This is a genomic window from Oscillibacter sp. CAG:155 (genome assembly GCA_000436875.1).
Classification (GTDB): domain Bacteria; phylum Bacillota; class Clostridia; order Oscillospirales; family Oscillospiraceae; genus Oscillibacter.
In genome coordinates this window covers 1-48,049 of record FR890839.1, presented here as the reverse complement: position 1 = coordinate 48,049, position 48,049 = coordinate 1, and the positions used below count along the sequence as shown (strand labels likewise).

The 48,049-nt window shown below is 58.9% G+C and carries 40 protein-coding genes, 1 tRNA gene and 2 pseudogenes; 20 read left to right on the top strand and 23 right to left on the bottom strand.

Going from position 1 to position 48,049, the window contains the following annotated elements; translation table 11 throughout:
• Nucleotides 1–688 precede the first annotated feature (688 nt).
• Complete coding sequence (locus tag QZL67_RS01290; RefSeq protein WP_022288979.1) at nt 689–1,372, bottom strand: FadR/GntR family transcriptional regulator; 684 nt, start codon at nt 1,370–1,372, stop codon at nt 689–691.
• 204 nt (nt 1,373–1,576) lie between these two features.
• Here QZL67_RS01290 and QZL67_RS01285 point away from each other — a divergent pair, with 204 nt between their 5' ends.
• The 6 genes from QZL67_RS01285 to QZL67_RS01260 all read left to right on the top strand — a co-directional run bounded on the left by QZL67_RS01285 (nt 1,577) and on the right by QZL67_RS01260 (nt 6,439).
• A complete protein-coding gene (locus QZL67_RS01285; protein ID WP_022288978.1) occupies nt 1,577–2,260 on the top strand; it encodes a hypothetical protein in 684 nt (227 codons plus the stop codon).
• A 36-nt stretch (nt 2,261–2,296) separates the two neighbouring features.
• On the top strand, nt 2,297–2,509 hold the full coding sequence (locus QZL67_RS01280) for a 4Fe-4S dicluster domain-containing protein (RefSeq protein WP_022288977.1): 213 nt from the start codon (nt 2,297–2,299) through the stop codon (nt 2,507–2,509).
• A gap of 19 nt (nt 2,510–2,528) precedes the next feature.
• Complete coding sequence (locus QZL67_RS01275) at nt 2,529–3,599, top strand: 3-methyl-2-oxobutanoate dehydrogenase subunit VorB (RefSeq protein WP_022288976.1); 1,071 nt, start codon at nt 2,529–2,531, stop codon at nt 3,597–3,599.
• A gap of 1 nt (nt 3,600) precedes the next feature.
• Nucleotides 3,601–4,359 (top strand): thiamine pyrophosphate-dependent enzyme, encoded by a 759-nt coding sequence (locus QZL67_RS01270; RefSeq protein ID WP_022288975.1) that lies wholly within the window; start codon nt 3,601–3,603, stop codon nt 4,357–4,359.
• A 1-nt stretch (nt 4,360) separates the two neighbouring features.
• Entirely contained in the window at nt 4,361–4,897 is a 537-nt protein-coding gene (locus QZL67_RS01265) for a 2-oxoacid:acceptor oxidoreductase family protein (protein WP_022288974.1), read from the top strand.
• Nucleotides 4,898–5,362: 465 nt separating this feature from the next.
• On the top strand, nt 5,363–6,439 hold the full coding sequence (locus tag QZL67_RS01260) for a branched-chain amino acid aminotransferase (RefSeq protein WP_022288973.1): 1,077 nt from the start codon (nt 5,363–5,365) through the stop codon (nt 6,437–6,439).
• A 117-nt stretch (nt 6,440–6,556) separates the two neighbouring features.
• Here QZL67_RS01260 and QZL67_RS01255 read toward each other — a convergent pair whose 3' ends face one another.
• Both QZL67_RS01255 and QZL67_RS01250 read right to left on the bottom strand, forming a co-directional pair.
• Nucleotides 6,557–7,123 carry a GNAT family N-acetyltransferase gene (locus QZL67_RS01255; RefSeq protein WP_022288972.1) on the bottom strand — a complete coding sequence of 189 codons (567 nt, stop codon included), beginning with the start codon at nt 7,121–7,123 and terminating at the stop codon, nt 6,557–6,559.
• A 53-nt stretch (nt 7,124–7,176) separates the two neighbouring features.
• Nucleotides 7,177–7,611: a hypothetical protein gene (locus QZL67_RS01250; protein WP_022288971.1), complete on the bottom strand. Its 435-nt coding sequence runs from the start codon at nt 7,609–7,611 to the stop codon at nt 7,177–7,179.
• Between the two features lie 185 nt (nt 7,612–7,796).
• Here QZL67_RS01250 and htpG point away from each other — a divergent pair, with 185 nt between their 5' ends.
• Complete coding sequence (gene htpG / locus QZL67_RS01245) at nt 7,797–9,680, top strand: molecular chaperone HtpG (protein WP_022288970.1); 1,884 nt, start codon at nt 7,797–7,799, stop codon at nt 9,678–9,680.
• A gap of 46 nt (nt 9,681–9,726) precedes the next feature.
• Here htpG and QZL67_RS01240 read toward each other — a convergent pair whose 3' ends face one another.
• From QZL67_RS01240 to QZL67_RS01210, 7 genes are all read right to left on the bottom strand, one after another.
• Nucleotides 9,727–10,830 carry a DUF3810 domain-containing protein gene (locus tag QZL67_RS01240; RefSeq protein ID WP_022288969.1) on the bottom strand — a complete coding sequence of 368 codons (1,104 nt, stop codon included), beginning with the start codon at nt 10,828–10,830 and terminating at the stop codon, nt 9,727–9,729.
• A 10-nt stretch (nt 10,831–10,840) separates the two neighbouring features.
• Nucleotides 10,841–11,575 (bottom strand): ABC transporter ATP-binding protein, encoded by a 735-nt coding sequence (locus QZL67_RS01235; protein ID WP_022288968.1) that lies wholly within the window; start codon nt 11,573–11,575, stop codon nt 10,841–10,843.
• Nucleotides 11,572–12,363: an ABC transporter ATP-binding protein gene (locus QZL67_RS01230; protein ID WP_022288967.1), complete on the bottom strand. Its 792-nt coding sequence runs from the start codon at nt 12,361–12,363 to the stop codon at nt 11,572–11,574. The genes QZL67_RS01235 and QZL67_RS01230 overlap by 4 nt, the downstream gene beginning before the upstream one ends.
• Nucleotides 12,363–13,190, bottom strand: a complete 828-nt coding sequence (locus QZL67_RS01225) for an ABC transporter permease (RefSeq protein ID WP_022288966.1) — start codon at nt 13,188–13,190, stop codon at nt 12,363–12,365. The genes QZL67_RS01230 and QZL67_RS01225 overlap by 1 nt, the downstream gene beginning before the upstream one ends.
• The gene (locus QZL67_RS01220; protein ID WP_022288965.1) at nt 13,187–14,143 is read right to left on the bottom strand and encodes an ABC transporter permease; all 957 of its coding nucleotides are present in this window, start codon (nt 14,141–14,143) and stop codon (nt 13,187–13,189) included. The genes QZL67_RS01225 and QZL67_RS01220 overlap by 4 nt, the downstream gene beginning before the upstream one ends.
• 51 nt (nt 14,144–14,194) lie before the next feature.
• Complete coding sequence (locus QZL67_RS01215; RefSeq protein WP_022288964.1) at nt 14,195–15,721, bottom strand: ABC transporter substrate-binding protein; 1,527 nt, start codon at nt 15,719–15,721, stop codon at nt 14,195–14,197.
• 180 nt (nt 15,722–15,901) lie between these two features.
• Nucleotides 15,902–17,131, bottom strand: a complete 1,230-nt coding sequence (locus QZL67_RS01210) for an AI-2E family transporter (protein ID WP_022288963.1) — start codon at nt 17,129–17,131, stop codon at nt 15,902–15,904.
• A gap of 239 nt (nt 17,132–17,370) precedes the next feature.
• Here QZL67_RS01210 and QZL67_RS01205 point away from each other — a divergent pair, with 239 nt between their 5' ends.
• Nucleotides 17,371–18,255 carry a diacylglycerol kinase family protein gene (locus QZL67_RS01205; protein ID WP_022288962.1) on the top strand — a complete coding sequence of 295 codons (885 nt, stop codon included), beginning with the start codon at nt 17,371–17,373 and terminating at the stop codon, nt 18,253–18,255.
• The gene (locus QZL67_RS01200) at nt 18,252–18,860 is read left to right on the top strand and encodes a CoA pyrophosphatase (protein ID WP_022288961.1); all 609 of its coding nucleotides are present in this window, start codon (nt 18,252–18,254) and stop codon (nt 18,858–18,860) included. The genes QZL67_RS01205 and QZL67_RS01200 overlap by 4 nt, the downstream gene beginning before the upstream one ends.
• 67 nt (nt 18,861–18,927) lie before the next feature.
• On the opposite strand, the gene QZL67_RS01195 is transcribed toward QZL67_RS01200, so the two are convergent.
• Entirely contained in the window at nt 18,928–20,046 is a 1,119-nt protein-coding gene (locus QZL67_RS01195; RefSeq protein WP_022288960.1) for a GNAT family N-acetyltransferase, read from the bottom strand.
• 148 nt (nt 20,047–20,194) lie between these two features.
• Here QZL67_RS01195 and QZL67_RS01190 point away from each other — a divergent pair, with 148 nt between their 5' ends.
• Both QZL67_RS01190 and QZL67_RS01185 read left to right on the top strand, forming a co-directional pair.
• The gene (locus tag QZL67_RS01190; protein ID WP_022288959.1) at nt 20,195–20,377 is read left to right on the top strand and encodes a hypothetical protein; all 183 of its coding nucleotides are present in this window, start codon (nt 20,195–20,197) and stop codon (nt 20,375–20,377) included.
• Between the two features lie 143 nt (nt 20,378–20,520).
• Nucleotides 20,521–20,612: transfer RNA gene (locus tag QZL67_RS01185), tRNA-Ser, on the top strand.
• Between the two features lie 136 nt (nt 20,613–20,748).
• On the opposite strand, the gene QZL67_RS01180 is transcribed toward QZL67_RS01185, so the two are convergent.
• The 8 genes from QZL67_RS01180 to QZL67_RS01145 all read right to left on the bottom strand — a co-directional run bounded on the left by QZL67_RS01180 (nt 20,749) and on the right by QZL67_RS01145 (nt 28,426).
• A complete protein-coding gene (locus QZL67_RS01180; protein ID WP_022288958.1) occupies nt 20,749–21,513 on the bottom strand; it encodes an SDR family oxidoreductase in 765 nt (254 codons plus the stop codon).
• A 7-nt stretch (nt 21,514–21,520) separates the two neighbouring features.
• Nucleotides 21,521–22,804, bottom strand: coding sequence for a TRAP transporter large permease (locus QZL67_RS01175; protein WP_022288957.1), 1,284 nt, complete (start codon nt 22,802–22,804; stop codon nt 21,521–21,523).
• A gap of 4 nt (nt 22,805–22,808) precedes the next feature.
• Nucleotides 22,809–23,309, bottom strand: a complete 501-nt coding sequence (locus QZL67_RS01170) for a TRAP transporter small permease (protein WP_022288956.1) — start codon at nt 23,307–23,309, stop codon at nt 22,809–22,811.
• Nucleotides 23,310–23,388: 79 nt separating this feature from the next.
• Nucleotides 23,389–24,423, bottom strand: coding sequence for a C4-dicarboxylate TRAP transporter substrate-binding protein (locus QZL67_RS01165; RefSeq protein WP_022288955.1), 1,035 nt, complete (start codon nt 24,421–24,423; stop codon nt 23,389–23,391).
• A gap of 81 nt (nt 24,424–24,504) precedes the next feature.
• The gene (locus QZL67_RS01160; protein ID WP_022288954.1) at nt 24,505–24,969 is read right to left on the bottom strand and encodes a MaoC/PaaZ C-terminal domain-containing protein; all 465 of its coding nucleotides are present in this window, start codon (nt 24,967–24,969) and stop codon (nt 24,505–24,507) included.
• Between the two features lie 19 nt (nt 24,970–24,988).
• Nucleotides 24,989–26,116 carry a CaiB/BaiF CoA-transferase family protein gene (locus QZL67_RS01155; RefSeq protein WP_022288953.1) on the bottom strand — a complete coding sequence of 376 codons (1,128 nt, stop codon included), beginning with the start codon at nt 26,114–26,116 and terminating at the stop codon, nt 24,989–24,991.
• Between the two features lie 10 nt (nt 26,117–26,126).
• A complete protein-coding gene (locus QZL67_RS01150; RefSeq protein ID WP_022288952.1) occupies nt 26,127–27,272 on the bottom strand; it encodes a CaiB/BaiF CoA-transferase family protein in 1,146 nt (381 codons plus the stop codon).
• The gene (locus QZL67_RS01145; protein ID WP_022288951.1) at nt 27,269–28,426 is read right to left on the bottom strand and encodes an ABC transporter substrate-binding protein; all 1,158 of its coding nucleotides are present in this window, start codon (nt 28,424–28,426) and stop codon (nt 27,269–27,271) included. Before QZL67_RS01145 ends, QZL67_RS01150 begins: the two co-directional genes overlap by 4 nt.
• Nucleotides 28,427–28,765: 339 nt before the next feature.
• On the opposite strand from QZL67_RS01145, the gene QZL67_RS01140 reads away from it, so the two are divergent.
• Both QZL67_RS01140 and QZL67_RS01135 read left to right on the top strand, forming a co-directional pair.
• Nucleotides 28,766–29,473, top strand: coding sequence for a FadR/GntR family transcriptional regulator (locus QZL67_RS01140; RefSeq protein WP_022288950.1), 708 nt, complete (start codon nt 28,766–28,768; stop codon nt 29,471–29,473).
• A 334-nt stretch (nt 29,474–29,807) separates the two neighbouring features.
• On the top strand, nt 29,808–30,977 hold the full coding sequence (locus QZL67_RS01135) for a MalY/PatB family protein (protein ID WP_022288949.1): 1,170 nt from the start codon (nt 29,808–29,810) through the stop codon (nt 30,975–30,977).
• 285 nt (nt 30,978–31,262) lie between these two features.
• Here QZL67_RS01135 and nifJ read toward each other — a convergent pair whose 3' ends face one another.
• On the bottom strand, nt 31,263–34,808 hold the full coding sequence (nifJ, locus tag QZL67_RS01130) for a pyruvate:ferredoxin (flavodoxin) oxidoreductase (RefSeq protein ID WP_022288948.1): 3,546 nt from the start codon (nt 34,806–34,808) through the stop codon (nt 31,263–31,265).
• A 661-nt stretch (nt 34,809–35,469) separates the two neighbouring features.
• Between nifJ and QZL67_RS01125 the strand changes: the two genes are divergently transcribed.
• The 4 genes from QZL67_RS01125 to QZL67_RS01110 all read left to right on the top strand — a co-directional run bounded on the left by QZL67_RS01125 (nt 35,470) and on the right by QZL67_RS01110 (nt 40,427).
• Nucleotides 35,470–36,882: a sodium:solute symporter gene (locus tag QZL67_RS01125; RefSeq protein ID WP_022288947.1), complete on the top strand. Its 1,413-nt coding sequence runs from the start codon at nt 35,470–35,472 to the stop codon at nt 36,880–36,882.
• A 78-nt stretch (nt 36,883–36,960) separates the two neighbouring features.
• Complete coding sequence (locus QZL67_RS01120) at nt 36,961–38,097, top strand: aminopeptidase (RefSeq protein WP_022288946.1); 1,137 nt, start codon at nt 36,961–36,963, stop codon at nt 38,095–38,097.
• Nucleotides 38,097–39,350: a peptidase T gene (gene pepT / locus QZL67_RS01115; RefSeq protein ID WP_022288945.1), complete on the top strand. Its 1,254-nt coding sequence runs from the start codon at nt 38,097–38,099 to the stop codon at nt 39,348–39,350. The genes QZL67_RS01120 and pepT overlap by 1 nt, the downstream gene beginning before the upstream one ends.
• 3 nt (nt 39,351–39,353) lie before the next feature.
• Nucleotides 39,354–40,427, top strand: a complete 1,074-nt coding sequence (locus tag QZL67_RS01110; RefSeq protein ID WP_022288944.1) for a Xaa-Pro peptidase family protein — start codon at nt 39,354–39,356, stop codon at nt 40,425–40,427.
• Between the two features lie 249 nt (nt 40,428–40,676).
• Here the strand turns inward: QZL67_RS01110 and QZL67_RS01105 are convergent, their stop codons facing one another.
• From QZL67_RS01105 to QZL67_RS01095, 3 genes and pseudogenes are all read right to left on the bottom strand, one after another.
• A complete protein-coding gene (locus QZL67_RS01105) occupies nt 40,677–41,519 on the bottom strand; it encodes an HAD-IIB family hydrolase (protein ID WP_022288943.1) in 843 nt (280 codons plus the stop codon).
• A 595-nt stretch (nt 41,520–42,114) separates the two neighbouring features.
• Nucleotides 42,115–42,927: pseudogene (locus QZL67_RS11645) on the bottom strand (stage 0 sporulation family protein); the annotation flags it as partial.
• On the bottom strand, nt 42,924–43,784 hold the full coding sequence (locus QZL67_RS01095) for a DNA polymerase III subunit delta' (RefSeq protein WP_022288941.1): 861 nt from the start codon (nt 43,782–43,784) through the stop codon (nt 42,924–42,926). The gene QZL67_RS01095 and the pseudogene QZL67_RS11645, both read right to left, overlap by 4 nt.
• Before the next feature lie 312 nt (nt 43,785–44,096).
• Between QZL67_RS01095 and ppdK the strand changes: the two genes are divergently transcribed.
• The 3 genes and pseudogenes from ppdK to QZL67_RS01080 form a co-directional block, all read left to right on the top strand.
• On the top strand, nt 44,097–46,835 hold the full coding sequence (gene ppdK, locus QZL67_RS01090; protein WP_022288940.1) for a pyruvate, phosphate dikinase: 2,739 nt from the start codon (nt 44,097–44,099) through the stop codon (nt 46,833–46,835).
• 314 nt (nt 46,836–47,149) lie between these two features.
• Entirely contained in the window at nt 47,150–47,776 is a 627-nt protein-coding gene (locus tag QZL67_RS01085) for a ParB/RepB/Spo0J family partition protein (protein ID WP_022288939.1), read from the top strand.
• Nucleotides 47,715–48,049 (top strand): annotated as a pseudogene (locus QZL67_RS01080) (hypothetical protein); the annotation flags it as partial. The gene QZL67_RS01085 and the pseudogene QZL67_RS01080, both read left to right, overlap by 62 nt.

Below are 48,049 nucleotides of genomic sequence, written 5' to 3'. Positions count from 1 at the left end.
GCCGTACAGTGCGGCGCCTACGAACAGGATCACGAGACCCACAACAAATGTTGCCATAAAACACACACTCCTTCTTTTTTTGGTTCTTGTGCTGATCCGGAAAAGCGGTTCCGCCGGAACCTCCTTTGCCGGTCGATTCCCCGCCAGCTGTATGAACGGCGGATGGGGGTCGGCTTGGCATTCCGCCCCACGGAATCTGCTGACCTTCGTTCCTCGCTCTCTGATACTCTCCCTTTTTATCACGCCCCGGATTGCACATCCGCTTTCCGGAACCTTTCGCTCCCCGCCCGTCTGGATCAGGAGGAGAACTCGCTCGGAACTTTGATTGCCATTTGGAATACTCCATCCAGTGTGGAGCGCCAGCCGAATTTTACCGGGCCCGGTGCCTTTGGAAATGGGGGTCCACCCTCTGCCGTCCCCGTTCAAATTCTGTTAGACATTATACACGTTCTTTCAGAATTTGTTAAGTAGTCTTTCGAAAATTTGTGTACAATTTGTGAATAACTCCCAGTGAATTGTGAATTTCGGCAAACGTTTCCACTGTTTTTTAAAATAAAATCTGTCGAAATATTTACTTTTCCCTGTTTAAATTGTGCATAGTGCACAGTCCTCACCCTTTTTTGACCCCTCAAACCCGCAAAAAGGGACCCGACCGCTCCGGTCGGGTCCCTTTGCTGTTCAGACAGGTTCAGCTTTGCAGGATATGCAACAGATGACGCATATGAATACTCATGGCATGGCGGGCCCCCGCCTCGTCCCGCCGCATCAGAAAGAACAGAATCTGCTGGTTGTCGCTGATGGCCACATTCTGCATATGCTGGCGGTTTTGAGAGAGCTGCATGATCTCATTGACGGCGCTGTTGATGATGGGATACAGCCGCCGCATATATTCGTTGTGGGACGCCTTGATGATTGCCCAGTGAAATTCCTGGTCTGCCAGCGGCCAGTCCCCACCCTCGGCAGCAATCCGTTCCATACGGTCTGCTTTCTTCTTAATCTGCCGCAGTTCCTCATCCGTGGCCCGCTGGCAGGCCAGGGCCACCGTGGCCGGTTCAAAAATGAGCCGCATCTCAAAAAGGTCCTTGGCCCGCACCCGGGATCGCACCCCGGCCAGCGCCGTCAGGTCCATGGTCCCAGCCGGCAGGGAATCCGCCACAAACGTCCCCTTGCCCCGGCGGATCTCCAGAACCCCCTGTGCAACAAGAAAGGAAATCGCTTCCCGCAGCGTGGTGCGGCTGACCTGCAGCGCATCACTGAGTTCATTTTCATTGGGGAGTTTGCTGCCGGGCTCATACCGTTTTTCCTCAACGATCATCTCGTACAGACGGTCTGCCGTCCGCTCCGACAGCTTTACCCGCTTTCCCTCCGCCATAACTTCCTCCTTCTCTCCGGACCGCCCGTTCCACCCGCCAGTGCAGGATCTTTCATGTAAGATGCCGGCGTGCGCCCTTCCTGCCGTTGTTTCCAAGAACGCTCTTGACATCATATACCTTTTGGAGTACAATGACATCATACAACAGAATAAGAAATAATACAACCACTATTTTGTACTTTTTTTGAAGGGGGGCCCTCTTTTTTGACCGCCAAAGAGATTTGCAGCCATCGCCTGACCATTGTTACCGGACACTACGGCACCGGCAAAACCGAGTTCTCCGTAAATCTGGCTCTGGCACTGGCCGGCGAAGGCGAACAGGTCATGATGGCTGATCTGGACATTGTGAACCCCTACTTCCGATCCCGGGAGCGGAAGGCTTTGCTGGAAGACGCCGGAATCCGGCTGATCTGTTCCTCGCAGGCCTGTTCTGACGCGGATGTGCCCGCACTGCCGGCGGAGGTCCTCACCATTCTGGAAAACCGGGATGTTCGGGGCGTTCTGGACATCGGCGGCGACCCGGTGGGTGCCCGTGTGCTGGCCCGATTCCGGCCCAAGATCCTCCAGGAGGATTACCAGCTCGTCTATGTACTCAATGCCAACCGTCCGGAGGTCCGGACACCGGAGAGTGCCATCTCCTATCTGCGTGCCATTGAGGCCACCACAGGCCTCACCTGCGGCGGCATCGTGAATAATACGCACCTGTGCGGCGAGACCACGGAGCGGGAGATTCGCAAAGGTGCCGACCTGGCGGAGCGCGTCAGCCGGGAGACGGAAATCCCGGTGCTGTGCCATGTGGCGGAGGAGCGCTTCGCCGACCATCTCAGTGACCTGCGGGAGCCTGTGTTCCCAATCACCATAAAAATGAAAAAGCCGTGGGAGATTTGACCCACAGGCAACAGGGGAAAGGAGGAGTATTCCATCATGACTGCCAAGGTAACGTTCAACTCCGACCGGTGCAAAGGCTGTGAACTGTGCACCACCGTGTGCCCCAAGCACATCGTCGCCATCGATCAGACGGTGATCAACCGCAAGGGGTATCACCCCGCCCATGTGACGGACATCACCCAGTGCATCGCCTGCGCCAGCTGCGCGAAGATCTGCCCGGATTCCATCATCACCGTGGAGAAATTCTGAAGCAAGGAGGTCATCAACCGTGGAAAAGGAACTTTGGAAAGGTAATGAAGCCATCGCCGAGGCGGCTATCCGCGCCGGCTGTGACTGTTTCTTTGGCTATCCCATCACCCCGCAGAGCGAGGTCCCCGAGTACATGTCCGCTCACCTGCCCAAGGCCGGCGGTGTGTTTGTTCAGTCTGAATCTGAGGTCGCGGCCATCAATATGGTTTACGGCGCCGCCGGCGCTGGTATGCGCGCCATGACCTCCTCCTCCTCCCCCGGCATCAGCCTGAAGCAGGAGGGCATCTCCTACATCGCCGGCGCTGAGCTGCCCTGCGTCATCGTCAACTGCATGCGCGGCGGCCCGGGCCTGGGCACCATTCAGCCGGGCCAGGGTGACTACTATCAGGCCACCCGCGGCGGCGGCAACGGCGACTACCGGACGCTGGTCCTCTCCCCCTCCAACGTGCAGGAGGCAGTGGACTTCGTGCAGGAGGCCTTTGACATTGCCGACCAGTATCGTAATCCCGTTATGGTGGTCATGGACGGCCTGATCGGCCAGATGATGGAGCCCATCGAGTGGCACGAGGTTCCCAAGCGGAATCTGCCTCCCAAGGATTGGGCCACTACCGGCCGGAAGGACCGCGATCACAACAACATCATCAATTCTCTGTATATGGACCCCGAGGAGTGCGACCGTCACAACGACCATCTGGCCGAGAAGTACGCCGCCATGGAGAGAGACGAGGTGCGCTGGTCTGAGACCGACTGCGATGATGCCGAAGTCGTCATCACTGCCTACGGCACGCCCGCCCGAATCGCTCTGACTGCCATCGAGACCCTGCGAGCCGAGGGGCTGAAGGTCGGACTGTTCCGTCCCATCACGCTGTGGCCCTTCCCGGAGGAGGCGCTGCGCAAGCTGGCCAAGTCCGATCATGTGAAGGCCTTTGTGGACGTGGAGATGAGCTCCACCGGCCAGATGATCGACGATGTCCGTCTGGCTGTGGAGGGCAGAAAGCCCGTCCATTATCTGGGTCACGCCGGCGGCGTGATGCCCACCGTGGAAGAGATGGTAGAAGCGGCCAAGAAGGCCTTGAAGGAGGTCAAGTGACATGGCAATCGTATATGAGAAATCCAAGGGCCTGACGGACGTCGAGCTGCATTACTGCCCCGGCTGCAACCACGGCATCATCCATAAGCTGGTGGCGGAGTCCCTGGTGGAGCTTGGACTGCTGGACGACGCCATCGGCGTGTGCCCCGTGGGCTGCTCCGTTTTTGCCTACAAATACTTCAACTGCGACATGCAGGAGGCCGCTCATGGCCGTGCGCCCGCCGTGGCCACCGGCATCAAGCGCACCCATCCCCATCAGGCAGTGTTCACCTACCAGGGCGACGGCGACCTGGCGTCCATCGGCGCCGCCGAGATCGTCCACGCCGCCATGCGGGGTGAGAAGTTCACCACCATTTTCGTCAACAACGCCATTTACGGCATGACCGGCGGTCAGATGGCCCCCACCACCCTGATCGGTCAGAAGGCCACCACCTGCCAGACCGGCCGTACCAAGGAGCAGGCCGGTATGCCCATCCGCATGGCGGAGCTGCTGTCCACGCTGGACGGTTGCGTCTACGCTGAGCGGGTCTGCGTCACCGACATCGCCAACATCAACAAGGCCAAGAAGGCCATCAAGAAGGCCTTCCAGAAGCAGATGAACGGCGAAGGCTTCACCTTCATTGAGGTCCTGTCCACCTGCCCCACCAACTGGGGCATGACGCCGCTGAAGGCTGTGGACTGGCTCAAGGACAACATGATTCCCTACTATCCTCTGGGAGTCATTAAGGAAGTCGCACCGGAAAATGCGGAGGTGAAGTAAGATGAAAAAAGAAATCATCATTTCCGGTTTCGGCGGCCAGGGCGGACTTGCCATCGGCAAAAACCTGGCGGAGGCCGGCATGGCCGAGGGTCTGAATGTCACTTGGGCTCCTTCCTATGGCCCGGAAATGCGCGGCGGCACCGCCAACTGCTCCGTGGTTCTCTCCGACAAGCCGGTGGGCTCCCCCGTGTTCGCCCATTCCACGGAACTCATCGCCCTCAACGAGCCCTCCCTGTCCAAGTTTGAGGCAGGTGTCGTTCCCGGCGGCTGCGTGTTCATCAACAGCGACGTGGTCACCGACAAGGTCTCCCGTTCGGATCTGACCGCCTACTACATCCCCTGCAACACCATCGCCGACGAGGTGGGCAACGCCAAGGTCAGCAACATGGTGATGCTGGGCGCCTATGTGGCCGGTACCAAGATTCTCAAGCCCGAGACCATCGAGGCTATGATTCAGGAGATGTTCACCGGCTCCAAGGCCAAGTTCGTTCCCCTGAATATCGAGGCCTTCCGCCGCGGCATGGCCTGCATCCAGTAAGCAGACGCATTTGTTAAGAACAAAGGGGGCCGGCAGGATCTCCCGCCGGCCCCTCTTTCCTTCCGTCCGAGCGCTCTTTCTGTGCATTTTACCGATTGACTTTGTACCACCGTCAGCGTATAAATGAAATAACGACATGGCGAATACGTCATCACGCAATGAACGGGATATACCGCAAGGATGGATTTCCTCCCTTCAGAGAGCTGCCGGCTGGTGTGAGGCAGCGGGAGGCACTTTGCCGGTCTCACCCGGGAGCAGCACGGCTGAACAGGGAGTTCTTTCAGTAAGCCGCGCCGGTCGCCCTCCGATACCGGGGCTTTGAGTGGCCGCCTCCACGGCGGCAATGAGAGTGGTACCACGGAAGTTTGACTTTCGCCTCTCCCGGACATCCGGGACGATGCGGAAGTCTTTTTGTTTTATCCCGACGAAAAACTTCAAAATTTGAAAAAAAGGGAGCGTTTTGACATGCTGGATATCAAAATCACAAAGACGACCACCCCGAAGGCCAAGCCCGCCGACGAGAGCAAGCTGGGCTTTGGTAAGATCTTTACCGACCACATGTTCGTAATGGACTATGACGCCGGTCAGGGCTGGCACGACGCCCGCATTGTCCCCTATGCGCCGTTCCAGATGGACCCGGCCTGCGTGGTGCTGCACTATGCACAGGAGATCTTTGAGGGCATGAAGGCCTATCGTACCGCCGACGGCAAGATCCAGCTGTTCCGCCCGGACTGCAACGCCAAGCGGTATCAGGACTCCTCCGAGCGGCTGTGCATTCCCCCGCTGCCCGTGGAGGACTTCATCCAGGCCGTCAAGGCCCTGGTGGAAGTGGAGAAGGATTGGGTCCCCCACACCGAGGGCTCCTCTTTGTACATCCGTCCCTTCACCTTTGCCGCAGATGTGGGCTTGGGCGTCCACGCCAGCCGCAAGTATGTTTTCTGCATCATCTGCGCTCCCTCCGGCGCCTATTACGCTGAGGGCATCAATCCCGTGCGCATCTATGTGGAAGACGAGTACATCCGTGCCGCTCCCGGCCTGACGGGCTTTGCCAAGTGCGGCGGCAACTACGCTGCTTCCATCAAGGCCGGTGAGATGGCCGAGGAGCAGGGCTTTGCCCAGGTTCTGTGGCTGGACGGCGTGGAGAAGAAGTACGTGGAAGAGGTCGGCAGCATGAACATCATGTTCAAGATCGACGGCAAGATCCACACCGCTCCCTGCAACGGCACTGTCCTGCCCGGCGTCACCCGCCGCTCCATTATCGAACTGCTGAAGGACTGGGGCTACGAGGTGGTGGAAGACCGTCTGGCTATCGCCGACGTGATGAAGGCCGGCCACGAGGGCAAGCTGGAAGAGGTCTTCGGCTGCGGTACCGCCGCCGTGGTCTCCCCCGTCAAGGAGCTGGACTGGAAGGGCGACAAGGTCTTTATCAGCGACGGCAAGATCGGCGAGATCACCCAGAAGCTCTACGATACCATGACCGGCATCCAGTGGGGCAAGATCCCCGACACCAAGGGCTGGATGGTTCCTGTCTGCCAGGGCTGAGCATTCTATTTCCACAGAAAAAGGAGGAGCCGTTGGCTCCTCCTTTTTGCGTATTGTTGAAATCCAGCCGGGCACACCGGCCCCGGCGGACACTGCGCTCCCCGGCCCGGGCACGCCTCACGCCTGCCGCAGCACCGCCGCCACCTGTTCCGGCGGCACCTGAGGCAGGGAGCACAGCGGTGCGGGGTCCTGGTCATAACCGGCAATGGGCAGCTCGAACCAGGCCACATCCCGCCAGGCCCCGGCTTTGTAGCCGGTGCTGCGCTGAACGCCCATCAGGCGGAACCCCATGCTCCGGTGGAGCCCCTCACTCTTCTCGTTGGGCAGCGTCACCAGGGCGTACACCGTCCGCACCCCCTGGAGCCGCAGCAGCTCCATCAGTGCGTGATAAAGCCGCTTTCCAAGGCCGGTGCCGGTATGGTCCCGGTCCAGATAGACGGACAGCTCCGCATTCCACTGATAAGCCGCCCGCTCCGCCTGCCGGTGGGCATAGGCATATCCCACGATGCATCCGTTTTCCTCGCAGACCAGATAGGGATAGGTTCCGCCGAAGTCCCGGATGCGCCGGGCAAATTCCTCTCGGGTGGGCAGCTGGTATTCAAAGGTGATGCCCGTTTCGATATACTGGGCGTAAATGGCCAACAGAGCCGGCGCGTCCGCCTCCGCGGCAAACCGGATCTCCATCCAATCCCTCCTTTTCCGCAAAGAAGCGGGGACGCCCGAACGTCCCCGCCGTGTCAGGTTTTTCCGTGAATCTGGGCACCGCACTTGGGGCAGGTGATGACGACCTTTCCCTTCCCCACCGGCACCCGGCAGATGGTCTTGCAGTTTTTGCAGGTGAAGTACTTGTGGGCGGTGTCGGCATGGCGGGCCTTCGCCGCGGACCGGCCGTTTTTCACCTTCCAGGTCCACTGGAGGAACTTGCTGTTCTCCTCCCGGCGCTTATAGAGATTCTTGGAAAACACCCGGAAAATGGCATAGAGCAGCAGCACCATAGCGGCCCAGTACAGCAGCACGCCCACCAGCTGCAAATGGCGGATGCGCATCACGATCATGGACACCACATCCAGCACCAGTGCGGCCACAATGGCAGCACGTCCCAGCTGGTCGGAGCCATTGCGGCCATACATCAGCCGCTGCAGTGCCATTTTGCACTTATACAATACACCCATCGCTCCAGGACTCCTTCTCCGGCGGCTTTTGGCCGTCTGTTTTTGTTTTCAATTATTCTACTCGCAAAGTCCCGTTCAGACAACCATTTCCCCGTTGAATTTACAAATTGGTCATTTATTTACAGCGATTTGTGTGGTATATTTTGAAGTTGTGATAAAAAATAAACAAAGGAAGTGCATCATCCATGGCAAAAAAACAATTCAAGGCGGAATCCAAACGCCTACTGGATCTGATGATCAATTCCATCTACACCCACAAGGAAATTTTCCTGCGGGAGATCATCTCCAACGCCAGCGATGCCTGTGACAAGCTGTGCTACCAGGCTTTGACAGACGAGACAGTGGGCATGACCCGCAAGGATTTCCAGATCCAGCTGAAGGTGGACAAGGACAACCGCCTTCTGACGGTATCCGACAACGGCATCGGCATGGACAAGGAGGACCTGGAGAATAATCTGGGCGTCATCGCCTCCTCCGGCTCCTACCGCTTCAAGCAGGAAGTGGGCGACGATACCAAGGACACCGATGTGATCGGCCAGTTCGGTGTGGGCTTTTATTCCGCCTTCATGGTGGCGGACCACATCACCGTGGTGACCCGCAAGTACGGCTCTGACACCGCCTACATGTGGCAGTCCTCCGGCGCCGACGGCTATACCATCACTGAGTGTGAACGGGACGGTGTGGGCACCGACATCATCATGCACATCAAGCCCGACACCGACGATGAAAAGTACGGCGAGTTTCTGGAGTCCTGGAAGATTCAGGAGCTGGTGCGCAAGTATTCGGATTACATCCGCTTCCCCATCCGGATGGAGGTCTCCAAGACCCGCCGGAAGGAAGGCAGCCCCGACGACAAGCCGGAGTATGAGACTTACTCCGAGGAGGAGACCCTCAACTCCATGGTCCCCATCTGGCAGCGCCGCAAGTCCAGCGTGAAGCCGGAGGAGTACAACAAATTCTACCGGGATAAGTTCCACGACTACGCAGACCCCCAGCGTGTGATCGCCGTGTCCGCCGAGGGCGCTGTCACCTATAAGGCGCTGCTGTTCATCCCCGGCGCCACGCCCTTCGACTATTACACCAAGGAATACGAAAAGGGATTACAGCTCTACTCCAACGGCGTGCTCATCATGGACAAGTGCGCCGACCTCCTGCCGGAGCATTTCCGCTTCGTCCGAGGCGTGGTGGACTCCCCCGACCTGTCGCTGAATATCTCCCGGGAACTGCTGCAGCATGACCGGCAGCTCAAGGTCATTGCCTCCAACCTGGAAAAGAAGATCAAGAGCGAGCTTGCCAAGATGCTTAAGGACGACCGGGAGGCCTATGAGACCTTCTGGAAGAACTTCGGCCGCCAGCTCAAGTACGGCGCGGTCAGCGAGTACGGCGCCCACAAGGAGCTGCTGCAGGACCTGCTGCTGTTCTACTCCTCCACGGAGAAGAAACTGGTAACGCTGGGCGAGTACGTCTCCCGGATGGGCGAGGATCAGAAGTATATCTATTACGCCACCGGTGAATCCCTGGACAAGATCGACAAACTCCCCCAGACGGAGCTTCTTAAGGACAAGGGCACGGAGATCCTCTACTTCACTGAAGAGGTGGACGAGTTCTGCGCCCAGATCCTCCACAGCTATCAGGACAAGGAGTTCCGCTCCGTGCTGGATCAGGAGATCGAGGAGGGCGCTGAGAAGAAGTCCGAGGAGGCCATGGACGCCCACAAGGCCGCTCTGGACTTCGTCAAGGAGACCCTGGGTGACGCCGTGAAGGAGGTCAAGGCCTCCGCCCGCCTCAAGTCCCATCCCGTGTGCCTCACCGCCGGCGAGGGGCTGAGCTTTGAGATGGAAAAGTATTTCCAGGCCGTGCAGCCTGACTCCGCCATCAAGGCCGAGCGCATCCTGGAGCTGAATGTGGACCACCCCGCCTTCCAGGCTCTGGAGCAGGCGGTCAGCGATGATCCGGAGAAGGCCAAGAAGTACGCCCAGCTCCTCTACGATCAGGCACTGCTGATTGCGGGATTGCCCCTGGACGATCCCTCCGGCTACACCGATCTTGTGTGCGAACTGATGAAATAAGAAATGAGCGCCCCCACGAAATCGTGGGGGCGCTCATTTGTTCTGTTCAAACTGCCGCATCCCGGTAGTAGACCACCAGCAGGTCCACCACGGTGCCGTAGCTCTGCAATCCCTGCTTCTCGCCGTAACCCTTGAGGAATCGGTCATACACCTCGTTGGACACCTTCTGCACCGCCGTATCCTGGAACTGGGCCCAGTAGGCGTTGTTGGCACCGAGATCCGCCCGCACCTCCGGCGGCAGGCTGTCCCGGATGGTCTGATAGGCCTCCGGATTCACCCGGTAGAGGGCATTGCCCAGATGGATATAGCCCAGCAGCCAGCCGGAGTAGGCATAGGCATCATTGCCGCAGGTGGTACAGGCCAGTACTGCCAGGAAGTTGCACTCCTGCTCCGAGGCGATGCTCCGCTGGTGGGCCAGCTCATGGGCCGCCGTGGAGGGCAGGAGGCAGGCGGGACTGTCCACATTGACATTGGACTCCCCGGTGAAGGGACAGTAAATGCCGGTAAAATCCAGGGCACTCATGACACGGGAAAAGTGCACTGCCTTCACGCCGGGGTCCTCAAATTCCAGGAAGGGAAACTGCCCTTCCACCGCATCATAGGCACGGACGCTCTGGGAGAGGATCTCCTCCCGGGGCACCGCGAAGCACCCCTGCTCATCCCGCTCCACCAGATCCGCCGTCTCCGTCAGCCGGTCGGCAAAGTAGCGTGTCACCGCCAGCAGGTCCTCCTCCGCCATCGGCTGGGCATAGATGCCGGAGAGGTCCTGAAAGCTGGGGGTGTAGTAGTGGACGCCCCAGAGTCCGCAGAAGCCCGCGTAAATAGTCAGCCCCACGCACACGGCACCCACAAGGGCGCTGTACGCCCGGTGGAGACGGCCGGAGGCGGTCTTTCGTCGGACCACCGACGCAATGCTCCACACCAGGTATGCCGCCGTGAACATCACCAGCGCGATGCACAGTGCCTCCATCACGGAAAAGGGCACCCGGTAGCACAACCGCCCGAGCACGCGGCGCACCGCCGTGGCGGCGGAGGCCAAGGCGGTCATGACGCCGGTATGACTCCGGCACAGGAAGAACGCTGTCAGCAGCACAAGATCTGCCAGCAGCCACAGATGCAGTTTTCGATGCCGCAGGAAAAACGCTTTCAAAGGGACTCCTTTACTCCGCGGCAGCCAGCAGCTGCCGGGTATACGCCTCTTTGGGATGGTCAAAAATCTCCTCCACGGAGCCCTGCTCCACGATGCGGCCGTCCTTCATCACCAGTACCCGGTCGCAGAGCTGATAGACCACATTCAGATCATGGGAGACGAAGAGGAAACTCAGATCCAGCTCTCGCCGCAGGTCTTTCAGCAGCTTCAGGATCTGGGCCTGAATGGTAACGTCCAGGGCGCTGACCGGTTCGTCCGCGATCAAAAACCGAGGCCGCTGGATCAGTGCCACCGCGATGGACACCCGCTGACGCTGGCCGCCGGAGAGCTCCGCCGGCTTGGCCCGCAGGCACTCTGCCGGCAGCTCCACCCGTTCCAGCATGTCCCGGACCCGTCGGCGGCGTTCGGCGGCATCATACTTGCCGTAGATCCGCAGCGGCTCCTCCAGGTTCCACGCCACGGTATAGGCGGGATTCAAAGAGCTGTACGGGTCCTGAAAGATCATCTGGGGCCGCTTGGTATAGTGGATCACCTCACCGGCGTCCGGCTTCACCATGCCCAGAATGGTCCGGGCCAGCGTGGATTTTCCGGTACCGGACTCTCCCACCAAGCCCAGGATCTCCCCGTGGCGGACGTCGAAGGTCACATCGTGGAGGACCTCCTGATAGGTTTTCTTCCCCAGCAGGCCGCCCTCCCGGTAGCCGCTGGTCACATGCCGGACCGAGAGGGCCAGATCTTCACTCATTGGGCTCCCTCCTTCCGGCTCCGGGTGGGAATGGCGGCGATAAGCCGCTTGGTGTACTCCTCCCGGGGATGGTGGAACACCTGGTCGGTGTCCCCTTCTTCCACCAGCACGCCCCGCTGCATCACTGCCACCCGGGCGCAGAGCTTGCGCACCACCGCCAGGTTATGGGAGATAAAGAGCATGGACATTCCCGTCTCCCGGTTGAGCTTTTTCAAAAGCTCCAGGATCTGGGCCTGAATGGTCACGTCCAGAGCGGTGGTGGGCTCGTCCAGCAGCAGCAGCTTGGGCCGGGTCACGATGGCCGCGGCGATCATGGCCCGCTGGCACATCCCGCCGGAGAGCTGATGGGGATATTTGTCATACACCGTTTCCGGGTCCGGCAGCTCCACGGCGGCAAGGGCCTCCAGCGCCAGTTTCCGCCGCTGTGCCCGGTCCATATGGGTGTGGAGGCACAGTGATTCCTCCACCTGGCTGCCGATCTTCATCAGCGGGTCCATGCAGCTCTGGGGCTCCTGAAACACCACGCCGATGTCCTTCCCCTGGACCTTCCGCAGCTCCTCCCGGGGTGCATGCAGCAGATCCACCCCGTCCAGCAGCACCTGACCGGAATATTCGCACTGCCGGCGGGGCAGCAGCCCCGCAACGCTCATAGCGGTGACGGACTTTCCGGAGCCGGATTCCCCCACCAGGCCCAGGATCTCTCCGTCCTGAATGGTGAGAGACACGCCTGCCACTGCTTCCCGGCTGCGGACGTGGAACTTCACATGCAGATCACGGATCTCCAGCATCACATCACCCCCCGTTCTGCCCGCTGCAGTCCCTCGCCGATGAGGCCGGCGCTGAGGACCAGCAGCACGATGGCAAGGCCTGTGCCCACCGCGTACCAGGGGGCCGCGGTAAAGAGGCTCTGGGCCTCGGAGAGCATATAGCCAAGCGAGGCATCCGGTGGGGTGACGCCAATGCCCAGATAGCTCATGGATGCCTCAGCCAGCACGGCGTTGTTGAAGCCGATGGTGACGGCAGGCAGCAGTACATGGGCGGTGTTGGGCAGGATATGGACCGCCAGGATGCGGGCGGGAGACGCCCCCATCAGCCGGGCGCTTTTAACATAGTTCACGTCCCGCAGCGCGGCAAAGGCCGTGCGGGTCACCCGGGCAAAGCTGGGGATAAACACCAGTCCCAGGGCAAGAATCACGTTGTACTTATTGCCGGGGCCCAGGATGGAGATCACCACCAGGGCCAGCAGAATACTGGGGAACGCCGTCAGCACATCGTTGAGACGCATCAGCACCTCGTCCACCAATCCACCGAAGTAGCCGGTCACCGCCCCAAGGGCCGTGCCCACCACGGCACCGATGACCACGGTGCAGATGGCGATGGTGAAGGTGGTGCCGGCGCCCTTGAGCACCCGGCTGAAAATATCCCGGCCGAAGTCGTCCGTTCCCAGCAGGTGCTGAAGCGAGGGGGCCAGGAACTTCTCTCCGGCATCGCCCATGGCGTTGGGGTCGTAGGGCGTCCAGAAAAAGCCCAGCACGATCAGGGCCGTCAGCACCGCTCCAAGCAGCAATCCTGCCCGGAGATAGCCGTTCATTCTCTTCTTCATCCGCTTTTTCATGACGCGCCCCCTCCCAGCCGCAGGCGGGGGTCAATCCGCTGGTTGATGAGGTCCGCCACGGTGCCGGCCAGCACCACCCAGAAGGCCAGGATCACGATGATGGCCTGCACCACCGGATAATCCCGGCTGCCGATGGAGGCCACCAGCATCCGCCCAAGGCCCGGGATGGCAAAGGCCTGCTCCACCACGATGCTGCCTGCCACGATCTCCGCCATGGTCTGGGCCAGGAAGGTGACCACCGGCACCAGGGAATTTTTGAGCACGTGGCGGCGCAGCACGCCGGCGCGGTCATTGCCCCGGGAGATGGCGGTGCGGACATAGTCCTTTCCCATCTCGTCGGCGATGGTACTGCGCAGCATCCGCACCGTCATGGCGATCCGGGGGATGGCGATGGCCACCGCCGCAAAGAACAGATACCGCAGGCTTGCGAAAAAGTCACTGCCAAGTCCCGGGAAGCTGCCGTGAACGAACCAGTGCAGCACGGTACTGAAGCAGAAGGTCAGCAAAATGGAGGTAAAAAAGGGCGGCACCGCCATGCACAGCTGGTTGAACAGCGTCTCCACCCCGTTCAAAATCCCCCGAGAGCGCCGCGTGGCGGACCGGACTCCCAGCGGCACGGAGATCACCGCGATGAGCACAAAACTCAGAAGGCTCAGGCACAGCGTCACACCCACCTTGGGGGCGATCAGGTCCCACACCGGCTGGTGGTAGCTGTACGAGGTACCCAGGTTTCCGGTGAAAAAGCCCAGCAGCCACTCGCCGTACCGCACCAGCAAAGGCCGGTCCAGTCCCAGCTCCGCCCGGAGTTCCGCCACCCGCTCAGGGGTGGCCTGGGTGCCCAGCATGGCAGTGGCAGGGTCACCGGAGATCACATCAAAGGCCACGAACGCCAAAAGGGAGACGATGACCATGGTAAAAAGCAGCATGGCAATGCGCTTGGCTGCATACTTCATGGTCTTCGCCTCCCTTCCGGGGCCGCGGCAAACAATCCGCCGCCGGTCATATCAGGTTGTGTAGTGGATGCCGGAAAGATCCAGCACGTAGATGGGATAGAAGGTCACGCCCTCCAGTCCCTTCCGGACGGCCACCAGGTCCGCCAGGTCCTGGATATAGACATTGGCGGCGTGCTCCGTCAGATTCTTCTCCATCTCCTTATAGAGGGCGGTCTGTTCTGCGTCGTCCGCCGTGGCCTGGGCCTGGGCGAAGAGGGCGTCATAGTCCGCATTGGAGTAGTTGATGAAGTTGTTGTCCGCCGTGGAGGTGAACCGCTCCAGCAGCGCCCGGGCGGTCATGTTGGACGCATCCACGCCCACCACCGTGGACTGGAACTGGCGGTTGGTATAGGCATCAGACACCCAGCTCTCCCACTCCACAGCCTGGATCTCAGCGGTGATTCCTACCTCCGCCAGCTGCTGCACCAGCACCTGGGCGGTATCCATGTGGGGCTTGTAGTTGGAGGGCACGGTGATGGTCATGGAGAAGCCGTCAGGATAGCCGGCCTGGGCCAGCAGTTCCTTGGCCTTCTCCGTGTCGTGGGGGTAATAATCGGTGAGGCTCTCATCGAAGTACTTGCCGAAGGCGGGGTACATGCTGGAGCCGATGGGGCTGCCGTAGCCATCAAAGGCCAGGTCGATGATGGCCTGCTTGTCAATGGCGTAGCACAGCGCCTGACGGACCAGCTCGTTGTCAAAGGGTGCCACGTCGTTGTTCAGGTACAGCGCCTGCACCAGATTCATGGTGCCCTCAGCCACGTTGAAGTCCTCGCCCAGCTGGGCCACCTGCGTGCTGGTCAAGTGAGCGCACAGGTCGATGGCGCCGCTCTGGAGGCTCATCAGCAGGCTGTCGGCGTTTTCGATGATCTTGAAGGTCACCTGGTCCAGCTGTGCCGGGGTACCCCAGTAGTCGTCAAACTTTTCCAGCACGATGGAATCCTGTGCGGTGCGGGAGACGAACTTGAAGGGGCCGGTCCCCACAGGGGCGGTATCCTGCTGGTCGTAATCCGCCGGCAAAATGGCGGTGGTCATGTAGGAGAGGAACTCATTGTCCGGCTGGGCCAGGGTGATGGTCACCGTGGACGCATCGAGCGCCTGGATGTCGGTAATATTAGAAAACGCCTCCACCGGAACGATTCCCGTTTCGGTAGCGGCGGCGCAGCGCTGGATGGAATAGACCACATCCTCCGCCGTCACCGTGTCACCGTTGTGGAACTTCACCCCGTCCCGCAGGGTAAAGGTATAGGTCAAACGGTCCTCAGAAACTTTGTAGTCACTGGCGATGGCAGGGGTAAGGTCTCCCTCGGGGGTGGGCTTCATCAGCCCTTCAAATACATTGAACATGACCTCGCGGGTTCCTGCCTTCACCGTTTTGTGAGGGTCAAGACTGTTGTCCAGGTCCTGGGCGATGCCAACGACGATGGCGTTGGCGGCCGCTCTGCTCTCCGGCGTCTCGGCTGTGCTGCTGTCTCCGCATCCGCTGAGTACAGCGCACAGGAGTCCCGCCAGAAGAAGGAGCGACAGGCATCTCTTCTTCATAGCTTCTCCTTTTTTCATCACTGCCGCACAGGGTCAGTGTGGGGCAGGAACTGTCCCGCCCATGCAAAATATGGTCCCTTCAGATATAAAAAGGGCCTTGCGGTGTCAGTCGTTATTTTTCTAACGAACTGCCCCGCAAGGCCGTATTGTACACGATATACCTCTTAATTGCAAGGGGATTCACAAATTTTTCTCCTGCGGCGGCGCTTTGGGTTCCGCTTTCGGATAGTCGGTGGTATAGGCCTTGGTGTCCAGGGGCAGGTCTTTGCGCCGCAGCCGCATATCCAGAAAGAAATTGGCCGCGCTGTAAAAGCACGCAAATACCGGCACGCCAAAAAACATCCCAGGCACGCCGAAAAAGCTGCCGCCCACCAAAATGGCCACGATCACCCACAGGCTGGAAAGGCCGGTCTTGTCCCCCAGGATCAACGGGCCGATGATGTTGCCGTCCAGCTGCTGGAGTGCCAGCACGAAGAGGGCAAAATACACCGCCTGGATGGGAGAGACCAGCAGGATCAAAAAGATGCTGGGGATGGCGCCCAAAAAGGGCCCGAAGAAGGGGATCACATTGGTCACGCCCACGATCACAGAGACCAGCGGCGTATACGGGAACTTGAAAAGGCTGCAGCAGATGAAGCAGAGGATTCCGATGATCAGGGAGTCCAGCAGCTTTCCCCGGACAAAGCCGGAGAAGATGCTGTCCACCTTGTGGATGCCCCGCAGGACCCACGGCACATAGCTGCCGGGAAACAGCCCGAAGATCACCTTCCGGGCGTAAGCGGCACACTGCTCCTTGGTGGCCAGCAGGAAGATGGAGACAATGACACCCACCAGCAGATCCAGCAAAAAGTTCAGGGCGGTCATCACACCACCGGACACCGCGCTCATCAGGGCCGTGGCCTGGGGCAGCAGTGTATCCAGCCAGGTGGTGATATCGGTGTAATACCCCTTCAGCCGGTCGCTGACCAGATTTTCCAGCTCCGGGTTGGAGTCCAGCAGCCGCCGGACCCATCCGTTGATAGTATTATAATAGTTTTCCACATTTCCAATCAGCTGGACAACGCTCTTATACAGCTCCGGCAGCAATACCGATGCCAGCAGATACACCAGCACAGCAATCACCAGCCAGGTCAGCAGCACACTCGCCGCCCGCACGCAGCCGCCCAGCTTTCCCTTTGGCCTGCGGCCGCCCAGCGGCTGCAGCAGCATCCGGTCAAAAAAATTCACCACCGGCGCCAGCAGATACGCCAGCAGCGCACCGATCAAAACCGGCTGCACGGCCGAGATCAACTGCCCGCCGAAGACCGGCAGCACCCGGCGCCCAAACAGAGTATCGTAAAACAGCAAGATGGCGCTGACGGACAAAAATACCGCCAGCCCCAGCTGCATATAACCGCTTCTTCGCTTCATGGCCCACCACCTCTTGTTCTCTGCTTCATTGTACACGCCGCGGAATAGGATTGCAATTCATTCTTTCAGAATTCGCCCCGCTTCATAACACCCTGGAAAACCGGGAGACGGCGTGCTGTCTCTTGCAATCCTGCAGGCTCTGTGCTATATATTATTCTGTTAAATTTTAAGCTCCGGTTTTGTTAAATTTTGAACTCCGGAGTCCAATCTCATCCCGACAGGCGGGAAAGGAACGCACTATGGAGAAAAAACTGCTGTTCATTGTAAATCCCCGGGCAGGACGCAACAAGTCCCGCGGCCCGCTGTTTGACGCCGCTGCCATCTTCTCCGAGGCAGGGTACCTGCTGCGCATTCACCGGACCACTGCCCCCGGCGACGCCACGGAGACCGTGGCCCGGGAGGGCAGCCAATACGATCTGGTGGTGGCCTCCGGCGGAGACGGAACGCTCAACGAGACCATCGCAGGACTGGTACAGCTGGAAAATCCGCCCCTGCTGGGATATCTCCCCCAGGGCAGCACCAATGACTTTGCCTCCAGCCTTCACATCTCCGACGATCCCGCGGCCGCCGCGGAGGTCATCGTCCAGCAGCATGTGCAGGTGCTGGATGTGGGCTTCTGGAACCAGCGTCCCTTTGCGTATGTAGCCTCTTTCGGCGCATTCACCCGCACCTCCTACACCGCCTCCCAGGCCTCCAAAAACGCCCTGGGGCACTTTGCCTATATCCTGGAGGGAATGAAAGATCTCAACTCTCTGCGGCCCTACCGCATCCGCCTTACCGCCGACGGCGAGGTTTTGGACGGGGACTACCTCTTCGGCGCCGTGTGCAACTCCACCTCCATCGGCGGGCTGATGAAGCTGGACCCGGAGCGGGTGGTACTGGATGACGGCAAGTTTGAGCTGCTGCTGATCCCCAGCCCTAAAACGCCGCTGGGACTTCAAAACCTGATGCTGGCACTGCTCAACCAGCACTACGACAGTGAAGGTCTGGTCTTCCGCCACGTCTCCTCGCTGCACCTGGAAACGGAGGAGGACCTCCCCTGGTCCCTGGACGGGGAATATGCCCCCAGCACCCCCGCCGTGGACATTGTCAACCGTCAGGGCGCCTTGAGGATGCTGCTGTGAGTGAACTGAAAGACCTGCGCTGCCGGTTTGACGGCTATGTTCCCCAGATGCTGGAAGCCCAGCACAGTTACGCGGTTTTGTGTCCGTTTCTGGAACAGCCCGACGGTCTGCACCTGCTCTTTGAGGTCCGGGCTGCCACTCTCCGCCGCCAGCCGGGGGAAGTCTGCTTTCCCGGCGGCATGCAGGAACCCGGCGAAACGCCGGAAGTCTGCGCTCTGCGGGAGACCTGGGAGGAACTGGGCATCGTCCGGGAAGAGATCGAAGTGCTGGGAAAGTCGGATTTTCTCTGCAGCCACCGGGGGTTTTTGCTCCAGCCGGTATTGGGTGTGGTTTCTCCGGCGGGCCTTGCCGCCCTCTGCCCCTCCCCCGCCGAAGTGGCGGAGGTCTTTTCCGTTCCCCTTTCCTTTTTCCGTCGGCAGCAGCCGGAGGTTTATCGCTACGATCTGGTCCCCACCCGGCCAGATCATTTCCCCTACCAATCCGTGGGCATCCCGGAGACCTATCGCTGGGCCCGGGGCACCGTGGAGGTTCCGGTATGGTTTTGGGAGGGGCATGCCATCTGGGGTATGACCGCCCGCATCGTCCGGGACCTCATCAAAGAATAAAAAGCGGGAGAGCGTTGGCTCTCCCGCTTCCTTATTTTACTTGTCTCAGGATGGCAGTATTCTCGGCTCAGCAGCCGCTCTCCCCTTCCGGTCCCAGAAAGGCCGGGTCATAGCTGATGTCCTTTTCCAGGATCTCCCGGCCATCTTCCAGCCGTCCCACCGGCGCAAAGCCATAGCCCAGGAAAAAGGTCCGCCCGGCATGCTGCGTATCGCTCAGCGCGACCCGCAGGTATTTGCGGCCCAGAGGGCGATACTGGGCCACCACCTGGCCCAGCAGCTGTACCCCGTATCCCCGCCGGCGGCAGGTCTCTTTCATGTAGAAGAGCGAAATCCATCCAATATGGTCCTCCGCCTGCTTCTCCGGGCAAACTCCCACCAGGCCCACGGCCTCCTCACCCAAAAAGCCTGCCAAAACGGTGTCCTTTTTTACCAGCTCCCGGACATCCATATCCGGACAATCTCCGGCACAGTCCTCCACAAGCGCCGCCTGCTCCCGCAGGTCCAGCGGTTGGAAATACAGCCCCGGCTCCAGCGCATTGGCCCGCTTTTTCACCATCTCGCCCTTGGCATAGCGGGGGTCCAGCAGGTGGCTGTTGTCATCCCGGAACACCACCCGCATCTGGTCCCCCTCCGCCTCAATGAGGGAGACGGCGGTGTTGTCGCCATGAGGCGTCTGGCCCAGCTGGGCCAGGGAATATCCCTGAAGCGTCGCCAGCAGGATTCGGATGGCGCAGCCATGGGAAAAGACCGCCACGGTCTTTCCGTCATTTTCCGCCGCAATCTGCCGCACGGCGGCAAGTACCCGATCCCGGACCTGTTCCGGCGTCTCAGCACCCTCTACGTGCCACTGGTCCAGATGATGGCTGAAATTCTCCATCTGCACCGGGTCCATCCGGGCGATCTCCCCCCAGGTCTTCTGCTCCCAGACGCCCACGCAGATCTCCCGCAGGTCCCGCCGCCGGTGGAGCTCCAGTCCCTTGGGCCGGTAAATGGCGCTGGCGGTGGCACAGGTGCGGTACAGGTCGCTGGAATACACCGCGTCCACGGGAATCTCCGCAAACCGGCGCTCCAGCGCCCGGATCTGACGCCAGCCCCGGTCGGTGATGATGCTGTTGTATTGTCCCTGGGCAATGCGGTAAAGATTGCCCTCCGCCTCCGCATGGCGGATGAGATAGAGTTTGGTCATGGGTTTCTTCCTCTCCGGGCACCTTCATACCCGTTTCATTTTGAACGGACACATTATAGCGCATCTAACATCTTTTGGCAAACGCCAGCATGATTTTTTCCGGGCTGCCGGGTCATACTAAGGCCGTGCCGAAAAGGAGTTGACTGAAATGAGAAATATGTGCGCCGGATTTTGGGCCGGCATGGGTGCCGGAATGATGGCCGGTGCCATCGTGGGAATGATGATGCCCTGCGGCAGGGACCCCATGAAAACACAGGTGGGGAAAAGTATCCACAAACTGGGTGTCGCTGTGGACCACGCCGTGGACAACATTGTTTCCGAAATGCGCTGAGGCGCAGGGCGGAGGGCGGATGCCCTCCGCTTTTTCAAAAAATGCAAAATAAGGGTTGACTTTTCCGCCAAGTTTGCTATAATAATAACGCTGTCGCTCCTAAGCGACATACAAGTTCATCTTTTTTGATGCTTGACAGCTATGGAGAAGTCGCCTAGTTGGTCGAGGGCGCATGATTGGAAATCATGTAGGCCCCTAAAGGGTCTCGAGGGTTCGAATCCCTCCTTCTCCGCCAAAAGAAAGACACGCATATTGCGTGTCTTTCTTTTTTGTATTTACGCACCCGGCATCTTTTCCCCTGCCTGGCTGGCAAGGCAAAACGGGCTGAAAACAGTATGGTGTTTCCAGCCCCATTTTCAGCCCGTTTACAGTCATTTGCAGAGATATCCTCCATCCACCGGGATCACCGCCCCGGAGAGATAATCCGAAGCCGCCGATGCCAGGAATACGGTTATGCCCTTTAAATCCTCCGGTTTTCCCCAGCGTCTCGCCGGAATCCGCGCCGTGATCTCCTTTCCCGTCTGACTGACCATCATGTCATGGCTCAACTCGGTCTCCATGAATCCCGGAGCAATTGCATTGACCTGTATCCCGCAGGGCATCCACTCATTGGAAAGGGCCCGGGTCAGCTGTACCACGCCGCCTTTGCTGGCGGCATAGGCTGCCACAATGTGCCCGCCCAGGAAGGAATTCATCGAGGCAATGTTGATAATCTTGCCGCTTCCCTGCTGAAGCATCACCCGGCCGGCCATCTGGCACATGTAAAACATTGCAGACAGATTGATGTCCAACACATGCGCCCACTTTTCGGACGGAAACTCTGCCGCCGGGCAGCGGAACTGGGTCCCTGCTCCGTTGAGCAGAATGTCTACGCTGCCTCCCAGACACTCCAGCGCCCGGGTAAATCCCTCCTCCCGAGAAGATTTGTCGGTCAGATCTCCGTCCACGACGTGATACCCGGATTCCGGACCGCCGGTCACTTGGCGCATATGCTCCAGATTTTTTTCCGATCCGCCCAGCAAAACCACCTCTGCGCCGGCTTCATGCAGGGCCTGCGCCTGTGCGTAACACAGTCCGGTCTCCCGGGACGCGCCTGTTACGATGGCCTTCTTTCCCGATAAGTCGAATAAATTCATAGGCATCTTATCCCAGCAGATTCGGCAAAAGCAGCGTGATCTGTGGGATATATGTGATTCCCAGCAGACCAATGATCATCGTCAGAATCAAAACCCACGATTCTTTCAGGAAATCCTTGATGCTCACTTTAATAATAGAACAGGTCAGGAACATCAGCGTTCCGAACGGAGGCGTGATGCCGCCCATGGTAACGTTGACGCACATAATGATTCCGAACAGGATGGGGTCGACTCCCAACGCAGTCATCGTGGGGACCAGCAGGGGCGTCAGGATAATCAGGGCCGCCGTCCCTTCCAGGAACATGCCGACCACCAGCAAGAACAGGTTCACCAGCAGCAGCATCACATACTTATTGCTGGTAAGGGTCAGCAGCACCTCAGACAGCTGCGTGGGAATCCGTTCCCAGCTCAGGTAGTTGCCGAACGAGGACGCTGCGCAGATAATCAGCATAACGCCGGCCGTGCTGGTCACGCACTCCCGGATCATCTGGGGAATCATGCTGATTTTCAGCTCCCGGTAAATAAACATTCCGACAAAAATGCAGTAGAACACGCAGACCGCGCCGGCTTCCGTAGCAGTGAAGACGCCCATGCGCAGTCCCATGATGATGCCCAGCGGGATCAACAGTGCCCAGAACGCATCCTTGAGCGTGGTGAAAATATCTTTCCACGCCATCTTGTAGTCTCTGGTACCCACATATCCCTTTTTCTTGCCCACAAAGTGCACAGCAACCATCAGGCAAATCATCAGGAAAAGGCCGGGCCCATAACCGGCCAGGAACATCTTTGCCACGGAAACATTGGCCAGGCTGCCGTAGAGGATCAGGCAGATTCCCGGAGGGATGATCGGGGTCAGCACAGCGGACGCCGCCGTAACACCAGCGGAAAAGCCTTTGCTGTAACCGCGCTTGGTCATCTCAGGCACCAGCATTTTTGCTTCCATAGCGGCATCCGCATTCGCAGAGCCGGACACGCCGCCCATCAGGGCGCTGAGCACCACGTTGGACTGGGCCAGGCCGCCGATCATGCGTCCGGTGAGCATGTCAGCCACATTCATCAGCCGGCTTGCAATGCCGGAGTAGTTCATGATAACGCCCACCGCCACAAAAAACGGCACGGCCAGCAGCGTAAATGACTCTCCCTGCGCCACCATCTTCTGAAAAATCATGTAGGGTGCCAGCGTATCATTGCAAAACACGAAATAATACAGCACCGACAGCATCAGAGAGTATGCGATGGGAATATTGCAGACAAACAGCACCAGCAGGAGGATCAGGGGCATAAAGTTCATAGCATCATTCCTCCTTGTCGTTCTCTTCCGCGCCAGAGCGGAGGGCCTTCACATCCTCGACGGTCCGCTTTGCCGCGTAATACGCCATAAAGGCAAAGCTGATGGCCACCGGGATATCATAAATGGTATAGGGCAGTTTCAAAGAAAGAGAGCTTTTGTTCGCCGCACTCATGGCAAAAATCCAGCCCAAAACGCCCAACACAATGCAGATCACAATCTGCAGCGCATCCAAAATCAAATTTGCGTACTTTTCCGCCCGGGACGGCAGAATCGAAATCAGCACATCCATGCCGATCAGTCCGCCCCGTTCTTTATAGCACACGGCTGCACCGATAAAAATCGTCCAGATAAAACCGATTGCGGCGACCTCTTCCGTCCACACCAGGGACTTTCCAGTTGTAAACCGCAGCACCACATTGGCAAAGACAACTGTGATCATGATCGTAAAGGCAATGCCGGCAATCAGTTCCGGCACATGCGATGCAATCCATTTTCCACGCTTCAAAACAAATCTCCTTTCCCATATCCCCAGGCGGCATGGCCGCCTGGGGACTGCTTATTCAGTGGGAACGCGATAATTCCTCTCAGCCGTTGATAATCGCGGATACGGTCTCATACAGTCCGTCGGACCAGTTGGAGATCGAATCATAGACGGAACGGGTCGCTTCAACAAATGCCTCGCGATCGCAGTCATAGAAGGTGACGCCTTCCGCTTCCAGCTTGCTTCTGAAGTCACTCTCGTCTGCCGTCACCCGCTCAATGGTGGTAGGCGCCATGTTGGCGATCTCCTCCACCAGGATCTGCTGATACTCCTCCGGCAGCGTGTTAAAGTAATCGTTGGACATGTTCACGCTCCAGATGGCCATGATATGGTCCGTAAGGGTGATGTTCTTGCAGACCTCATAGATCTTGGAGCTGTACAGGGTGGACAGCGGAGCCTCGCAGCCCTCGCACACGCCCTGCTGCAAAGCGCTGTAGACCTCGCTCCAGTTCATCTGGGTTACGGTGGCCCCCATCGCCTCCATCATACCCACCCGGGTTTCGGAAGAAGCGGAACGGATCTTCATGCCCTTGAGATCCTCGGGAACGGTAACGCCCTTGTCCCCGGAGTATGTCAGTTCTCTCGCGCCGAAGTACCAGCTCATGCCAAGGTTTTTGATTCCCTGTGCTTCCAGCTGTGTACGCATATCCGCCATCCAGTCGGACTGGTCCACTTTCGCAAATTCACTGGGATCGGAAAACAGGAAGGGGCCGTCCAAAATTCCCAGATCCGGGACATAGGCGGTCAGGAAGTCCGGCGTTCCGAAGGAAATTACATTTGCGCCCTGAGCACACAGCTCCAGCGCATCCGTATCCGTTGCCAGTTCTCCGTTGGGGTAGTTCTCCAGGACCAGACCGCCGTTCGTCCGCTCCTCCACTTTCTCCGCCATCTCCTGGGCGCACTTGGCGACCGTCTCATCACCGGAAATGGTATAGGTCATCTTCAGTGTATAGACTTTATCCGGGGTATCGCCATCCGCGGTGTCTCCCTCGGAGGTCTTCCCATCGCCGGAATCACCACAAGCAGCCAGGGACAGGCACATCATCATCGCCAGAAGAAGAGACAGCATTTTTTTCATAATAAACTTCCTTCCTTTTTCATCATTGATGGTGGTTCATACCGTTTTAAGATTCTATACGTGTGATGCCAGCTGTGTTTCTCAGGCCTCCGTTTCTCCCAGCGGTACCCGCCGTTGATTCAAGGTGAGATGGTCGCACACCAGCACAACCTCACCGCGCTGATTGATGACATCCATGTGTTCGACCACGATTCCCATGTCCTTGCGCTTGGGATGGTCCCGCTTTTCCGTAATGGTCACCACCACATGGATGGTGTCTCCGATAAAGACCGGTTTTACGAAGCGCAGGTGGTCATAGCCGTAGGAAAATCCCACGGTGTTGATGGTGTTGGCCTTCATTCCCACCGCCATGCTGAAGGTCAGCGCGCCGTGCGCGATTCTCTGCCCGAACTCCGTGGTCTTGGCAAACTCCGCATCCATATGATGCGGGAACACGTCTCCCAGATCCGCGTGAAGTACGATGTCCGTCTCTGTCATGGTCCGGGAATAGGTGGTGTGGGTATCCCCCACATGAAAGTCCTCGAAATAAATTGCAGAAGTGTCCATAGCATGCTCTCCCTTTCCTTTAAATATGGTACTTTTGATTCTGTTCTCCCACGCCGGGTGCCGGCCGGTCATTTTTCAGCCTCTTTCCATCAATGCGGATGGGACAACGGGTGGTCTCAAATCGCAGGCCGTTTCCCTGATCGATGGTCTGCAGCATGTCCAGCACCTGAAATCCTTCCGTTTCCAGGAGCTGCCCCCAGTCATAGACCTGGGCACACCAAATGTCCGCCGCTTCCAGAATGGACAGCCAGTATGCCGTTGTCTGCGTTTTGAGGTGCTCGCGCAGAGCCAACTTGATTTCATCCCGCAGATCAAACCAATCGGATTTTTTGGTATAATGGGTAATGGCCTCGCATCCCAACAGCTTTCCCAGTTCCGGAACCGGGGTCATTGCCAGCGCCAGATAGCCATCCTGCGTTTCATAGATTCCATAGGGCGCGCTGTGGCACGGATTGGCACCGTTGACCCGGCTGCGGGGAGTCAGTTTTTCGCCGTCATTCAAAAATGCGCCGAAATTTTCAAATTCGATATCCACCATGGCCTCCGCCAGACTGGTCTCCACCTTACAGCCCTCACCTGTCATCTGTTTGTGATAGAGGCCCGCCAGGAGCCCCTGGACGAGATACATTCCGCTGAACTCATCCGCCGTGGAAACGCCGAAGGGAACCGGGTCCGGCCCGCTGCCGTTGAGGTAACAGGCGCCCGTGGCACACTGCACCAGCAGATCCTGCCCCGGCCTGTCCTTCCAGGCGCTGTTCGAGCCATATCCTGTGATCTGCCCATATACGATGCCGGGATTGATCGCCCGGACGCTTTCATAGTCCAGCCCCAGCCGCTTTGTCACCTCCGGGCGGAAATTGATCACCATCGCATCCGCGCTCCGGAGCAGCGGCAGCAGTTTCTCCCGCTGTTGCGGGTCTTTCAGATCAACGCTCAGGCTCTCTTTTCCCCGATTGACAAAGTAGTATGCCGCGTTATCACCGTTGAATTTGAGCGCCGGGCCAAAATTGCTTCGGTAGGAATCCCCGCTTCCTGGCTTTTCCACCTTGATCACGCTGGCCCCCAGATCCGCCAGACGCAGCGAGGCAAACGGTCCGGCCAGAAACTGACTGAAATCCAATATTGTAAATCCTTCCAGTGGCTTCATGTGGCCCTCCTCATAATTCAAACTCCCGGTTGATCGCATCCGTATCTGCTCCCAGACGGGGGGCAAAGGTCCCCGCGCCAGCCTGCGTGTCATTGACTCGAATGGGACATTTGGTTGTCCACACCGGGTCCGGCTGACCGGGACGCCGGATATCGATGAGCAGATCCAGCGACGTAAAGAATTCCGAGTGGACCATCTCCTGCCAGTTATAGATCTCTCCGCACCAGTAGTCGGCAGCGCGCAGACAATCGAGCCAGTGCTGCGTGCTTGCGGTTTTCAGCTTCTCGGCAATGATTGCCTTGATCTCATCCCGCTTTTCCATGCACACCGCCGCACCCTCGTACTGCAGCAGGCGGGGTTCTCCGATGAGGGTTCCCAATGTGGGCACAGCGCCCATGGAGACGGCGATGTATCCATCCTCGGTCTGATAAACCCCGTACGGAGCGCCCAGGTACACGTTGGCATTCCCGATCTGGCTGCGCTGCGGCATCCGCCTGCCGTCATTGAGGAAATAAGAAAACTGTTCAAATTGAAGGTCCAGCATGGATTCCAGCAGGGACACCTCTACCCTTCCGCCCTGGCCGGTTTTTGTCCTGCGGACCAGGCAGGCCAGAAGCCCCTGCGCCAGGTGTGTTCCCGTAATAGAGTCCGCCAGGGACAATCCCAGGGCTACCGGCGGATCGTCCCGGTTTCCAGTCAGGAAGGCCACGCCGGACATGGACTGGGCCAGAAGGTCCTGCCCCGGCTTTTTCACCCAGGGGCCTTCTGTTCCGTAGCCGGTAACGGTCCCGTAAACGATCCCCGGGTTCACCGCCTTGACTGCTTCATAACCAAGTCCCATCCGTTCCATAATGCCCGGGCGGAAATTGGAAATCATGACATCGGCCTTCTCCACCAATTTCTTCACCCGCTGCAGATCCGCCGGATCTTTCATGTTGGCCGTATAGCTCTGTTTTCCCCGGTTGATGATCTGAAAATTGACTGCGTCTCCATCCGCCATCAGATTGTTGAGGGTCAGCTGACGCCCCGCATCTCCGGAACCGGGACGTTCGATTTTGATGACCCGGGCTCCCAGATCCCCCAGCCGCATGGCTGCGGACGGCCCGGAGAGAAACTGGCAGAAATCCAACACCAGTATTCCTTCCAGCAATTTCATAAAGCACTCCTCCTGGACTTTCGATATAACGCGTTGAGTTTTTCCAGCGTACCGGCCAAATCCCGGCCGGTCATCAGGTACTCCCGTACAATCACTCCGCCGTGGTCCTGCAATTTCATGTATCCGTTATACCGGGGACGCATGGAAGCCTGGCAGATGGTTTCCCAGGTATCCTCGAAGAATCCATTGGACCGCCGGTTGACTGCGGGGTCTGTCCATGCGGTGCTGTATCCAGGCTGTCCGCCGGCGTCAAAATACAAGGTCTTTTGGATCTCTTCTGAAAGTGCGTACTGCATAAAGTCCGTTGCTTCCGCCAGATGCCCGCACCGGGAGGAAATCGCCAGCCCCGTGCCGCCAAGGGTGGTTTTCAACAATCCATTCCGAAATGCAACCACATTCGCCGCCTTGAGCACATGACGGCTGTATCCGGGCCGGAAGTAATTGACATATCCAAAGACAAAGGGACAATAGCCGTATTCCTCGCCGTCTCCGCTCAGCAGCTCATGCACTTCAATGGGATTGATTTGGAAAATCAGCTCCGGGCAAAGGCTTGTCAATTCCCGCTGGCGTTCCAAAGCCTCTTCCGCAACCTCTCTCGGAGCAATTTCTTCCTCCAGATACAGACGGTCTTCCCCTCCTGCAATGGTCGCACAGAACATGAAGAAATCCAGCAGCGTATACAGTGGGGCCGCCGCCAGAATGGTGTGCCCCTTCCCGGCCACCGACAAAAGCTCCTCCCAGGTTCTGGGAACCGGCGTGTCCAAGCGATCCATGACATCCGGCCGGTAAACCGCAATGGGCGTCGCCGCGTCGATCGGCAGCGCAAGCTGATGTCCGCCAATGGTATAGCTCTCATAGGACCGTCCGGCGCTGTGGGCCGCCTGATCCTGCAGGAATGCCCGGGGCAGCAGTCCCTCCAGCGGGAGCACCACGCCCGACGCCAGTCCGAACCCGGTCCAGGGGTGATCGATCACCAGAAAGTCATATCGCTCGGCCAACTGATTGACCGGCTGATTCTCAAAGTCCGCCAGGGAGCGCTTTTCCCAGGTAATGCGCACATTCGGGTGAAGCTCTTCATACCGCTGCGTTACGGCTACAATCGGCGAATAGCCCCTGCTGTGTGCCCAGGTCATTCCGGTCAGCTCAACTGCCATTGCTCTTCCTCCGCTTCAAGTTGGCCATCCGTCGGCCGGATGGCGATCGTATTCTTAATTGGTATTCTGGTACTAAGGACTTTGGTAGTACCAGATTCCAATAAAATTGTAATGGTTGTACATTGTTTTGTCAATCCTCATTTCACAAGTTATTCATTTTTATGCGTCGGCAACCTATCTAAAGTTTTTCAGACTCTTTTGGGCGGTTTGCTGCGTAACCGTTTTCTCAGAGCTTCTTCCTTTGACAATGTACAACTTTGTGCTATACTTTTCTTAAAAACATTTGGAATTGGAAATATTTTCTGATTTCACAACATTAATTTTAGGTGGTGAATAACCGTGGCACTTCAATTTGAAACTCTCAACAAAGTGACTCTGACGGAACAAGTCATGCAGCAGCTTGCCTCCAAGATCATCAGCGGTGAACTCAAACCTGGTGAACGGCTCCCTGCGGAGCGGGAGCTTTCTGAAATGCTCCAGGTCTCCCGCAGTCGCGTACGGGAGGCTCTGCGCGCTCTTTCTCTGATTGGATTTGTCACCATTCGGCCGGGCGGCGGAACCTACGTAGGAAACCGCATCGATCAAATGCCTGAAGAGACAATCATCTGGCTGTTTCGCCAACAGGTGAGCAATTACAGCGAAATCTACGAGGCACGCCGCCTGATCGAGACCGCTGTCTATGATGCCTGTTTCCGTCATCGGACGGAGGAGATCACCTCCAACATCCACAAATGTGTAACCCGCCTGGCACAGGCATACGCCAACAATGCCTCCGCGGAGGAGTTCAATCAGCTCCTGGAGGATGAGGATATTTACGTTGCCAAGAATTGCGGGAATGAGGTTTTTTACAAATTGATGCAGACCATCATTCTCCTGCGGAGAGAGGCTGCGCTGAAAATCTGCGAATCTCCTTACAACCGCAAAACTTCGGTTGAAAAGCGAAAAAATGTGGCCTTTGCCTTTGAATGTGGTGACCACAAAGCATTCTTAAAGGCCATCAACGCATTTTTCGACGAATCCGTCAAGGATTTCACCTTTGACCGCTGAGGCATTTTCCTGATAGTGAGGGATCTGTTCCCTGTTTCCGCAAGATGATCCTGCGCTCCTGCTGAAAATTTACATTTTCAGCAGGAGCCGTTTTCCATTCTGACTGCTCCGGTTGATTTCCAGATCCGGCGTGCAGACTTTCCCTGAAAAGCAGGTTGCAGGAAGCGGAGAAGTGTGAGAAAATAGCATCGGAAATTTGCCGCGGCAGACTTGCTCCGGCCACAGCGCAAGGCCGTCCGGGACTGGTTTTGTGTCCGCGAAAGGTCTCAGGGAGCCCCGCTTTTCACCGGTTAAGCGCACATTCCATATCTCGTACCGGAAAGGAAGAACATGTATGAAGTATGATTTTGACCAAATCGTGGACCGCTCTGGGAATCACGCCGCCAAGTATGACGAGCGGAAGAAAAAGTTCGGCACCGATGACGTGATCCCCCTGTGGATCGCGGATATGGATTTCAAAACCGCCCAGCCCATCATTGACGCGCTGACGGCCCGGGCCCAGGAGGGCATCTGGGGCTACACCGCCCGTCCGGACAGCTATTTTGAGGCCATCCGGGGCTGGCAGAAGCGCCGCAACGGCTGGGACATCGATCCCAAGCTCATGAGCTACAGCCTGGGCGTGGTGCAGACCATCTCCGCCATGGTGAAGCTCTTTACGCCGGAGGGCGGCAGCGTGCTGATCCAGACGCCGGTTTATTCCGAGTTTTACGACATGGCCGAGGCCTGGAACCGGAAGGTCCTGGAAAACCGCTTCCAGGAACACGATGGTGTATGGCAGGTGGACTGGGAGGATTTCGAGGCCAAGCTGCAGGAAGCGGACCTGTTCCTTCTCTGCAATCCCCACAACCCCCTGGGCATCGTCTGGGAGGAAGCGGATCTGCGCCGGATGATGGAACTGTGCCTCAAGCATCATGTTCTGGTGATGTCCGACGAGATCCACTCCGACCTGATTTTCCACGGCAAAAAACATATCCCCACTGCCACCCTTTCCCCCGAGATCGCGGCCAACGTGGTCACCGGCATTTCCGGCACCAAGACCTTCAACCTGGCAGGACTCCAGGCCAGCACCGTGGTCTTCCCCGACGCCCACAAAAAGCAGGTCTTTGACCACTACTGGCAGTGCATGGATATTCACCGCAACAACGCTTTCTCCCTGACAGCCATGGAGACCGCCTTCACCCAGGGCGAGGAATGGCTGGAGCAGCTCCTGCCCTATCTCTCCGCCAACTTTGACTTTGTGGTGGACTACTGCCGTGTTCACATTCCGCAGATCAAGACCTACGCCCCCGACGCAACCTACCTCATGTGGCTAGACTGCCGGGAGCTGGGGCTGAGCAACCAGGAACTCCACGACTTTATGATCCAGAAGGCCAAGCTGGGGCTCAACGACGGCTGCTCCTTTGACCGCCAGCTCAGCGGGTTCATGCGGCTCAACGCCGCCTGCCCCCGGGCCACGCTGGAAAAGGCCATGGCCCAGCTGGAGGCCGCAGTCAAGGCCCTGTAACCCTCTGCCGGAAGGTTCTGTGGTCCCGTTTTTCCGTGACCCAGTGAACAAAAGCCGCCCGTTCCCCAAAAGGGAACGGGCGGCTTTTTTCTCTTTATCGGCATTTGTTCTCCAGCAAATGAGGTGCCGAACCGTATGGGATCGCAGGCGCCGCTTTCAAAACTGCGGCGTTCAAATAAAAAAGAAGGGGCGGGAAAATTCCCGCCCCTTCCGTTTGCTGAAAGGAATCTTTGTCTGTGGGCCGGATACCGGCCCTCACAGATCCGCGCTTTGACTTGCCGCGGCTCAGTTCTCCTCCGCCATCTTGCGATACTTCTCGTAACGCGCCTTGACGTCGGCAACGGTCTTGGCATACAGGGCGTCGGCCTTCTCGGGGAAGTTGTTCTTCAGAGAAGCGAACCGGTTCTCGCCCATCAGGTAGTCCATGATCTTGCTGGTATCGGGCTCGGGAGAATCCAGCTGGAACGGATTCTTGCCCTCGGCGATCCGGCGGGGATCATAGCGGTACAGCTGCCAATAGCCGCACTCCACAGCCTTCTTCATCTCGGTCTGAGAGCAGCCCATGCCGGCCTTGATATGCTGTTCCAAGCAGGGGCAGTAGCAGATGACGATGGAGGGGCCGGGATAGGCCTCAGCCTCGCGGATGGCCTTCAGGGTCTGGTTGGGATCAGCGCCCATGGCCACCTGGGCCACGTACACATAACCATAGGTCATCATGATGGCGCCCAGATCCTTCTTGGCGATCTGCTTGCCGCCGGCGGCGAACTTGGCCACTGCAGCGGTAGGCGTGGACTTGGAGGACTGTCCGCCGGTGTTGGAGTAGACCTCGGTATCCAGGACCAGCAGGTTCACGTCGCGGTTCTGCGCCATGACGTGGTCGATGCCGCCGAAGCCGATATCGTAGGCCCAGCCGTCGCCGCCGATGGCCCAGATGGACTTCTTGGCCAGATACTCCTTGTTATCCAGGACGAACTGAACGTCCTCGGTCTTGTCGGCCTTCTCCAGAGCGGCAATCAGCGCATCGGAGACGGCGCGGGACTTCTCCTTGTCCATCCAGTTGTTCTGGTAGTCGTCGATCTCGTTGACGGCCACACCGGCGTCCTTCAGGGCATCCAGACGGATCAGGATCTCCTTGCGGATGGAATCCTGAGCGTGGAAGAAGCCGTAAGCAAACTCGGCGTTATCCTCGAACAGGGAGTGCTCCCAAGCGGGGCCGTGGCCGCAGCTGTCCTTGCAGTAGGGCAGGATGGGGGCGCCGCCGGAAATGGCGGAGGAGCAGCCAGCGGCGTTGCCGATGTACATGCTGTCGCCCACCAGCTGGCTGACCAGCTTGATGTAAGTGGTCTCGGCGCAGCCGGCGCAGGCCGCGGAGAACTGGAAGTAGGGCTTTGCGAACTGCATGGACTTGACGCTCTTGCTGCTGATGACGTCCTTCTTCAGGTAGGCGTCATTCATGGCAACCTCGTCGAAGTTGGTCTGCTCGGGCTTCATCTCCTCGAAGGGCGTCATGACCAGAGCGTCAGCGCTCTTCTCGTTGGCGTTGGCGGGGCAGACCGTCAGGCACACGCCGCAGCCCAGGCAGTCATAGGGAGAGACCTGCATGCGGAAGGAGTAAGCGGGCACGTCCTTGCCCAGGCCCTTGGCGGGCACAGTCTCGAAGGAAGCGGGCACCTTGGCCTTCTCCTCCTCGCTCAGCAGCACGGGACGGATGGCCGCATGGGGGCAGGCCATGGAGCAGCGGTTGCACTGAATGCAGGCGTCCGCGTTCCACTTGGGCACCATGGTGGCAACGCCGCGCTTGGCGTAAGCAGAGGTACCGTTCTCCCAGGTGCCGTCCAGCACGCCGTGCTTCTTGAACACGGACACGGGCAGCTTGTCGCCCTGCTGGCGATCCATGGGGAGGACGATGTCCTTGACAAAGGGCGTGGCGTTCTTGGGCTCCACCACGGGGGTATCCGCAGCGTTGGCCCAGCTCTCCGGGATCTCCACCTTGACGGCGGCGCTGATGCCCACGTCCACAGCCTTGTTGTTCAGGTCGACGATCTTCTGGCCGGCCTTCTTGAAGTAGGAGTTATAGTTGTTCTTCTTCATGTCCTCCACGGCCATGTCCAGAGGAATGACCTTGGTCAGGGCGAAGAAGGCAGCCTGCAGGATGCTGTTGGTCCGCTTGCCCAGGCCGATCTCAGCGGCCAGCTTGGCAGCGTCGATGATGTAGAACTGGGCATGCTTGTTGGCCAGGTCCCGCTTCATCTTGCCGGGCAGACGCTGATCCAGCTCCTCCACGCTCCAGGGGCAGTTGAGCAGGAAGATGCCGCCGTCCTTCAGATCCTCGGTGGTATCGTACTTATTGACATAAGTAGGCGCGTGAACGGCGATGAAGTCCGCAGAGGACACCAGGTAGGTGGAGCGGATGGGTTCGTCGCCGAAGCGCAGGTGGCTCTGGGTCAGGCCGCCGGACTTCATGGAGTCATAGGAGAAGTACGCCTGAGCATACTTGTTGGCCACCAGGCCGATGGTGGAAATGGCGTTCTTATTGGCGCCCACAGTGCCGTCGCCGCCCAGGCCCCACAGCTTGCAGGAGACCTCGCCGGGATGAGGCAGCTCCACATCCTTGTAGTCCAGGGAGGTGTAGGTCACATCGTCCACGATGCCGATGGTGAAGTTGTTCTTGGGCTTGTCCTGCTTGAGGTTGTCATACACGGCGATGATCTGGCCGGGGGTGGTGTCCTTGGAGCTGAGGCCGTAACGACCGCCCACCACCTGGATGTCGGTTCTGCCGGCCTGGTTCAGGGCGGTCACCACGTCCAGATACACGGGCTCGCCCACGGAGCCGGTCTCCTTGGAGCGGTCCAGCACGGCGATCTTCTTGCAGCTGGCGGGGATAGCCTCAACAAAGTGCTTGACGGAGAAGGGACGATACAGATGGATCTGCACCAGGCCCACCTTGCGGCCCTTGGCGTTGAGGTAGTCGATGGTCTCCTTCACAGTCTCGGAAGCGGAGCACATCACCACGATGACCTCTTCCGCGTCGGGAGCGCCATAGTAGTTGAAGAGCTTGTAGTTCCGGCCGGTGAGCTTGTTGATCTCGTCCATGTAGTGCTGGACGGTCTCAGGTACGGAGGCAGCCTTCTCGTTGGCGCCTTCCTTGCACTGGAAGTACACGTCGGGGTTGACGTTGTTGCCGCGGTTGGAGGGATGCTCCGGGTTCAGGGCATGACGGCGGAAGTCCTTCAGGGCCTCGTAGTCCACCAGACCCCGCAGGTCCTCATAGTCCAGCGCCTCGATGCGCTGCATCTCGTGAGACGTGCGGAAACCGTCGAAGCAGTGCATGAACGCGTACTTGGCGCTGATGGCGGACAGATGGGCAACGGCGCCCAGGTCCATGGCCTCCTGGGGGGAGGAGGACATCAGCATGCCGTAGCCGGTGGTCCGGCAGGTCATGAAGTCGGTGTGATCGCCGAAGATGGAGTGGTGGTTGGAAGTCACCACGCGGGAGGCGATGTGCATAACGCTGGGAAGGAACTGGCCGCCCATGGCATACATGGCGGGGATCATCAGCATCAGGCCCTGGGAGGACGTAAAGGTGGTGGTCAGTGCGCCGGCCTGCAGGGAGCCGTGGCACGTACCGGCGGCGCCTGCCTCGGACTGCATCTGGATCACGTCCACCGTAGAACCGAACAGGTTCTTCCGGCCCTTAGCGGACCACTCGTCCACTTTCTCCGCCATCGGGGAAGACGGCGTGATCGGGTAAATCGCAGCGACTTCGGTGAAGGCATATGCCACATGAGCCGCAGCGGTGTTACCATCCATAACTACGTATTTTTTCTTCATTTGATGCACCTCTCTTGCTTTGTTCATATCCCCATTTTGTGATGTTCAGCCCCGGTCATGCGTTTTTCCTTGCTGCCAGGAAGTCCTGAGCGGCCGGATGTACCTGCCGCTCAAGTTCCGATCCGCGGAAAAGCATTCCTTTTTTCGGGTGTGTCTTGCCATGGGAAACAACTTTTGCGCGATCTGTCGCCCGCACATGGAATCGCCGTGCAGTTCCCTGTGCAGCCGCAGCCACCCTTGCGTTTTTCCCGCGAATTCACAAAAACGTATATTGCTCTGGGACAACAATCAAGTTAACTATACTCCATAAATACACCAGTGTCAAAGGATTTTCGTGTGTTTTTTCCCGTTTTTGCGCATAACTGCGGCGGATTTTTTTGTCACTTTCTCCCCCCTGCCGCCGTTTTCCACATATAGGGGCCCGCCCCCAGTATATGAGAGGGTTCCGCTCCGTATGCCGTCCCCCGGCCGGCAGGGTCTCCGGCGGAAAGGCGGCTTTCAGACGCCATGCCTCTCAGAGGAATTTACCTCCGGATTTTTGGGAGGATTTCCCCTATCCCGCGCAGCCGCAGCCTTGTCAAACAAAGCCTTCTCTTGACAGGAAATGTGGAATACGGTAAAATTTTTTCACACTTTTTTCTGTTAGGAGGCATTGTTGTAAATGGGATATTTAATTGCCATCAGCGTCTATTTGCTGGCGCTGGTGATTTATGGTCTTGTGATCGCTCACAAGAAGGTCAAGACCGCGGATGATATGGTGACCGGCGGACACCGGATTCCCTTCATCATCCTGGTGGGCAGCCTGCTGGCCACCTGGTGCGGCGGCGGCGGCATCACCGGTTCCGCCGGCGTGGTATACTCCGGCGGCCCTTGGGTGGGCGCCATCACCTTCGCCGCGCCGCCCATCGGCATCATTTTGCTCTACTTCATCGCCGGCAAGGTCCGCAAGTCCAATAAGGTGACGGTGCCGGAGATCATGGAGGCCCGCTACGGCAAGGCCGCCAGCATCATCTCCGCCCTGTGCGTCATGCTGGCCTACGTGGGCGTGCTGGCCACCCAACTCAAGGCTGCGGCAGACATTTTGGTTCTGCTCTGCTCTTCCAGCGGTGTGGAGCTCTCTCACGGCCTGGCCCTGACCATCTGCACCGTGGTGATCGTGGTGATCACCGTGTGCGGCGGTCTGGTGTCCGTTGCCTATTCCGACGCCATCAGCGCCCTCATCATGATCGGCGGCTTCTTCCTGGCCATTCCCTTCCTCATCAGTGTGGCCAACAGCCAGGGCGCGGTCCTGCCCCCGGAGAAGACCACCCTTACCGGCGGCATGTCCGGCGTGGAGATCCTGGGCTACTTCCTGCCCTCCCTGGCGCTGATGCTGGGCGACCAGAACATGCTCCAGCGCTTTGCCTCCGCCAAGAACAGCGACGAGGCCAAGAAATCCAACATCGGCATGTTCATCGGTGAGATCCTGGTAGTGGTCAGCATCATTGCCCTGGTGACCCAGGCCGCCAAGCTCTATCCCTCTCTGGAAACTCCCTCCAACGTCATCTTCCAGGTGGCGGTGGATTACCTGCCCCTGGCCTTCGGCGCCCTGGTGATGTGCGCCTGCATGGCCTTCATCGTGACCACGGCGGACAGCTACCTGCTCTCCTCCGCCACCAACCTCACCAACGACATCTATGAAAAGTACATCCGCAAGGACGCAACGGACAAGCAGAAGATGCTGGTGCTGCGGGTGACCATTGTGGTCTTCAGCGCCATTGCCGTGGCCCTGACGCTGTACTTCCCCACCGTGCTGGCCCTGCAGATGACCGCCTACACCATGTACGGCGCCGCCATCACGCCCGCCATCCTCTTTGCCCTGTTCTCCAAGCGGGTGACCCCCGCCGGCGGCCTGGCCGGTATCATTGTGGGCGGCCTCGCCACCATCGTGTGGACGCTGATGGGCACTCCCGGCGGCGTACAGTGCGCCATTGTGGCGGTTCCGGCTTCGGTCATCGCCATTTTGCTGGTGAGCGCTGTTACCAAGAACAGCGATCCCGCCCGGTCTCTGGATGCCCTTTATACCGATAACTGACCATAAGGGGCAGAAGGGATTCCTTCTGTCCCTTTTCCTTTAATCCATAATCTCTCATTTAAGAAAGGACGATGCTGTATGGAAGATCCGCGGATTCGAAAATTGGCCCGGTTCCTCATCCGGGGCGCGGTGGAACTGCAGGCGGGAGAAAAAATTCTTATTGAACTGCACGGCAGTGAAACGGGACTGATGAAGGCGCTGGTCCAGGAGGCTTACGCCGTGGGCGGAAAGCCCTTCATCCACATCTTTGACTATGCCGTGGAGGGTGCGCTGGTCCAGGGAGCCGACGCCGAGCACATGGAGGAGATCTCCTCCTATGAACTTGCCCGCATGAAGGACATGGATGCCTACATCGACATTCGGGCCACCACCAACATCAGCATGTGGCACAACGTCTCCGACGAGGCCCAGCGCCGCTACCGTCAGTACTACTGGGGCCCCATCCATCTCTCCCAGCGCTGCAACCACACCAAGTGGTCCGTGCTGCGCTATCCCAACGACGCTATGGCCCAGCTGGCAGGCGTCTCCACCGAGGAGTATGAGGACTTCTACTTCAAGGCCTGCCTGGTGGACTATGAGAAGATGGGCCGGGCCATGGAGCATCTGGAGGCTCTGATGGACAAGACGGACCGGGTGCACATCGTCTCCCCCGGCACGGACATCTCCTTCTCCATCAAGGGGATCCCCTGCTACGGGATGCACGGCAACCGCAACATTCCCGACGGTGAGATCTACACCGCGCCGGTGAAGGACTCCGTCAACGGCCACATCACCTATAACTGCCCGTCCCCCTACGACGGCTTTTTGTTCCGGGACGTGTATCTGGAGTTCAAGGACGGCAAGATCGTCAAGGCCACCAGCAACAACACCCCCTATATGAATGAGATCTTCGATATTGACGAGGGTGCCCGCTACATCGGCGAGTTCGCTCTGGGCGTCAACCCCGTTATCAATCACCCCATCGGAGATATCCTCTTCGACGAGAAGATCGCCGGCAGCTTCCACCTGACTCCCGGCAACAGCTACGACAACACCTCCAACGGCAACCACTCCGCCGTCCACTGGGATCTGATCCAGATCCAGACGCCGGAGTACGGCGGCGGCGAGATCTGGTTCGACGACGTGCTCATCCGCAAGGATGGCCGGTTCCTGCCGGAGGCGCTCCAGTGCCTGAATCCGGAAAACCTGCTGGATGAAGAAACGGAGGCGCAGTGATGGATACGGTGGTCGACCGCCTGGTGCGGTATGCCAAAATTTACAGCGAGAGCGATTCTTACGGCCAAAGCGGCACCCCCAGTGCCCAACGGGAATTCGACATGGCCAACCTCCTGGTGGAGGAGCTCCACGGCCTTGGCATCGACAATGCCTTCGTGGACCAGCACTGCTATGTCTATGCCTGGGTTCCGGCCACGCCGGGGTATGAGCACCTGCCCGCCATCGGTCTCATTGCCCATATGGACACCTCCCCGGATATGACCGGCAAGGACGTCAAGCCTCAGATCCTCCACTATGAGGGCGGGGATCTGATTCTCAACCGGGAGCAGAACATCGTCATGGAGGCTGCCCGGTTCCCCGAGCTCACCAAGTTTGCAGGACAGGATCTGGTCTGCTCCGACGGCACCACGCTGCTGGGCGCCGACGACAAGGCGGGCATCGCCATTATCCTGCAGGCGGTGGAGGAGCTTCTGGCAGAGGGTGCCCCCCACGGCAAGCTCTGCCTGGGCTTCACCCCAGACGAGGAGATCGGCCGGGGCGCCAGCAACTTTGACGTGACGGGCTTCGGCGCCGACTTTGCCTACACACTGGACGGCGGAGACATCACGGATTACGAGTACGAGACCTTTAATGCCGCCATGGCGACGGTCACGGTCCATGGCTTCAGTATCCATCCCGGCACCGCCAAGGACAGGATGAAAAACGCGCTGCTGATGTCCATGGAGTTCAACGCCCTGCTCCCCGCTCTGGAGACTCCGGGCCACACAGAGGGCTATGAAGGCTTTTTCCACCTGCAGGAGATGAGCGGCAAGGTGGAGGAGGCCCGGATGGTCTACATCATCCGGGACCACAGCATGGAGCGGTTCCAAGAGCGCAAGGCGGCCTTCCAAAAGGCCGCAGAGGAGATGAACCGCCGGTACGGTGCCGGTACGGTGGAGGCCAAGGTAGAGGACCAGTATTACAACATGTACGAGGTCCTCAAGGACCACCTGGAGATCGTCACACTGGCGGAGGAGGCCATGAAGGCCGCCGGGGTGGCCCATCCCACCCACTCTCCCATCCGGGGCGGCACCGACGGGTGCATGCTGACCTACAAGGGGCTGCTGTGCCCCAATCTTCCCTGCGGCGGGCACAATGCCCACGGCCGGTTTGAGTTTGCGCCGGTGGAATCTCTCAAGACCGGCGTGCGGACGGTAAAGGCCTTGGTCTCCCCGGCACTGGTGGAGCGGGTCATTTCAGGAAAGGAGCAATAAACCATGTATCAGGAACGGATCGACCGCGTCCTCGCGGCCATGGAACAGATGGGGCTGGAGCAGATGATCGTCTCCGACCCCGACAGCATCTGGTACCTTACCGGGTACTACGTTTTCCCCTTCGAGCGGCTCTTTGCCCTCTATCTGCGCCGGGACGGAAAGCACAAGCTGTTTTTGAACAAGCTCTTCCCCGTGCCGGAAGTTCCCTATGAGCAGGTATGGTTCTCCGATACGGACGACTACCTCACCATCCTGGCAGAAAACGTAGACGGCACCAAGCCCATGGGCATCGACAAGGAGTGGCCCGCCCGGTTCCTCCTGCCCCTGATGGCCCACAACCCCGGCAGCCGCTGCGTGCTGGCCTCCTCCTGTGTGGATGATGCCCGGGCCTGCAAGGACGAGCCGGAACGGCAGCTGATGCGCACCGCCTCCCGGATCAACGACACCGTCATGGAGCGGGCCGCCGCCTTCCTGCGGGAGGGCGTGATGGAGCGGGAAGTGGCCGACTACATCGTCGCCCAGTACGCCGCGGAAGGCTGCGACACCGTGGCCTTCCAGCCCATCGTCTCCTTCGGTCCCCATGCGGCCGATCCCCACCATGAGGCAGACCAGACCCGTCTCCGGGCCGGAGACTGCATCGTCATCGATATGGGCTGCCGGAAGGACCGGTACTGCTCCGACATGACCCGCACCTTCTTCTGCGGCACCCCCGATCCCAAATACGCCGCCATCCACGATCTGGTGCGGGAGGCCAACGAACTCGCCGAGTCCATGATCCGCCCCGGCGTGCCCCTGCGGGATCTGGACAAGGCCGCCCGGGACCACATTGCCGCCGCGGGCTACGGGGAATTCTTTACCCACCGGCTGGGACATTTCATCGGCCAGACGGAGCATGAACAAGGTGACGTCAGCGGCACCACGGATCTGATCGCCAAGCCCGGCATGATCTTTTCCATCGAGCCGGGCGTCTATCTCCCCGGGGAGTTCGGTGTCCGGGTGGAGGACCTGGTGCTGGTTACAGAAGACGGCTGCGAGATCCTCAACCACGTGGACAAGCACTGGAAGTCCGTGGGCTGAGCAGTGCCTCTTCAGGGCTGCTTGTCCTCTGCAAACACAGGAACATCCCAGATAACGAAATTCTATGAAAAAATGGTCCCGGAGGAGTGCTGTGCACTCCTCCGGGACCGTCTCTGTTTTGGGGGAATCTTGGCGCAGACCCGCTCCGGCGCCCCGTAGTGCCGGAGCCGGCAGCCAATGGAGGGACCTCCGCGGCCAGCTGCGCGAAAAAAGCGGGGGCGGAATCGCCCCCGCTTTGTATTTTGGGATTTAATAGCGCTTATCCAGGATCTCCACCATATCTGCCATGGCGTCCTCCCATGCGTTGGAGACGATGGTGGCACCGCAGTCCCGCACCGCCTGGATGCAGTTGGCAGGTGCGAAGCCCATGGCACCGGCAGTGAGCATGGAGATGTCATTGGCCTCGTCGCCGGCGCAGTAAACATGGTCCATGGAGATGTTCAGCAGCTTTGCAAGGCGGCGGACCATGCCGCCCTTGTTGGCACCCTTGGCGGTCATCTCCAGCAGCGTCTTATTGGAAAAAATCAGCTCATAGTCCTGATCCCAGCCCTTCTGGATCAACGTCTGCTGCACCTGCTGTAGCACCTCATGCTCTGCCTCAAAGAGGAGCTTTCCCAGCGGCAGGGGTACATCCAGAAGAGAGGGAGCCTCCGTCACCGCCACGTTGGTGATGTGCTCGTGCTGATGGGTGATCTCATTGGGGTGCACACCGTGGATGACATTGTCGATGTGATAGGCCTCCACTGCCACCTCCGGGAACCGGTCCAGCACCTCCTGCCCCCGCCGGCGGGCAGTCTCATCCAGCAGCGCGTAATCCAGGTATTCCTGTTTGGCAAAATCATAGATGGCGGCACCGTTGCACACCACGCACGGTGCGTTCACCGGCACCTTGTCCGCATAGTGCCGGAAGGCCGCCAGTGCCCGGCCGGTGGCCACCGCGAAGCGGCCGCCCTCCCCCATGAAATACTCCAGTGCCTCCCGGTTCCGGGGAGACAGATCCGGCACCGGCTCGCCGCTGCGCAGTGCGGCCTCGGTGTAGATGAGCGTATTGTCAAAGTCACTTGCCAGCAGTACGCCGTCGAATTTCCCCATGGTCATTCTCCTTTTATGTAAACTTGTAAACACTTCCGTATCCGGCGGTCCGGTGGTTTTTCGGGAAAAACCCGCCGCCCGCTGCGCGGACGGCGGGATGCCTTGCCTTTTATTCGCTCTTGGGCGCAGAACCCTCTCCGCCCTTGCTGCGACGGCCGCCCCGATGGCGGGGACGGCGGCGCTTTGCTTCACCGCCCTCTGCTCCGGCAGCCTTGGGCTCCCTGGGCTGCTGAGGCGGAGCAGACTGCTGGGCCTGTCTGGGCGGGCGGGGCTTTCCGCCCTGCTGGCCGCCCTTTTTCTCCTCGCCGGATTTGGGCCCCTTGGCCGTTTGGCGCTCTTCCTGCTTGGCGGGACGGGCCTCAGCGGGCTTTCCACCGCCGCCGCTGCGGCGCCGACCGCCCCGATGACGACGGCGGGACTTGCCGTCGCCGCTCTCCGGTGCGCCGATCTTCTCCCGTACCGGTGCCTCCTCCAGGCGGGCATCCATATAAAAGGGCGTGGTGAACACCGGTTCGTCCAGTTCCTCCTCCGGCTCCTCCACATACCGGGCGGGCCGCTCAGCGGGCACCTCGATACCGTCCCGGCTGCCCTTGCCGTTGCGCAGGACGCAGACCTCACAGTTGTGGTAGCATTTAAGGGGCTCATTGGGCGCCGCAGAATCCAGCGCCACCTTCACGGTCTCCCGCAGCAGATCCACGCTTTTGACGTTGCCGGGACCGTCCGGCGTCTGGACGAAGGACTCCGCCTTGGGCATCCGCTTGGCCGCATCCTCATAGGCGTGCTGCTCATATTTCAAGCAGCACATCAGCCGACCGCAGGCGCCGGAGATCTTGGTGGGGTTCAGACTCAGGTTCTGGGTCTTGGCCATCTTGATGGAGACAGGCAAAAAGCCGTCCAAAAACTCCGAGCAGCAGAAGGGTCGGCCGCAGATCCCGATGCCGCCCACCATCTTGGCCTCATCCCGGACGCCGATCTGCCGGAGCTCGATCCGGGCCCGGAACACGCTGGCAAGATCCCGTACCAGCTCCCGGAAATCCACCCGGCCATCGGCGGTGAAGTAAAAGATGATCTTGCTGCCGTCAAAGCTGGCAGAGACATTCACCAGCTTCATCTCCAGGCCGTGGGCGGCGATCTTCTTTTCGCAGATGTCGAAGGCCTCCCGCTCTTTTTTGCGGTTCTGCTCCGCCGTGCGGCGGTCGCTGTCCGTGGCCAGGCGCAGCATGGGACTCAGCGGCTTGACGATGGCCGCATCGTCCACCTCATGGTTTCCCTGGGTGCAGGTGGCAAATTCCGGGCCCTGGGCGGTCTCCACGATCACCTGGTCTCCCATCCGCACCTGGACGCCCTGGGGGTCAAAAAAATAATTCTTACATCCGCCCCGAAAGCGGACGCTGATGACTTCTGTCAAAGGATACCCTCCAATTCTACCGCGAGAGCACCCAAAACATGGCTGGGGCCCACGTTATAGACGCATTCTCCATGGTATTTCTGTAACAGTTCTATTGTGCGCATAATTTGTGTTTTTGTCAAGTTTTTCGCAAGAAATGGGGCGATTTCCCGGTCAATTGGGTCCGGCTGCTGCCCATAGAGCAGCAGCAGCGCCGCGGAGAATGCCGCCCGGCTGCGCTCCAGCAGCGCCGCCAGATCCTCCCGGGTGGTTTTTTTCCGCTCCAGGCGCACCGCCAGTTCCGTGACGGCGCCCCGCCGCCGGCTGCCCAGACACCGGCACAGCTCCTCTGCCGCCTGGGACTCCGCGCCGGTCCGCTCGCCACTGGGCCGCAGCTTCAGCTCCACGCACCGGGAGCGCAGCGTCTGCAGCACCGCCGCGCTGTTTTCCGCACAGAACAAAAACGCGGCATAGGGCGGGCCTTCCTCCACGATCTTCAAAAGAACATTCTGGTCCTGTTCCGTCAAAAGGGCGCAGTCCGGGAAGAGGTAGACCTTCCGCCGTCCCTCGTTGGGACGGATATAGGCGTCCGCGCGCACCTGGCGCACCACGTCCACAGAGAGGTTTTTATGCTGCTCGTCCCGCACCACGGTGACATCCGGGTGAATGCCCGAGAGCACCTTCCGGCACCCTTCACACACGCCGCAGGGGCGGACGCCGTCCGCCATGCACTCCAACGCCGCTGCGGCATAGCGGGCCGCCGCCAGACGGTCGCCGCTGCCGGTAAAGAGCAGCGCATGGGACAGATTTCCCCGGGTGGCGGCCTCCCGGATGCGAACGGCGGCAGGATCTGCCGCCGGCAGGTCAAAGGTGTTCATCTGGTCTCTCCTCTCGGTTGCTTGCCCAGCCATTTTACCATATTCCGCTGGAAAAAGGAAGGAGGAATCCCCCGCGCGGTTTTGCACGAAACCGTGAAACCGTCTTTCTCCTTCCAGTTTTCATTTGTTGAACTTCCACAATTTTTTGGGCATTTCGTTCTGTTTTCGCCCGTTTTTCTTATGCCATTTATGCATTGTTTTCTGGATTTCCAATTATTATAATTATATTGTTGTAATGTTGGAAAATCGTTTGCCTCTGGACGGTCAACCGATTTACCGCCTGGAGGCAGCGCCAATAACGGAGGAATGAAAATGAGCAAAAAGTATTGTTACCTGTTCACCGAGGGCAACGCCAACATGCGCGAACTCCTGGGCGGCAAAGGCGCCAACCTGGCCGAGATGACCAACATCGGTCTGCCTGTGCCTCAGGGCTTCACCATTACCACGGAAGCCTGCACCCAGTATTATGAAGACGGCCGGCAGATCAATGCCGAAATCACCGCCGAGATCATGGAATATATTGAGAAGATGGAAAAGATCACCGGCAAGAAGTTCGGCGATCTGGAAAACCCCCTGCTGGTCTCCGTCCGTTCCGGCGCCCGGGCCTCCATGCCCGGCATGATGGACACCATCCTGAACCTGGGCCTCAACGAGGACGTGGTGGAGGTACTCTCCAAGAAGTCCGGCAACCCCCGCTGGGCATGGGACTGCTATCGCCGCTTCATCCAGATGTACTCCGACGTCGTCATGGAAGTGGGCAAGAAGTACTTTGAGCAGCTCATTGACGAGATGAAGGCCAAGAAGGGCGTCACCCAGGACGTGGAGCTGACCGCTGAGGACCTCAAGGAGCTGGCCGGCCAGTTCAAGGCCGAGTACAAGGCCAAGATCGGCCAGGACTTCCCCACCGATCCCAAGGAGCAGCTGATGGGCGCCATCAAGGCTGTGTTCCGTTCCTGGGACAATCCCCGCGCCAACGTCTATCGCCGCGACAATGATATCCCCTACTCCTGGGGCACCGCCGTCAACGTCCAGTCCATGGCGTTCGGCAACATGGGCGACGACTGCGGCACCGGCGTTGCGTTCACCCGTAACCCCGCCACCGGCGAGAAGAAGCTCTTCGGCGAGTTCTTGACCAACGCCCAGGGCGAGGACGTGGTGGCCGGTGTCCGGACCCCCATGCCCATCAGCCAGATGGCTGAGAAGTTCCCCGAGGCCTTTGCCCAGTTCGAGCAGGTCTGCAAGATCCTGGAGAACCACTATCACGATATGCAGGACATGGAGTTCACCGTGGAAAACGGCAAGCTCTACATGCTCCAGACCTTCAAGCAGTTCGAGGACGTCTGCAAGATCCTTGAGGATCATTACCGCGATATGCAGGATATGGAGTTCACCGTCGAGCACGGCAAGCTCTATATGCTCCAGACCCGTAACGGCAAGCGCACCCCCGCCGCCGCTTTGAAGATCGCCTGCGACCTGGTGGACGAGGGTCAGATCGACGAAAAGCAGGCCGTGGCCATGATCGAGCCCCGCTCTCTGGACGCTCTGCTCCATCCCCAGTTCGACGCCGAGGCCCTGAAGAAGGCCCCCGTGGTGGGCTCTGCTCTGGCCGCCTCTCCCGGTGCTGCCTCCGGCAAGATTGTCTTCACCGCTGAGGACGCCAAGGAGTGGGCTGCCCGGGGCGAGAAGGTGGTCCTGGTCCGTCTGGAGACCTCTCCCGAGGATATCGAGGGCATGAAGGCCGCTCAGGGCATCCTGACCGTCCGCGGTGGCATGACCTCTCACGCAGCCGTGGTGGCCCGCGGCATGGGCACCTGCTGCGTCTCCGGCTGCTCCGCCATCACGATGGATGAGGAGGGCAAACGCTTTGAGCTGGGCGGCAAGACCTTCCACGAGGGCGACTGGCTCTCTCTGGACGGCTCCACCGGCAAGATCTATGACGGCGCCATCCCCACGGTGGACGCTTCCATCGGCGGCGAATTCGGCCGCGTCATGGGTTGGGCCGACAAGTATCGCCGCCTGAAGGTCCGCACCAATGCGGATACGCCTCACGACGCCGCCCAGGCCAAGAAGTTCGGCGCACAGGGCATCGGCCTGTGCCGTACCGAGCACATGTTCTTCAACGAGGACCGCATCCCCGCCATCCGGGAGATGATCTGCTCCGACACCACCGAGCAGCGGGAGAAGGCTCTGGCCAAGCTGGAGCCCATGCAGCAGAGCGACTTTGAGGGCATCTACGAGGCCATGGAGGGCTGCCCCGTCACCATCCGCTTCCTGGATCCCCCTCTGCACGAGTTCGTGCCCACCGAGGAGGCCGACATTGAGCTGCTGGCCAAGGATATGGGCAAGTCCGTTGCCGACATCAAGGCCATCATCGCCGGCCTCCACGAGTTCAACCCCATGATGGGCCACCGCGGCTGCCGTCTGGCAGTCACCTATCCGGAGATCGCCGCCATGCAGACCCGGGCCGTCATCAAGGCTGCTCTGAACGTCCAGGCCAAGCATCCTGAGTGGAACATGGTCCCCGAGATCATGATCCCCCTGGTGGGCGAGGCCAAGGAGCTCAAGTACGTCAAGAGCGTGGTGGTGGAGACCGCCGACAAGATCATCAAGGACGCCGGTTCCGACATGAAGTACCTGGTGGGCACCATGATCGAGATCCCCCGTGCGGCTCTGACCGCCGACGAGATCGCCAAGGAGGCCGACTTCTTCTCCTTCGGCACCAACGACCTGACCCAGATGACCTTCGGCTTCTCCCGCGACGACGCCGGCAAGTTCCTGGATGCCTATTACGACAAGAAGATCTACGAGAACGATCCCTTCGCCAAGCTGGACCAGAAGGGCGTGGGCAAGCTGGTGGACATGGCCTGCAAGCTGGGCCGCAGCGTGAACCCCGACCTGCACCTGGGCATCTGCGGCGAGCACGGCGGCGATCCCTCCTCTGTGGAGTTCTGCCACCGCGTGGGTCTGGACTACGTGTCCTGCTCTCCCTTCCGTGTGCCCATCGCGCGCCTGGCCGCTGCGCAGGCTGCTATCAAGAACCCCCGCAAGTAAGAGTTCTGTCATTCACCATTGGATTTGATGAGGCGCAAACCTTCTATAAATCCCATGGATACGGCATAAAACCGTCAAAATGGCATGATTTGACCGTGGAGGTTTATATCTAATCGCCAAAACCCCCGTACATTCCCAATTGGGCAATGTGCGGGGGTTTTTATTGTTATTTTGGGCTGTTTGTACAAATCTAAACAGGAACGCAAAAATGTATTCTGATTTCAAAAATACATTTTGTCCATGCTCGCTGCTATTTTCACAGCAGTCAGTTCCGTAATTTTGGACGAATTCAGCTTTCAGTAAAGGAGGCCATTATGAGACGAGACGATCAGAGGCAAGCAGTAAAAAACATTCCCTTGGAACAACTGAAGCCATTTAAGAATCATCCCTTTCAGGTACGAGACGATGAGGAATTTCGGTGTCTTGTTGAGAGCATTGAAATTCACGGTGTAATTCATCCAGCGGTGGCTCGCCAGATTGGTGAGGATTGTTATGAACTAATTTCTGGTCATCGACGCAAAGCGGCTTGTGAACTATTGGGTTACTCTGAGATGCCTGTTTTAGTCCGGTCTATGACGGATGATGAGGCAGTTGTAAACATGGTAGATGCAAACCTTCAGCGTGAGACGATTCTCCCAAGTGAAAGAGCCTTTGCATACAAAATGAAGTTGGTAGCAATGAGCCATCAGGGGCGTAAAGGATTTACTTCCGCCCAACTTGGGCGGAAGTGTGTCGGAAAAGAATCCAGAGAGTTAATTGCTGAACAAGTCGGTCAAAGTCGCAACCAAATTTCTCGCTATATCCGTCTTACTGAATTGATACCAGAAATTCTTGAAATGGTTGATAATCGAAAAATGGCATTGAATCCAGCAGTATCTATTTCCTACGCCGTTTTATCTCCAGCGCAATATCGAGGTCAACTATTCTTCTTTCACCGCTGAGTGGCAGATCACCGGCAAAAGCTCTGTAAGCCAGAACAATGTGGCAGCCTATACCACCTACGGAACCAGCCGTGCCAATGCCTACAAGATTCTGGAGGACAGCCTGAACCTGCGGGATGTCCGTATCTACGACACCATAGAGGATGCAGACGGCAAAGAGCGCCGGGTGTTGAATGCCAAAGAGACCACCCTGGCCGCCCAAAAGCAGCAAGCCATCCGGGACGCTTTTAAGGACTGGATTTGGAAAGCCCCGGATCGCCGCCAAGCTCTGGT

Coding starts and splice junctions, on each gene's coding strand:
- QZL67_RS01290 (WP_022288979.1), bottom strand. CDS start 1,372: ATGGCGGAGGGAAAGCGGGTAAAGCTGTCGGAGCGGACGGCAGACCGT.
- QZL67_RS01280 (WP_022288977.1), top strand. CDS start 2,297: ATGACTGCCAAGGTAACGTTCAACTCCGACCGGTGCAAAGGCTGTGAA.
- QZL67_RS01270 (WP_022288975.1), top strand. CDS start 3,601: ATGGCAATCGTATATGAGAAATCCAAGGGCCTGACGGACGTCGAGCTG.
- QZL67_RS01265 (WP_022288974.1), top strand. CDS start 4,361: ATGAAAAAAGAAATCATCATTTCCGGTTTCGGCGGCCAGGGCGGACTT.
- QZL67_RS01260 (WP_022288973.1), top strand. CDS start 5,363: ATGCTGGATATCAAAATCACAAAGACGACCACCCCGAAGGCCAAGCCC.
- QZL67_RS01255 (WP_022288972.1), bottom strand. CDS start 7,123: ATGGAGATCCGGTTTGCCGCGGAGGCGGACGCGCCGGCTCTGTTGGCC.
- QZL67_RS01250 (WP_022288971.1), bottom strand. CDS start 7,611: ATGGGTGTATTGTATAAGTGCAAAATGGCACTGCAGCGGCTGATGTAT.
- htpG (WP_022288970.1), top strand. CDS start 7,797: ATGGCAAAAAAACAATTCAAGGCGGAATCCAAACGCCTACTGGATCTG.
- QZL67_RS01235 (WP_022288968.1), bottom strand. CDS start 11,575: ATGAGTGAAGATCTGGCCCTCTCGGTCCGGCATGTGACCAGCGGCTAC.
- QZL67_RS01230 (WP_022288967.1), bottom strand. CDS start 12,363: ATGCTGGAGATCCGTGATCTGCATGTGAAGTTCCACGTCCGCAGCCGG.
- QZL67_RS01225 (WP_022288966.1), bottom strand. CDS start 13,190: ATGAAAAAGCGGATGAAGAAGAGAATGAACGGCTATCTCCGGGCAGGA.
- QZL67_RS01220 (WP_022288965.1), bottom strand. CDS start 14,143: ATGAAGTATGCAGCCAAGCGCATTGCCATGCTGCTTTTTACCATGGTC.
- QZL67_RS01215 (WP_022288964.1), bottom strand. CDS start 15,721: ATGAAGAAGAGATGCCTGTCGCTCCTTCTTCTGGCGGGACTCCTGTGC.
- QZL67_RS01210 (WP_022288963.1), bottom strand. CDS start 17,131: ATGAAGCGAAGAAGCGGTTATATGCAGCTGGGGCTGGCGGTATTTTTG.
- QZL67_RS01205 (WP_022288962.1), top strand. CDS start 17,371: ATGGAGAAAAAACTGCTGTTCATTGTAAATCCCCGGGCAGGACGCAAC.
- QZL67_RS01195 (WP_022288960.1), bottom strand. CDS start 20,046: ATGACCAAACTCTATCTCATCCGCCATGCGGAGGCGGAGGGCAATCTT.
- QZL67_RS01190 (WP_022288959.1), top strand. CDS start 20,195: ATGAGAAATATGTGCGCCGGATTTTGGGCCGGCATGGGTGCCGGAATG.
- QZL67_RS01180 (WP_022288958.1), bottom strand. CDS start 21,513: ATGAATTTATTCGACTTATCGGGAAAGAAGGCCATCGTAACAGGCGCG.
- QZL67_RS01175 (WP_022288957.1), bottom strand. CDS start 22,804: ATGAACTTTATGCCCCTGATCCTCCTGCTGGTGCTGTTTGTCTGCAAT.
- QZL67_RS01165 (WP_022288955.1), bottom strand. CDS start 24,423: ATGAAAAAAATGCTGTCTCTTCTTCTGGCGATGATGATGTGCCTGTCC.
- QZL67_RS01160 (WP_022288954.1), bottom strand. CDS start 24,969: ATGGACACTTCTGCAATTTATTTCGAGGACTTTCATGTGGGGGATACC.
- QZL67_RS01155 (WP_022288953.1), bottom strand. CDS start 26,116: ATGAAGCCACTGGAAGGATTTACAATATTGGATTTCAGTCAGTTTCTG.
- QZL67_RS01150 (WP_022288952.1), bottom strand. CDS start 27,272: ATGAAATTGCTGGAAGGAATACTGGTGTTGGATTTCTGCCAGTTTCTC.
- QZL67_RS01145 (WP_022288951.1), bottom strand. CDS start 28,426: ATGGCAGTTGAGCTGACCGGAATGACCTGGGCACACAGCAGGGGCTAT.
- QZL67_RS01135 (WP_022288949.1), top strand. CDS start 29,808: ATGAAGTATGATTTTGACCAAATCGTGGACCGCTCTGGGAATCACGCC.
- nifJ (WP_022288948.1), bottom strand. CDS start 34,808: ATGAAGAAAAAATACGTAGTTATGGATGGTAACACCGCTGCGGCTCAT.
- QZL67_RS01125 (WP_022288947.1), top strand. CDS start 35,470: ATGGGATATTTAATTGCCATCAGCGTCTATTTGCTGGCGCTGGTGATT.
- QZL67_RS01120 (WP_022288946.1), top strand. CDS start 36,961: ATGGAAGATCCGCGGATTCGAAAATTGGCCCGGTTCCTCATCCGGGGC.
- pepT (WP_022288945.1), top strand. CDS start 38,097: ATGGATACGGTGGTCGACCGCCTGGTGCGGTATGCCAAAATTTACAGC.
- QZL67_RS01110 (WP_022288944.1), top strand. CDS start 39,354: ATGTATCAGGAACGGATCGACCGCGTCCTCGCGGCCATGGAACAGATG.
- QZL67_RS01105 (WP_022288943.1), bottom strand. CDS start 41,519: ATGGGGAAATTCGACGGCGTACTGCTGGCAAGTGACTTTGACAATACG.
- QZL67_RS01095 (WP_022288941.1), bottom strand. CDS start 43,784: ATGAACACCTTTGACCTGCCGGCGGCAGATCCTGCCGCCGTTCGCATC.
- ppdK (WP_022288940.1), top strand. CDS start 44,097: ATGAGCAAAAAGTATTGTTACCTGTTCACCGAGGGCAACGCCAACATG.
- QZL67_RS01085 (WP_022288939.1), top strand. CDS start 47,150: ATGAGACGAGACGATCAGAGGCAAGCAGTAAAAAACATTCCCTTGGAA.